This window comes from Nonomuraea sp. NPDC005650, from assembly GCF_040605375.1.
Lineage (GTDB): Bacteria > Actinomycetota > Actinomycetes > Streptosporangiales > Streptosporangiaceae > Nonomuraea.
The window spans coordinates 28,757-84,351 of sequence record NZ_JBEXCR010000040.1 but is presented as its reverse complement, the minus strand read 5'-3'; the positions used below and the strand labels follow the sequence as shown (position 1 = coordinate 84,351).

Below are 55,595 nucleotides of genomic sequence, written 5' to 3'. Positions count from 1 at the left end.
GTGCGAGCATCAGAAAGTCCTTCCTTGATGCTGAATCAGCTTGGTCCACAACCGACCTTACTCGGGTCCCAACGCCTGCGGAGTAGGGGGTCACAGCCCATGAGAGTGCGTGTCGAGGGCGATTCGATGCGCCCCGCGCTGGTTCCCGGCGACTGGCTCCTCGTACGCCGGGGCGCCACCGTCCACCCGGGCGATCTCGTGGTGGCGAGGCTTCCCGGCGATCCCGGCCGGCTCATCGTGAAACGGGCGCAGTGGCACGGCCAGGACGGGTGGTGGCTGGAGAGCGACAACCAGCGGGCCGGCGGCCGGCGGGACAGCTGGGACTTCGGGCCGGTCCACGACATCGTGGGACGGGTCGTGCTGCGCTACTGGCCCCTCCTGCGGCGGCGGCGTTAGGAGCCGGTGCGCCGGCGGGCGCGGAAGGCGGCGACGTTCGCGCGGCTGGCGCAGCGGGCGGAGCAGTAGCGCCGGGAACGGTTGGACGAGGTGTCCAGGAACGCCTTCCCGCAGTGCGGCTCCTGGCACCGGCCGAGCCGGTCCGCACCCAGCTCCGCCACGACCGCGGCCAGGCCCATGACGGCGCAGGCGGCGGAGTCGTCGGCCAGGTGGAGGTGCCAGCCCCCGCCGTCGTGGTCGGTGAGCTGGGGGCGTACGGGGTAGCGCACCAGCAGGGCGTTGAGCCGCTGCGCCACGGCCCGCTCGTCGTCGGCCCCGTCGAACGCGGCGGCCAGCTCCTCCCGCAGCGGCCTCAGCTCCGGCGGCGGGTCCGGATCGTTGACCAGCCGGACGGCCCACTCGGCGTAAGAGGTGAGGTCCATGCGGGTGTATTACATCACGGGTCCCGGCGGCCATGGCCGAGATTCCGCCCTGGGCGAGCCACGGGCGGGCTTCGAGGAGTTTCGAGGAGTGCGGTCAGGCGCGGCTGAGACGGCGCTTCAGGCGCGGCGCACGCCCCCGGGCTCAAGGAGACGCCGGGGCGGCGCTGCGACGCGTGCCGGGGCGCTGAAGCCCGGTGGGCGGGGCGCTCCCCGCACCAGGCGGGCGGACGCGCCCCGCACGGGTCACTCCTCTGGGTGCAGGACGCGGTGGAGGAAGGCGCGCGTGCGTTCCTGCTGCGGGTCGCCGATCACCCGCGCCGGCTCGCCGTCCTCGACGATCACGCCGCCGTCCATGAACACGACCCGGTCGGCCACCTGCCGGGCGAACCCCATCTCGTGGGTGACCACGAGCATGGTCATGCCCTCCTCCGCCAGCTTCCGCATGACGGTGAGCACGTCTCCGACCAGCTCGGGGTCGAGCGCCGAGGTGGGCTCGTCGAACAGCATCAGCTCCGGGTTCATGGCCAGCGCCCTGGCGATCGCCACCCGCTGTTGCTGGCCGCCCGACAACTGCGCCGGGTAGGCGTCGCACTTGGCGCCGACGCCGACCTTGTCCAGGTTCTCCCTGGCGACGACCTCGGCTTCCTTCCTGCCCCGCTTCAGCACGCGCTGCTGGGCGATCATCACGTTCTGCAGCGCGGTCATGTGCGGGAACAGGTTGAACTGCTGGAAGACCATGCCGATGCGGCGGCGTACGGCGTCGATGTCCACGTCGGGGTCGGTGAGCTCGACGCCCTCCACGAACACCTTGCCCTTGGTGGGCACCTCCAGCAGGTTCACGCAGCGCAGCAGGGTGGACTTGCCGGAGCCCGACGGGCCGATGACGCAGACCACCTGGCCCGGGTCGATGGTGAAGTCGATGCCCTTGAGCACCTCGTTGGCGCCGAAGTACTTGTGCAGGTCCCTGATCTCGACGGCGTGCGTCATCGCGCCCTCTCCGCTCGTGCCTCCAGCCGCCGCACCAGGTAGCCCAGCGGGATCGTGACGATGAGGTACGTCACGCCGGCGACCATGATGGGCGTGGCGTTGGACTGCTCGGAGGACAGGTCGTTGCCGAACTTGGCCAGCTCCACGTACTCGCCGGAGACCCCGAGGAAGAGGATCAGCGACGAGTCCTTGAGCAGCGCGATGAACTGGTTGGTGGTCGGCGGGATCACGATGCGGACCGCCTGCGGGATCACCACGGTGAACAGCGCCCTGGTCGCAGACATGCCGAGAGACCTGGCCGCCTCGGTCTGCCCCTTGGGCACGGCCTGCAGGCCGGCGCGGAAGACCTCCGCCTGGTAGGCCGAGCCGACCAGGGTGAGCCCGAGGATGCCCTCGCCGTACTTGCCTCCCGGAACCTCGAACCCGGGAAGCGCGATGGGGAGGAAGAGGATCAGCAGGAAGATCAGCAGCGCCGGGAGCCCGCGGAAGATCTCGATGTAGACGCCGGCGATCCAGCGGTAGGGGCGGACCTGTGACAGCCGCATGAGCGCGAGCACGAGGCCGAACACGAAGGAGAAGAAGAAACCGCCCACCGAGTAGATGATCGTGTTCTTCAACGCGATCGTGAACAGCTCGGGGAAGGCCTTCTCCGCGATGTCGGGCCTGGCGAAGTTCTCCGCCAGGCTCGTCCAGTCGGCGTAGAGGACAAGTGCGATGACCGCGACGGCCAGCACGGCGTACTGGACGCCGCGGATGACGCGTTGTCTCTTCCGAGGGCTGAGCCCGGCGCGCGCGGGCTCAGCCGTCTTCGGCTGGTCGGCCATGGATCAGCCCAGCTCGCCGGGCTTCTTGCCGAACCACTTCATGTAGATCTTCTCGTAGGTGCCGTCTTGCTTGGACTTGGCGATCTCTTCATTGATCGTCTTGAGCAGCACCGGGTCGGCGCCCTTCTTCAGGCCGAGGCCGTACTGCTCGCCGGTGTCCAGGCTGCCGATCAGCTCGAACTTCGCGGCGATCTCCGGCTTCTTCAGCCAGGTGAGCACCACGGGCAGGTCCTGGACGATCACGTCGGCCTGCCCGGCCTGCAGGGCCAGCAGCTCCTTGGCGGAGTCGGCGTACTCGGTCGGGTCGAAGCCCTGCTTCTTGACGTAGTCGAGGCCGGTGGTGCTGGCCTGGGCGCCCAGCTTGAGGTTCTTGGCCTTGACGTCGGCCAGCGACGTCGCGCCGGTGCCCTTCTTGGCGAGCAGCGCCTGGGTGGCGTCGAAGTACGGGTCGGAGAAGTCGATGTTCGCCTTGCGCTCCGGCGTGATCGTCATGCCGGCCGCGGCCAGGTCGCACTTCTTCGCCGCCATGGCGGCACCGCTCTTGATCACCGCGAAGTCGATGTCCACGATCTCCTGGGTCACGCCCAGCTTCTTCGCGACAAGGTCGACCATGTCCACGTCGAACCCGACGATCTTGCCGCTCGCGTCCTTGAACTGGAACGGCTCGTACGGGATGTTCGTGCAGACCGTGAGCTTGCCCGGCTGCACCAGCTGGGCGCCGCCGGCGGCGGAGGCGCTCGCGCTCGTGGTGGAGCTCGTGCCGGCGCTGCCACCGCTCCCGCACGCGGTCAGCGTCAGGGCGGCGGTCAGCGCGAGCGCGCCGGCGGCATAGCCACGGCGGCCCTTGGGGCTGAGGGCCATGTACGGCCTCCTCGATGTGAAAAGCAATGAAACTTGCGTTTTGTGCAGTTTAAATGGGGTTTCGCACCGCTCCGTCATCAGACATTTAACGATGCGTCAACGGAACGGCGTCGGCACTGACACCGACCCCATCTCAGCATGTGGCACGATAGGGAGACGGGTGACCCCCGTACCCCTCTGAGACGACTGACGAGGGGATTCTGGCAGCTACCGAAGCCAGCCCACTCGCGCTCGTTCGCCGAAGGTTTACTTCCGCTCCCGATGACTACAGGGGTCGCTGTGGCTGTCACGCCCGCTTCTGCTTCCGTCTCCGTCGAGAAGCTCGATCTCGATCCCGCCTTCGCGCTGCACCGCGGCGGAAAGCTCGAGATCCGCTCCACCGTTCCCGTCCGCGACGCGGACGACCTCTCGCTCGCCTACACGCCCGGCGTCGCCCGGGTCTGCACCGCCATCGCCGACACGCCCGCGCTGGCCAACGACTACACCTGGGTCTCCAACGTGGTCGCCGTCGTCTCCGACGGCACCGCGGTGCTCGGCCTGGGCGACATCGGCCCCTCGGCCGCCATGCCGGTCATGGAGGGCAAGGCGCTGCTGTTCAAGCAGTTCGCGAACGTCGACGCCGTCCCGATCTGCCTCGACTGCACCGACGTCGACGCCCTCGTCGAGACCGTCGTGCGCCTCGCGCCGTCGTTCGGCGGCATCAACCTGGAGGACATCAGCGCCCCGCGCTGCTTCGAGGTCGAAGACCGGCTCCGCGAGCTGCTCGACATCCCCGTCTTCCACGACGACCAGCACGGCACCGCCATCGTGGCGCTCGCCGCGCTCAAGAACGCCGCCCGCCTGACCGGGCGCTCGCTCGGCGACCTGCGGGCCGTCGTGGCCGGCGCGGGCGCGTCCGGCGTCGCGGTCTCCCGCATCCTCCTGGAGGCGGGCATCGGCGACATCGCGGTCGCCGACTCCAAGGGCATGATCTACGAGGGCCGCGAGGGGCTCAACCCCGTCAAGGAGGCCCTCGCCCGCGACACCAACCGCGCCGGCCACACCGGCTCGACGGAGGACGCGCTGGCGGGCGCCGACGTGTTCGTCGGGCTGTCCGGATCGACCGTGTCCGAGGCGGCCATCGCCTCCATGGCGCCCGACGCCATCGTCTTCGCCCTGTCCAACCCCACCCCCGAGGTCCACCCCGAGGCGGCCGCCAGGCACGCCAAGGTCGTGGCCACCGGCCGCTCCGACTTCCCCAACCAGATCAACAACGTGCTGGCGTTCCCCGGCGTGTTCAGGGGCGCCCTGGACGTGCGCGCGTCCGCCATCACCGAGAACATGAAGGTGGCCGCGGCCGACGCGCTGGCCGGGGTCGTCGGCGACGACCTCTCGCCGACGTACATCATCCCGAGCCCGTTCGACGAGCGCGTCGCGCCCGCCGTGACCGCCGCGGTCGCGGCCCAGGCCCGTGTGGACGGCGTCGCCCGCAGCTGACCTCCTCGTACGTACGGGGGCCTCCATGGATCAGGGAGGCCCCCGTTTCTCATGGAGTTGGGGGTCTCTTTGAGAACCGGCCTGAAACCTTTACTCAAGGTGCTATAACAGTAGCTCTCTGTAAGGTGTGGGCGCCCACTCCTGTGATGAGGAGAGCGATGGAACGCGAGCCGAACCGACCGCTACAGCAGCTCATCGCGGAAGCGGGCTTCTCCCACAAGGGACTGGCCAGGTGCCTGAACGATTGGGGAGCCGCCCGTGGCACTCCGGGCCTCAAATACGACCACAGCTCAGTGTTGCGCTGGATCGGTGGTCAGAGGCCACGTGACCCGGTGCCCTGCCTGCTCGCGGAGATCTTCGCGATGCGGCTGGGCCGACCGGTTACCTCGGAAGAGCTGGGCATGCCGGCGATCCTCACACCCCTCGATCTCGGGCAGGAGTTCACGCACACGTGGCAGGAGGGGGTCGCGACCGTGACGGCGCTTTGGCGGGCCGACGTGGAGAGACGGAGGTTCCTGATCGACTCGACGTTCGCGATAGGGGCGGGCTCCGTGGGAGCCGTCCGCTGGCTGACGTCCCCTCCTGGGGGACACCTGAGCGGCACGGGCGCGCGGCGGGTGGGCCGCGCGGACATCGCCGCCATCCATGAGGTCACCCGATCGTTCGGGGAGCTCGACAACCGCTTCGGGAGCGGGCGGGTCCGCTCGTCCGTGATCAAATACCTGGACACCGCCGTCTCGCCGCTGCTCAAGGACGGCCAGTACGGCGAGTCCACCGGCCGCCGGCTGGCCGCCGCGGCCGCCGAGCTGACCCGCCTGGCCGGCTGGATGGCCTACGACATGGAGCAGCACGGTCTCGCCCAGCGCTACCTCATCCAGGCGCTGCGCCTGGCCAGGAGCGCCGACGACCACACCCTGGGCGGCGAGATCCTGGCCGGCATGGCACACCAGGCCATCTACATGGGCCAGCACTCCCATGCCCTCGACCTGGCCAGGGCCGGCCAGATGGCGGCCCGGCGCGCCGGCGTGCACACGCTCCTGGCCTCCGCGCACGTGTTGGAGGCCCACGCCCACGCGGGCCTGGGCCACGCCCGGTCCTGCGGGGCCGCCCTGCACGAGGCGGAGCGCGCCTTCGACGCCCGCAGGCCCGCCGACGAGCCCACGTGGCTCAGCTACTTCGACGAGGCCTATCTGTCGGCCAAGTTCGCCCACTGCTTCCGTGACCTGGGGGAGGGGGAGCGGGTCGTGAGCCAGGCCCGGCGCTCGCTCGACATGGACTCCCGCTACGTCCGCGGGCGGATGTTCAACCTGTCGCTGCTGGCCGCCGGGTTGCTGCAGTGCGGGGAGCTGGAGGAGGCGTGCACGACCGCGGGCACCGCTTTCATGCTGGCGGGGGAGCTGCAGTCGGCCCGGTCGCGGTCGTACGCGGCCGATCTGCGGCGGCGGTTGGAGCCGTACAGGAACGAGCGGGCGGTGCTGGCGCTGCGCGAGCGGACGCGCGAGCTCACGCCGGTGTGACGTGAAAAGGCCCGGGTGCGCTCGTGTCGAGCGCGCCCGGGCCTTTCGTGTTCTCGCTTACTGGAGGAGCTCGCCGTTCGGGCCGACGATCTTCTTGGTCTCCGCGTAGTTGGCCTTGTTGTAGACGTCGGCCACCTCACCGTCGAAGATCGCCGAGCTGATGTAGTCGATCCGGCCGTTGCCGTCGTTGTCGTGGAACAGGCTGGTCACGCCGTTGACGTAGCCGGTGCGCTTGTTGTTGTCGTACTTGATGAGCCACGGGCCACCGTCGGCGCCGGGGGTCATGGAGCACTTGAGCAGCTGGTGCGTCTCGACCCTGAACGTGTTGACCTGGTAGCTCTTGGTGGCGGTCTTGCCGGAGCACCACTTCGGCGTCACACCGGTGAAGGGGCGGTCGCCGTCGGGGTGGGGGGCGGAGGGGTAGCCGAACGCGGTCACCGTCTGGCCGAGCGGCTGGTTCCAGGCCACACCCTGCCCGCCGACCACGTCACCGAGCCGGCCCATGTCCTTGGCGATCCCGATGATGTAGTGGGCCTCGTAGTACTTACGCGACGTGCCGGGCTTGACCCACTTCTGCGTGTAGTAGTGGGTGATGGTGTAGTTGCCGAGCTTGTCGGTGCCCTTGGTGCCGGGGCCCTTGTAGGCGTCCTGCTGAGGCTTGGTGACCTGCTCCACGATGGGCTCGCCGAACTTGAAGCCCTGGCCCTTGCCGACCTTGGCCGCGTCGTACGCGGACTTGCTGACCTCGAGCTTCTCCAGGACGGCGCCGGCGTAGTCGGGGCCTACGAGGTCGCTGGGCTTGGCCTCGCCCTCCGACCAGCAGTCGCCGAGGGTGAGCTGGCACTTGAGGAACTCTACGGAGCTGATCTCGCGCGGCTTGACCCACTTGTCACCGGCCCACGCCTTGAACTGGTCGCGCGAGACCTCCTTCTCGCCCGCCAGCCCGAAGCCGTTGTGCACCGCCACGAAGGCGAAGTCGCCGTCGTAGTCGTCGTAGGTGTCCAGGTCGTACGCGGTGAAGGCGTAGGCGCCCACGTAGACGCCGAAGGGAGCCTTGCCCTGGTAGTAGCCGGGCACGAAGATCCACTTGTCGTAGACGTCATCCTTGCCGTTCGCGAAGACGCAGTGGCCCGCGGTGGCGACCAGGTTGCGGTTCCTGGACTGGATGGACGTCGCCGAGCACCAGCGGTACTGGCCGGACTTGTCGAGGAAGAAGACCTTGCCGATGGTCTTGGGCAGGTTGACGTTCTTTGACACGGTCGGCTTGGTGGCGCTGGTCGGGCCGGTCATGCCCGGCTTGCCGTTAGAGGCGCTGTTGCCGCCTGACGACACCAGCTTGGAGACTTTCTTGGCATCCAGGTTGTACTGGGTGGCCTTGCGCAGGGCGGCTCCGTTGGAGTCGAGCCAGAAATAGGCGGCGCCGTACGCGTCGGCGGGCTTGGGTACGAGATTGTCGGTGGCCCAGCTCGGTGCGGCGGTGGCTGGGACGGCGAGGGCGGCGGCGCTCAGGCAGGCGGCGGCTAGGGGGACGAGCAGGCGCTTCACGGGAGGCTCCACAGTTGTCAAAAAGGGTGTAAAGACACTATCGACCCTTTAGTCACTCTGGTAAGGGTGGTTGCCAGATTTCTCGGCAAAAAGGCCGAAGGGCCCGGCAGATGCCGAGCCCTTCGGTATTGCTAAAGAACGACGAACAAGTCTTCGTTCCGATCCGCAGCGAACTACGGGATGAGCTTGCCGCTCCACGACTTGTAAGCAGCGTCGTAGACGACCTTGGTCTCACCGTCGAAGTAAGCCGAGGTGATCGTGTCGTAGCGCTTGTTGCCGTCGGTGTCCGCGATGAGGCTGGTGACACCGTTGACGTAGCCGAGACGCTTGGCGTTGCTGTACTTGTACAGCCAGGGGCCACCGTCGTAGCCGGCGGTCACGGTGCACTTCAGGGACTGCTGCTCCTCGACCTTCTTGGACGGGATCAGCAGAGCCTTCTTGGCGGTCTTGCCGTAGCACCACTTCGGCGTCACACCGGTGAACGGCTTGTTGCCGTCCAGGTGCGGGCCGTAGGGGTAGCCGAAGGTGCGGACGTACTTGCCGGACGGCTGGTTCCACGCGAAGCCCTGGCCACCGACGTTGTCGCCGAGGCGACCAACGCTCTTGACCTCGTGGACGACCGTGTAAGGCTCGAGACGGACGTAGCGAGCAACCTTACCCTGCTTGTACCACTTCTGAATGTAGTAGTGCGTGAGGGTGGAGTTGCCCTTCTCGTCCAGCTTCACCTCAGCCGGGAACTTGCCAGGGTTCGCCTTCTTGTCCTGGAAGTACTTGAAGGCCTCCTGGTAGGTCACGTTCTCGACGATGGGCTCGCCGAACTTGTAACCCTGGCCCTTGCCGACCGCAGCAGCGTCGTAGATGCCCTTGCTGACCTCGAAGCGGTCAACCACCGCGCCGGGGTAGTCCGGGCCGGAGGCCTCGTCGGCCTTGCCCGGGTCCACGTCGTAGTACTCGGTGGTCTTCGGGTCGAGCTTGCCCTTCTTGTACTCGTCCTCGGTGACCGTGACGTCCTTGACGAACTTCTCGCCCTGGTACGCCTTGTAGGTGTTCCAGTCGACCAGCTTCGGCTTGTTCAGCGAACCGCCGATGCCGTCGTAGACGGTGACGAACGCGTAGTCGCGGTCGAAGTCCTCGTACACGTCGAAGTCGTAGTGGGTGAAGGCCTGCTTACCCACGTAGACACCGAAGGGAGCCTTGCCCTGGTAGTAACCGGGGACGAACACCCAGCGGGACACGACCTCGTCGTTGGCCGCAATGTCGTACACGCAGTGACCGGCCGTGGCGACCAGGTTGCGGTACTGCGACTGGATCGAGGTGCCGGAGCACCAGTAGAGCTTGCCGTCGCGGCCCTCGAAGAAAACCTTGCCGATGGTCTTCGGCAGGTTCACGTTCTGAACCTTGACGGTGGCCTTCTTCTCCTCGCCGATAGGAGCGGTGGAGCCCGGCTTGGTGTCCGCGCTATAGCCGCCACCGGAGGAGATCTTCTGAACCTCGAGCGCGTCGGGGTTGAAGGCCACGGCGCCCTTGAGCGCCGCGTTGTTGGACTTGGTCCAGAAGTCCAGGGTCTCGGCCGCCTTCTGCTGGCTCGCCAGCACGTCGGTCGAGATGGTGTCGTCAGCCTGAGCCGTGGTGGCCAGGCCGGCGGCCAGGAGGCCAGTGGCCAGAATGGCGCCACCGGCGGGGAGGAGGATGCGCTTCACGGTAACTCCTTGCGCTGTCGTGGAACGCCTCTTGCGTCCCATGCGTCAGTAAAGGGATAGCCAGGAACATACAGTGTGGATCTTGCTCGCGGGTAGCCGCTTTGACAGGAAAAGAGGCGACAAGCCGGGCGTGACCGTTCTGTGATGTTTAAACGGCTGATGCGCAGGAGTTGAGGAAGGTTGGCCTCGGGACCGTTTGCCCTGATCAACATAAGGAAGCTGTCAGTGCGATCCGTGGGGCCCGAGAGCCTTTATGATCATGGTCGAGAATGCGGTGTGATGCAGATCACATCGGGTTGATGGCACCGTCTGGGCGTGCCGTGCGTCCAAACGCCCTTCACTTTTGGCGGGAACGCCGAAGGGCCCGGCGGGATGCCGGGCCCTTCGTGGGAACGTATATACGAACGGTCTAAGACCGGTCGCTATCCGTTACCTTAGACAAGCTTGCCGGACCACGAGGCCGCGGCGGCCTTGTAGACGGTGTTGGTCTCGCCGTCGAAGTACGGCGACGAGATGTAGTCCACGCGGCCGTTGCCGTCCTGGTCGTTGAAGGTGCTCACGACACCGTTCACGTAACCGAGACGCTTGCTGTTGCTGTACTTGTACAGCCACGGGCCACCGTCGGCGCCCTCGGTGAAGGCGCACTTGAGGGCCACGTGCTCCTCGATCTTCTTGGCAGCCGAACCGACCAGCTTCTTCGTGGTCTTGCCGTAGCACCACTTCGGAGTCACGCCGGTGTAGTTCTTGTTGCCGTCGGGGTGAGGAGCGGCCGGGTAGCCGAACACGCGGACGTACTTGCCGGTGGGCTGGTTCCAGGCGAAGCCCTGGCCGCCGACCACGTCACCGAGCCGGCCCGCGTCCTTGGCGAAGCCCTCGACGATGTAGAAGACGGTCTTGTAGAACTTCGTCTCCGAACCGGCCCGGTACCACTGCTGGACGTAGTAGTGCGTGATCGTCCAGTTGCCGCGGGCGTCCTTGACGACCTTGGCCGGGTACTTCGCCGCGTCCTTCTTCTGGTTCTCCTGGTAGGCGGCGGCCTCGCTGTCCGTCACGATCTCCGTGACGGGCTCACCGAACTTGAAGCCGTTGCCCTTGCCGACCTTGGCCGCCTTGTAGGCGTCCTCGGCGACCTCGACCTTGCCGACCACGGCACCCGGGTAGTCGGGACCGGTCGCCTCAGGCGCCGTGCCCCTCTTCACCCAGTACGCCTCGGTCGAGGTGGGGTCGAGCTTGCCCTTGCGGAACTCCGCGCGGCTGATCTCGACGTCCTTGGCGTCCTTGATGCCGGTGTACTTGTCCCAGTCGGCCTTGGAGACCTGCTTGGGAGTGCCGCCACCGAGCTGGACACCGTTGTACACGGTCACGAACGCGTAGTCGCGGTCGTAGTCCTCGTACACGTCGAAGTCGTAGTGGGTGAAGGCCTGCTTACCCACGTAGATGCCGAACGGCGTCTTGCCCTGGTAGTAACCGGGGACGAAGACCCACTTGGACATGACGTCCGAGTTGGTCGCCGTGTCGTACACGCAGTGACCGGCCGTGGCGACCAGGTTGCGGTACTTGGACTGGATCGAAGTGGCCGAGCACCACTTCTTCTCGCCCTTGCTGTTGACGAAGAACACCTTGCCGATGGTCTTCGGCATGTTGACGTTCTGGACCTTGACGGTCGTCTTCTTTTCCTGGCCGATCGGCGCCGTGGAACCGGGCTTGGTGTCGGCGCTGTAGCCGCCCTTGCTCTGCAGCTTGGCAACGTCGCTCTTGTCCCAGACGTTCGACTCCTTGGCGGCCCGGAGGGCGGCGCCGTTGTTGTCGGCCCAGAACTCGGCAATGGCCTTGGCGTTCGCCGCACTCGTCGCCATCGGGTCGGACGCGACGTCGCTGTTGGCCTGAGCGGTGCCGGCCAGGCCGGCAGCCAGAAGGCCGGTAGCCACGATGGCACCACCGGCGGGGAGGAGGATGCGCTTCAAGGGAACTGCTCCTTGCTCTGTCGTGGGTCGCAACTTGCGTCCCATGCGTCAGTAAAGGGATAGCAAGGAACATAGCGTGGTGATCTCCGCAGGTGGAACCCGCTTTGGGTGATCCGGTAGCCACCCTTACCGCCGTTACCGTCCCGTTATCTGTCAGAGATCTTTGCGCGCGGTGATTGGATAGTTACGTTTTCGCAGGGTAAAGAGGGGTTAAAGCTGATGGGACCCCAGTGCCGTTAGTGGCTCGCAACTGACTGTAGCCAGCAAAACGTGACCCAGATCACAGGAACCGGATTGACGCCTTATCCGTCTAACTCGGTCCAATCCTCACAGGAGATCTTCAGGTTGGGGCTGTGGAGGGTTCGAGGGGTGCCATCGGGCCCCTGTTGATAGGCCCGCCCGCCCCAAAAAAGAGGCCGTCCTCGCCGGGAGGAGGGGCGGCGAGGACGGCTGTTGAGCGCCAGGCGTGGAAGGTCGTAGGGGGAGACCCATGGCCTGGCCTATCTGGACTGGGGCGCCCGGGGGTGCCTCAGTGTGCTGTGTCGGCGGGCGAGGAGGCGGTTGAGAAGCGCCTCGGCCGCCGGAGGAAGGCGAGTCGGTCGTGCGGGCGGCCGGCTGGGCCGGGTCCGGATGCTCGTCTCGTCGTCAAGTAGGTGTGGCAGGGGCTAGGCGCCCTTCCGGCTGACGACTGCCGCCAGGTGGGTGTGCAGGCTCAGCAGCACCGGGTCGCGTTCGAGGGCTTCCTGGCGCGGGTGCCGGGCGATCCGGGCCGCGGGGCGGCCGCCGGCCATCGGGGCGTCTTCGGCGGTCTCGATCGCGGTGAGCAGGTGTCGCCAGGTGCCGTCGGCCGTCCAGTGGCGGTGGTGGCGGTAGGCGGTCACCCAGCAGCCGAACCGGCCGGGCAGGTGGCGCCAGCGCAGTCCGGTCCTGGCCTGGTAGAGCACCCCGTTGATCATCATCCGGTGCTCGTCCCACCGGTCCCCGAGTGCGTGGCCGGGGGGTAGCAGCGACGTCAGCCGTGCCCACTCGGCGTTCGTCAGATCGCCACGATGCATGAGCCCATCGTGACAAGGTAAACACTCTGTGTCAGCAAATCCAAGAAAGATCTGCGGAGATCGGGGAGAAGCCCCGTACAAAAGGTGCGGCGAGGGCCCCGGGATGCCGAGACCCTCGCCTTTCCCCTGGAAGGGCTTACTTGTACAGCTCGCCGTTCGGGCCGACGATCTTGCCGGACCAGACGTTCTTGGCCGCGTTGTAGACCGCCGCCGTCTCACCGTCGAAGTACGGCGAGGTGATGTAGTCGACGCGGTCGTTGCCGTCCTGGTCGGCGAACGTGCTGGTCGTGCCGTTCACGTAGCCCAGGCGCTTGCCGTTGTTGTAGTTCAGGAGCCAGGGGCCGCCGTCGTAACCGGGGGTCACGGCGCACTTGAGGCCGATGTGCTCCTCGATCTTGAGCCACGGGGCGCCGACCGCCTTGGCGGTGGTCGTGCCGTAGCAGTTCTTCGGCGTGACGCCGCTGTACACCTTGTTGCCGTCCGGGTGCGGAGCGGCCGGGTAACCGAAGGCGCGGACCGGCTTGCCGGTGGGCTGGTTCCAGGCGAAGCCCTGGCCGCCGACGTTGTCGCCGAGGCGACCGGCGTCCTTCGACAGCAGGATGTAGTAGTGGCCGCCCCACGAGCGCTTCGGGCCGGTGAAGCTCTGGTAGTCCTTGCGGTCCACCTGCTTCACGCCGTTGAACTGGATGCCGTTGTAGACGGTGACGAACGCGTAGTCGCGGTCGTAGTCCTCGTACGTGTCGAAGTCGTAGTGGGTGAAGGCCGTCTTGCCCACGTAGATGCCGAACGGCGCCTTGCCCTCGTAGTAGCCGGGGACGAAGACCCAGTTGTCGACGAGCGCCTTGTCGCTGTCCGTGTCGTACACGCAGTGACCGGCCGTGGAGACCAGGTTGCGGTAGTTCGACTGGATGGAGGTCGCGGAGCACCAGCGGAACTTGCCGGAGCCGTCGACAAAGAAGACCTTGCCGATGGTCTTGGGGATGTTCACGTTCTGGGCCTTGCCGACGGACTTCGTCTCGCCGGTCGGCGCCGTGGTGCCGGGCTTGCCGTCGGGGCTGTAGCCGCCCTTGGAGACGACCTTGCGGACTTCTTTCGCGTCCCAGGTGTACTGGGTGGCCTGGCGGAGCGCGGCGCCGTTGGAGGCGAGCCAGAACGAGGCGACGGAGGAGGCCTGGGCGGTGTTGTTGGCCATCGGGTCGTTGGAGACATCGCCGTCGGCCTGGGCCGTACCGGTCAGACCTACGGCGAGCAGGCCGGTCGCGAGGACGGCGCCACCGGCGGGCAGAAGGATTCGCTTCAAGGTAACTCCAGGTTGCGCTGACATGAGGCGCCTCTTGCACCTCGATAACTCAGCAAACGGACAGCCCGGAACTTACCGGTTTGACAATGGACATGTGAATTTCGGGTAGATCATGTCAACGTTCCAACAGGGCTCGTGACCTTGCCGAGACAGAGGAACCGCTGATCACCGGCAGTGACTGGACGGTTGCAGTGATTTACGTCACTTTTGACGGCGTGGTCTGCGCGGCGGCCCGTCGGTAGATCTCTCCGGTGGTGGTGTCGAAGTAGGGAGACGACACCGCGTCGTACGAGCCCTTCGCGTCCCTGTTCCAGGTCAGGCTGTTGACGCCGTTGAGATAGCCGTACCAGCGCTCCTTGTTGAAGCCGATCAGCCACGGGCCGCCGCTCGCGCCCGGGCTGAAGTCGCAGGACAGCAGCTGCACGCCCTTCTGCAGGTCGAGGCTGACGGCGGAGGTCCAGCGGGTGGGGCCTTCCTTGCACATCTCCAGGCGCTTGCCGTCGAACGGGCGGCTGCCGTCGGGCTGCGCGCCCGCCGGGTAGCCGAACGCGGCCACCGTGTACGTGGTCGGCTTCTTGTTCAGCTCGATGCCCTGGCCGCCGACGTTGTCCTGGAGCCGGCCCACGTCCTTCATGACGTAGCGGCCGTCCTTGGCCTCCCACTTGAAGCCGCGGTGCACGGTCACGAACGCGTAGTCGAAGTCGTAGTCGCCCTTGCCCGACCAGTCCTCGTGCATGCTGATCGAGGAGCCCACGTAGATGCCGTCGGGCGTCTCGCCGTTGGGGCCGGGGTTGGGGACGAAGATCCAGAAATCGGCCGCCTTGGCCTGTCGTGGGTCGTACGCGCAGTGCCCGGCCGTGGCGACGACGCTGCGGTTCTTGGCGGCGACCGCACTGGCGGAGCACCAGTACTCCCTGTCCCCGAACCGGAAGAAGACCTTGCCCATGGTCCTGGCGACCGAGGCCTTGCGCGGCAGCACGGGCGCCACGGCCTGTGCGGCGACGGCCTTCGAGACGGTGCTCGTGACCTGCGTGGCGGGGTTGGAGGCCTGCGCGGAGGCCGAGGGCGCCGGGGTGGCGGCCTGGGCGCCCGGCGTCGCGGGGCTGTAGCTGTCGGCCTGCTTGAGCTGGTCGGGCGTCCAGTAGTCGGCGACCCGCTTGACGTCCGCGGCGGTCTTGGCCAGCGAGACGGCGAAGACCCGGCTGTCGAGCGTGGCGTTCGCGATCCCCGTGAAGACAGGCGACAGCAGCAGCGCGCTGCTGAGCGCAGCCGCCACCAAGTGCCTGGCCCGGGGGATCATGAAATTGCCTTTCTTGGGGTCGTAACGGTGGATTTTTCCAGATGTACTGGTGGTATTGCAGCCAGGATAGAGATTCGTTACCTGATCAAGAGTGCACCGTGCACTATAAGGACACCGTCAGACAGATCTCTAAATGATCATTGTGAACGGTTGTTTCCGCAGGTCGGAGCGGGTGTAGGCGCTTGTTGAATTGCACTCATTCCGCGCCCGTACCAGTGACGCACGCCTCAGTGGAAGACCCCGGTTCCGAGCGGAACCGGGGCCCAGGGTGCCACCTCGATCAGCGGAAGTTGCCGGTCCAGCGGTTGGCGGCGGCCTTGTAGACCTTGTAGGTGTCGGTGTTGAAGTACGGGGACGAGATGTAGTCGTAGCGGTCGTTGGCGTCGGTGTCCCACGCGACGCTGTTGACCCCGACCAGGTAGCCGGTGCGCGACGCGCTCTTGTAGTTGTAGAGGAACGGCCCGCCGCTCGCGCCGGCGGTGAAGCCGCACTTGAAGCCGATGTGCTCCTGCAGGTTGTACTTCTTGGCCTCGGGCATCGGCCTGGTCTTGCCGTAGCAGTACTTCATCGTGCGGCCGGTGAACGGCTTGTCGCCGTCGGGGTGCTCGCCCGCCGGGTACCCGAACGAGAACACGTTCAGCTTCGTGCTCCTGTTCCAGGTGAAGCCCTGGCCGCCGACGTTGTCACCGAGGCGGCCGACGTTCTTGACCGTCCACTGCCACTTGCCGTTGACCTTCTCCCAGTTGACCTTGATGCCGTTGTAGACGTTGACGAACGCGTAGTCGAAGTCGTAGTCCTCCTTCACGACGAAGTCGTCGTGCGCGTTGAACGTCTTGGCGGCGTAAATGCCGTAGGGCGCCTTGCCCTCCCAGACATTGTTGCCGTCCCAGTACGACGGAATGAAGATCCAGTTGTCGTAGAAGGTGTTCTTGGCGGTGTCGTAAACGCAGTGGGCCGAGGTCGCCACGAGATTGCGGTACTTGCCCTGAACCGAGCTGGCCGAGCAGTACCGCCAGCTCCTCGGGTCACGCGGGTCGGCCTTGGGGAGCGTGAAGAACACGCGGCCGACCGTGTTGGGCAGATTGACTTGCTTGCTCTTCTTGGCCTTCGTCTTCTCCTCGCCGATCGGGGGGACGGATCCCGGAGGGCCGTCAGGTGCGTCGTTGCTGCCCTTGACGCCCTTGGAGGTCAGGTCGAGGCCGGCGTCGTAGTCGGTGGCCAGCTTGATCCGGTCGGGCGTCCAGAACTGGACCGCCTGCTCGGCGGGGGTGGCGGCGTTCCGGGAAACGACGTCGGAGGGTGCCTGGGCATTGGCCGGGGTGCTGCCGACCATGCCCGCGGCCAGCCCGACGGCCATCAGGCCGGCGAGCGGGAACGCGATGCGCCTTGCTCGGGAAAACATGGAGCTCCTCTCAGCTTTCGGCGGCCCAGAGCGGGGTACTGCGCCCCGGTGGGCCAGGAAAACGATCGAAACGTTAATGAATGGCGCAAGGGGGTGGCCATGAAACGACGCGAAAAAGCATGGCCCGGTTCCGTTCCGTTATAGAAATAGCGAAACCGCATGTATTCATAATTGGCATCTCCGCAGGTCGCGACGTCCGTTTTATGTCTTGCGCAACAGTGGTAACACGCATTATCAAATGCCACTTCTTATCAACCGAATCTTGTTCTGGTTAGATGGATTCATGGATCCTCGCACCCCCTGTCTCATCGGCATCGCACAACGCACCATCCGCGAGCAGCCCGGCCCCGAACCGCTCGATCTGTGGGAGGAGACGGCACGCGCGGCCGCCGCCGACGCCCGGCTCCCCGTCGAGCGGCTGGACTCGATCCAGATCGTCTACACCGACTCGTGGCAGTACGACTCGCCGGTCGGCCGCCTCGCCGAGCGCCTGGGTGCGACGCCGCGCCACCGCGCGTACTCCAAAGTCGGCGGTACGGCCCCGCAGCTGCTCATCGGCGATGCGGCGGCCAGGATCGCGGCGGGCGAGCTCGACTCCGCGCTGGTCACGGGGGCCGAGGCGCTGGCGACGCGCAGGGCGTACCGGCGGGCGGGCGAGCACGTCCGGTGGAGCCACCCCGCCGAGCCCAAGCCCCCGTACGGGTGGGAGCGCCCGCCGCACCCGTCCGCGCTGGCCCATGGGCTCTTCCTGCCGGTGCACACGTACGCGATCATGGAGACGGCGCGGCGGGCGGCGTTCGGGCTCACGATCGAGGAGGAGATGCGTGACCGGGGCCGGATGATGGCGCCGATGACCGAGGTGGCCGCCGCGAACCCCTACGCCTGGCGCCGGACCGCCCGCACCCCCGGCGAGCTCGCGAAGGGCGAGCGCTTCGTCGGCTGGCCGTACACCAGGGACACGGTGTCGGTGCTGGAGGTGGACCAGGCGGCGGCCGTCATCCTGGCCAGCTCGCGGCTGGCCGACCGGCTCGGGGTGCCGGCCGATGGGCGGATCTACCTGCGCGGGTGGGCGTACGGGGAGGACACCTGGGAGGTGGCCGCGCGGCCCGAGCTCGGCGCCTCCCGGGCCATCGCGCACGTGGCCGAGGCCGCTTTCCGCCGGTCCGGGCTCGGGCTCGGCGACATGCACGCGCTCGACGTCTACAGCTGTTTCGCGGTGGCGCTGCGGCAGGCGTGCGACGCGATCGGGCTCGATCCCCTGGACCGGCGCGGGCTCACGGTCACCGGCGGGCTGCCGTACGCGGGCGGGCCGGCCAGCGACTACGTCCTGCACTCCACGGCGACCATGGCGGGGCTGCTGCGGGCCCAGTCCGGGCACGGGCTGGTGAGCGGGGTGGGGATGCACCTGACCAAGCACACGTACGCGGTGTGGTCCAGCGAGCCCGGGGGCCGGTTGGGGAGCGCCGAGCCGGTGTTCGTGGCCGAGGAGGTGCCGCTGGTGGGGGCCTGCGCGGGGGAGGCGGTGGTGGCCGGGTACACGGTGGCGCACGGGCGCGACGGCGCCGCCGAGCGGGGCGTCCTCGTGGTGGACGTGCCGGGCCGGCGGGCTTACGCGGTGGTGGAGGAGGCAGGACTGCTGGCGGACGCGGAGTCGCGGGAGTTGGTGGGGCAGGCGGTGCGGGTGACGTCCGACGGGGAGGTCAACACGGCGGCCTGGTGACCCCGGCCGAAGGCGGGGTTGTGAATTCGTGACTTGCGCCGACGGCCGCCGCTCGACTGAACTGGATGAAAGGGCGCAGGCCCGCACTACTCGGCTGGGAACGTCGTGGCTGACAGGTTCGACGTCATCGAGGTGGGCGAGCGCGGTCGCCGCCGGTGGATCGGGCTGGTGGTGGTACTCGCGCTCCTGCTGATCCCTGTCGTCAGCCTGCTCGTCAGCCGTGATCCCGAGCCCGGGCCGCCGGCGGGGCCGACCTCCGAGCCGATCAGGTCGCTCACCAAGATCGACAGTGCCCCCAACGTCCTCACCGTCCGGCCCGCGGCCAAGGGCGGTGACGAGGTCATCGAGGTGGTGTTCCCGCACGGGGTGCGGGCCGAGGTGCGCTACCCGGCCGAGCTCGGTCTCGCGGAGATGGGATTACGGCCCTTCCAGGGGGTCTGGGTCGACGGGCAGTACCGGCAGTTCTCCGCCCCGTACAACGGTGAGTTCGAGGTGACCGCGGGCGGCCAGCCGATCAGGAACTACGCGCCCAACGTCACCCTCTGGCCCCGCCGGGCGGGCACCGGCTACTACGGGCAGGTGCTGCTGTTCGCGTTCGGACGGTGGCGGCTGGCGATGTACGACCGGGGGCAGGGGCTGACGTTCGAGCAGCGGATCGCCCTCGCGCGAGGACTGAGGGGCAGGGAGACGAAGGACGGCTACCTCGTGCTGTCGGCCAAGGCGCCCGTGCGGCCGGCCAGGCCCGGGGAGCTGGCGCAGGGGGAGCCGGCGGGGCCGCAGCTCTGGTTCGGCGGCGGCGCGGGGGAGATGGTCGCGCTCGTGCCCATGCCCGGTTGCGGGAAGAAGGCCGCCATGCCGAGGGTGATCGAGGGGCGCGGGCGGCCGGCCGAGTCGGTGTGCAAGGGTGACGTGCTGGTCGCCGTCACGGGGGCGCAGCCGTTCAGGAAGCGGGCCCTCGCGGGAATCCGGATCACGCTGAAGTAAGGTGCGGCCATGTTCGCCGTAACCGCCACACAGACCGACCCCGACAACCCACTCGCCGGGCTGACGCTCGGCGAGCACCCGGAGCCGAAGGTCCCGGACGGATGGACGACCGTCTCCGTGCGCGCGGCCGCGCTCAACCACCACGACCTGTGGACGCTCAAGGGCGTCGGCATCAGGCAGGACCGGCTGCCCATCGTGCTCGGCTGCGACGCCGCGGGCGTCGACGAGGACGGCAACGAGGTCATCGTGCACGCCGTGATCGGCACGGGAGCCGACGAGACGCTCGATCCCAAGCGAACGCTGCTGTCCGAGGTGCACGACGGCACGTTCGCCGAGCGCGTGGCCGTGCCGCGGCGCAACCTCGTGCCCAAGCCGGCCGGGCTCGGCTTCGAGCACGCCGCCTGCCTGCCCACGGCCTGGCTGACCGCGTACCGGATGTTGTTCGACAAGGCCGGGCTGGAGCCCGGCTCGACCGTGCTGGTGCAGGGCGCGGGCGGTGGCGTGGCCACCGCGCTGATCGCGCTCGGCCGGGCCGGCGGCTATCGGGTATGGGCGACCAGCCGCTCCGAGGACAAGCGCGCGCGTGCCCTCGAACTCGGCGCCGACCAGGTGTTCGAGCCGGGCGCGCGGCTGCCCGAGCGGGTCGACGCGGTCATGGAGACCGTCGGCCAGGCCACCTGGGACCACTCGCTCAAGTCGCTCAGGCCCGGCGGGCGCATCGTCGTCAGCGGCGCCACCAGCGGCGCGGTCCCGCCCGCCGACCTGAACCGGGTCTTCTTCCTGCAGCTGTCGGTCGTCGGCTCCACGATGGGCACGCGGGAACAGCTCCGCCGGCTGGCGGTCTTCATGGAGCAGACCGGCGTGCGGCCCGTCGTCGACAGGGTGCTGCCGCTGGCGCAGGCGCGGGACGGGTTCGCCGCCATGGCCGAAGGGGAGATCTTCGGAAAGATCGTCTTTACCGTGGAATAAGTAAAGGGTTACTTCCCGGCGTTCCGGGTGATACAAGCAGGAGTGGGCTTGTCTCACCCGGGAGGCCGTCATGATGGAGGTCCAACCCTTCGGTCCAGGCTCGATGCACTGGGACACCACCGGCGAATACCGCAATCTGCTCGTCGCCGGCAGCGCGCTGGTCATGCAGACGATGCACCCGGCCGTGGGCGCGGCCGTCGCCGAGCACTCCACGTACCGGGACGACCCGTGGGGGCGGCTAACCCGCACGCTCGTCTCGATCCAGAAATGGGTGTACGGCGGCGCCGAGGGCCCGGCGGAGGGCGAGCGGCTCAGGAGGTTGCACCGGCCGATCAGCGGGGTGGATGAGCTCGGCAGGCCCTACCACGCGCTGAACGGCGAGGCGTGGGCCTGGGTGCACCTGTCGCTGTTCGAGCGCTTCATCGCGCTCAACCGCTGCTTCGGCACCCCGTTCACCGTCGAGCAGGAGCGGCGGCTCTACGCCGAGTCGCGGCAGCTCGGCGCGATCCTGCGGGTGCCGGAGCGGGAGCTGCCCGCCGACCTGGAGGCGTTCTGGCGGTATTTCGACGCGATGGTGGCCGACCGGCTGGAGGCCCATCCGACCGCGCTCGACGTGCTGTCGGTCCTGCGCGGCACGCCGGCGCCGCCCCGGCTGCCGAGGCCGCTGCGGCGGTTGTGGACGCCTGTGGGGGTCGGATCGGGGGAGTTCAACTACTTCGTGACGGTCGGCACCCTGCCGCCCGCCGTACGGCGGAAGCTGGGGCTGCGATGGACGGCCCGGGAGGAGCGGCGGCTGCGGCACCTCGGGCACGCGGTGGCCGTGCTGACGCCGCGCCTGCCCGAACGCCTGAGGTACATGCCCATCGCCTACCACGCCCGCAAGGCCGCCCGCGGCACCCGCCGCCTGGAGCGGCACCTCCGCTCGGCGTGACCGCCGCTCGGCGTCTCAGCCTTCGAGGATGTCGCGGACGCGGACGCGGGCCTCGGCGAGCGCCGTACGCAGCTCCGCCAGCTTCTCCGGCGTCAGCCGGGCCTCGGACGCCTCCTGGCGGGCCTCGGCGACGAAGTCGGCCAGCAGCTCGCCCAGCTCGGCGTCGAGGTCGGCGCGGCTGTGCGGCGAACCCCCCAGCGTGGCCCAGACCTCGGACCAGATCCTGCGCCACTCCCCGCTGAGCCGCTCGCCCTCGTCCTGCCAGTGGTAGGCGTGCTCCATCCACTGCCGCTTCTGCTGCTCCTTGAGCCGCCTGAAGTCCTCCTTCTGCTGCTCCTTGAGCCGCCGGGTGTCCTCCTTGGCCCCCGTGCGGACGTCCTTGGCCATCCGCGTCAGCTCGTCGCGCAACGACCGGACCGTGTCGCGGACGTCCTCCTTGACCTCGCGGGCGATGTCGCGCACCGAGGCGGAGATCTCCTGCTCCAGGTCGTCGAGCTCGTCGAGCCGGGCGTTCAGCTCGTCGCGGCCCTTGTCGGTGATCGAGAACACCTTCTTGCCCTCGACCACCTCGTGCGTCACCAGGCCCTCCTCCTCCAGGCGGGCCAGGCGCGGGTAGATCGTGCCGGGAGAGGGCGAGTAGACCCCGAGGAAGCGGTCCTGGAGCAGCCTGATGACCTCGTAGCCGTGACGCGGGCTCTCTTCCAGCAGCTTGAGCAGGTACAGCCGGAGCCGGCCGTGACCGAAGACAGGGCTCATTCCTTCTCCCCCTTGAGCAGCGTGACCTCGCCGGAGACCGTGATCACCGACAGCGACGCCATACCGCCGCCCAGCCTGCCCGACATCGACTTCGCGCCGGGTCCGTTCGAGTTGAACAGTTCTTGGAACGCGCTGCTCAGCCTGCCGGAGGTGGACCTTACGTTCACGTCCGCCTCCACATTCTCCGGCAACCTGACCAGGACGTCACCGGAGACGCTGTTGAGCGTCACGTGGCCGGTCGGCCGCAGCGCCAGATCCGCCGTTATCCGGCCGGAGACGGTGTTCGCCCTGAGCCGGCGTGGGGTGCCGTCGGCCACGGTCAGGTCGCCCGAGACGCTCTTGAACGCCAGGTCGCCGTCCATCGCCCGGCTCTCCACGGCGCCCGAGACGGTCGTCGCGTTGACGTCGCCGCTGACGCCGTCGAGCACGACCTCCCCGGACACGCTCCTGACCTGCGTCATCCTCTCGAACCCGGCCACCACGGCGGGCGCGGAGACCACCCCGGCGTTGACGGTGCAGTGCTTGGGCACGGCGATCGTCAGGACCGTCCTGCGCCGGTCGCGCCGCAGCCAGCCGAGCAGGCCGTCCCAGGTGAGGTCCTTGTAGGTGATGGAGAGCTCCTTGGCGTCCTCGTCGTAGGTGACCAGCAGCGGGGATGCCGACTCGATCTCGGACACCTCGACCGTGGGCGGGCCGTCGCTGGCGAGCACGTCGAGGCGGCCGGCGACGATGCGCACGTCCAGCGCGTCCACTTGGCCGAACGTCAGCTGTTCGGGTCCGTCGATCGTCCACTGTTGCATGATCCCCCGCCCCTCTTGGCGACACGTTCCTTCTAGGTAACACGATATGTCGCGTTACCGGGAAACTCAAGATGTATCGCGTTGTCGACCCGCCCTGAGTTCCCTTGGGAGGGGCGCGGTGGGTGCGGCTTTGGGACCGGGGGGAGGGCGCGCTGGGGCGGGCTGTCAGTCGTCCTCGTCGTCGAGCCGCGCCAGCCAGGTGGCCAGCCGCTCGACCGGGATCTCGAACTCCGGGTTGAGGTCGACGAACTCGCGCAGTCGCTCGCCGAGCCAGAGCAGGCTGACCTCCTCCTCGCCCCGCCGTGCGACCAGCTCCTCGATCCCCCGATCGGTGAAGTACATCTTTCTCAAGTCCTCCTGAAACGGCAGTGAGCCCCCAGCCGGGGCCGGGGGCTCACTGTGTGTTGGTTCAGCCGAACAGCTCGTGGAGGATCTCCTCGAGCTCGGTGTCGTGCGAGTTGTGCGAGCCCGTGGCCGGCGAGCTGTTGGGGCGGCGCGAGACGCGCCGGATGGGGCGGCCGCCCAGCGTCTGCGGGTCCTCCGCCAGCTTGAGCGTCAGGTACGGCCACGGCCCCATGTTGGCCGGCTCGTCCTGCGCCCAGACCAGCTCCGCCTGCGCACCGTAGCGCGACAGCTCGGCCGCCAGCTCCTCACCCGGGAACGGGTAGAGGCGCTCGAGCCGGACGATCGCGACGTCGTCGCGGCCCGTCTTGTCGCGCCCCGCCGCCAGGTCGTAGTAGAGCTTGCCGGACGTGAGCACGACCCTGGTGACCTTGGCCGGGTCGACGGTCGTGTCGCCCAGGACCGGCTGGAAGGTGCCCGTGGTGAAGTCGGCCGCCTTGGACGTGGCCGCCTTGTGGCGCAGCAGCGACTTCGGTGTGAAGACCACCATCGGCTTGTGCCGCTGCGACTCCACCTGCCAGCGCAGGAGGTGGAAGTAGTTGGCCGGGGTCGAGGGCTGCGCGACCGTCATGTTGTCGAGCGCGCAGACCTGCAGGAACCGCTCGATGCGGGCCGAGGAGTGGTCGGGACCCTGGCCCTCGAAGCCGTGCGGCAGCAGCAGCACGACCGAGGACTTCTGGCCCCACTTCTGCTCGCCCGACGAGATGAACTCGTCGATGATCGTCTGGGCGCCGTTGACGAAGTCGCCGAACTGCGCCTCCCAGAGGACCAGGGCGTCCGGGCGGACGACGCTGTAGCCGTACTCGAAGCCGAGCGCCGCGAACTCGCTGAGCAGCGAGTCGTAGACGTAGAACTTCGTGGTGCCCTCGTTGAAGGTCTTGAGCGGCGTGTGGTCCGCGCCGGTCATCCGGTCCACCAGGACGCCGTGGCGCTGCGTGAACGTGCCGCGGCGCGAGTCCTGGCCGACCAGGCGCACCGGGTGGCCGTCGATCAGCAGCGAGCCGAAGGCGAGCGTCTCGCCCATGGCCCAGTCGATCGTGTCCGTCTCGACCATCTGGCCGCGGCGCTGCAGCACCGGCGCCAGGCGCGGGTGCGGCGTGAAGCCGTCGGGCAGGTTGAGCTGGGTGTCGACGATGCGCTTGAGCGTCTCGTCGCTGATCTCGGTCGGCGTGTCGTCGTGCGACCACTTGACGACCTCGGTCGGCGGCACCCGCATCGCGGCTGCCTCGGCCGGCTTCTTCGCCGCCTCGCGGGTCTCGGTGAACGCCTGCTCCAGCTTGGCCTGGTAGTCGCGCAGCGCCTGCTCGGCCTCCTCGACCGTGATGTCGCCCCGGCCGATCAGCGCCTCGGTGTAGAGCTTGCGGGTCGAGCGCTTGGCGTCGATCAGGTCGTACATCAGCGGCTGGGTGAAGGCGGGGTTGTCGCCCTCGTTGTGGCCGCGGCGGCGGTAGCAGATGAGGTCGATGACGACGTCCTTGCGGAAGGACTGGCGGTATTCGTAGGCCAGCTGGCCCACGCGCACCACGGCCTCGGGGTCGTCGCCGTTGACGTGGAAGATCGGGGCCTGGATCATCCGGGCCACGTCGGTCGCGTAGACCGAGGACCTGGACGAGGCGGGCGAGGTGGTGAAGCCCACCTGGTTGTTGACCACCACGTGCACGGTGCCGCCGGTGCGGTAGCCGCGCAGCTGCGACAGGTTGAGCGTCTCGGCCACGACGCCCTGGCCGGCGAAGGCCGCGTCGCCGTGGATGAGGACGGGCAGGACGGTGAAGCCCTCCTCGCCGCGCTCCAGGAGGTCCTGCTTGGCGCGGACGACGCCTTCGAGCACCGGGTCGACCGCCTCCAGGTGGGACGGGTTGGCGACCACGGAGGAGGTGATGGTCTTGCCGGCCGGCGAGGTGAACGTGCCCGTCGCGCCGAGGTGGTACTTCACGTCGCCGGAGCCGTGCGCCGTGCGCGGGTCGATGTTGCCCTCGAACTCGCCGAAGATCTGCGCGTACGACTTGCCCACGATGTTGGCCAGCACGTTGAGGCGGCCGCGGTGGGCCATGCCGATGACGACCTCGTCGAGGTCCTCGTCGGCGGCGTCGCTGATCACCGAGTCGAGCAGCGGGATCAGGGACTCGCCGCCCTCCAGGGAGAAGCGCTTCTGGCCGACGAACTTCGTCTGCAGGAACGTCTCGAACGCCTCGGCGGTGTTGAGCCGGGACAGGATGTTGAGCTGCTCGGCCCGCTCGGGCGACTTGTGCGGCTTCTCCACCCGCGCCTGGATCCAGGCCCGCTCCTCGGGGTTCTGGATGTGCATGTACTCGATGCCGACCGTGCGGCAGTAGGAGTCGCGCAGCACGCCGAGGATCTCGCGGAGCTTCATCAGCGGGCGGCCGCCGAAACCGCCCGTGGCGAACTCGCGCTCCAGGTCCCACAGCGTCAGCCCGTGGGACTGGATGTCCAGGTCGGGGTGCTTGCGCTGCTTGTACTCCAGCGGGTCGGTCTCGGCCATCAGGTGGCCGCGCACGCGGTAGGCGTGGATCAGCTCGATCACCCGGGCGGACTTCGACACGTCGTCGTCGTGGGAGGCCGAGACGTCCTGGACCCAGCGGACCGGCTCGTACGGGATCCGCAGCGCCTCGAAGATCTCGTCGAAGAAGCCGTCCTCGCCCAGCAGCAGCCGGTGGATCTGGCGCAGGAAGTCGCCCGACTGGGCGCCCTGGATGATCCGGTGGTCGTAGGTGCTGGTGAGCGTCATGACCTTGGAGACGGCCAGGCGCGAGAGCGTGTCGGGCGAGGCGCCCTGGTATTCGGCCGGGTATTCCATCGCTCCAACGCCGATGATGGTGCCCTGACCGGGCATCAGGCGCGGCACGGAGTGGACGGTGCCGATCGTGCCGGGGTTGGTCAGCGAGATGGTGGTGCCGGCGAAGTCGTCGACGCCCAGCTTGCCCGCGCGGGCCTTGCGGACGACGTCCTCGTAGGCCGACCAGAACTGACGGAAGTCCATCTCCTCGGCGCCCTTGATCGAGGGCACGAGCAGCTGGCGCTCGCCGTTGCTCTTCTGGACGTCGATCGCCAGGCCGAAGCCCACGTGCTCGGGCTTGATCAGCGTCGGCTTGCCGTCGACCTCCGCGAAGGAGTAGTTCATCTCCGGCATGGCCTTGAGGGCCTTGACGATCGCGAAGCCGATCAAGTGGGTGAAGGAAACCTTGCCGCCGCGACCCCGCTTGAGGTGATTGTTGATCACGATGCGGTTGTCGATCAGCAGCTTGGCCGGGATCGCGCGCACGCTGGTCGCCGTCGGGACCGTCAGCGACAGGTCCATGTTGGCGGCCGTGCGTGCGGCGGCGCCACGCAGCTTGACCTCCTCGGCGCCCTTGGGCACCGGGGTGGCAGCCTGCTTCGGCTTCTCGGCGGCCGGGGGCGCCTTGGGTGGCGCCTGCGGGGGAGCGGGAGCGGTCACGGTGCCGTTCGCCACCTCCCTGACCGGTGCTGCCCGGCCCGGTCCGGATTCAGGGTTGTAGTCAGCGAAGAAGTTCCACCATGCCTTGTCGACAGACTCGGGATCTTGGAGGTACTTCTGGTACAGCTCGTCGACAAGCCACTCGTTCTGACCAAAGCTTGCCAGCGGGTTTGTCCGCGACGACTCTGACGACACGGCGGAAATCGCCCTCTTCCGCAGATCGGCGTTGATGTTAGAGAACCTGTCCAAGGCTACTCGCCCGGACCGGCAGCGCGCGCCGAAGAGGCCGTGCCGCCTCGAACGATCCTCTCAGGACAGTGCAAAGAGGTCACGCCCCCCTAGTCAATCCGGGTGGTGCCGCAATTATTACTCTTTGGTATCAACAACACGACGGGTGGTTTATTTCCCGTGGGACACCAATCTGCTAGCGATCCGTACCTCTGGTGACATCTCGGACAGTAGGTCGGCCAGCTCCTCGCCTGCCTCCTTGAGCTCCTCCAGCGACATCGGCTCAAGGCGTTCGAGCAGGAAGATCGCGTTCGTGGTCTCCTCGGTGAGCCGGGTGCGCGCGACCTGACGCCAGTTCCACCTGCGGCAGGTGACGCCGACGTCGTCGCGCCAGATCACCTCGCCCGGCTCGGGCGTGCCGAGCGCCTCCTCGGACGCCTCGTCGCCGGTCGCCCGCAGCAGCCGGGCCGGGCCCACGTAGTGGTCGAGGTCCTCGCCGCCGATCGGCAGCGCGTGCTTCACGCTGATCGAGTTGTACGCGTCCACGGCCCGGTTGATCTCCGGCAGCGGCATCCTGCGGGTCAGGGCGTCGACCGAGGGCCTGGTCCGCTGCGGCTTGGCGCCGAACGCCCGGTAGGCGTCCTTCCAGGCGTCGATCTTGTCCGCCTGCACCTCGTACTCGGAGGCCGCCGCCAGCCACTCCCGTGACCGGTCGTCCGTGGGCCCGTTACGCAGGCCGTGCGCGGTCATGACCAGCACCGCGAAGTCGGGGCGCAGTGCGAAGACGGAGTCGTCCACCCAGATGTCGTCAAGCATTCCCACAGTTTAGAAGCCGCCAGGGTCGCAAAAATCTCTTTGCAAAATTACCTTTGTGGTTTACCGTGAAGTGCATGGCGGAGCAATACAAGATCAGTGACCCGCGGGTGCTCAAAGCGGTCTCCCATCCGCTGCGGGTGCGCCTGCTCGGCCTGCTGCGCACCGACGGTCCCGCGACGGCGAGCGAGCTGGGGCGCAAGGTCGGCGAGAGCTCGGGCGCCACCAGCTACCACCTGCGGGAGCTGTTCAAGTACGGCTTCATCGAGGAGGACGACGACCGGCGCGACGGACGCGAGCGCCGCTGGCGGGCGCGCCACAACTACACCTCGTGGGACGCCGGCGAGCTGTCCGCCACGGCCGAGGGCCGCGAGGCGGTCCGGATCATGCACCTGCGGCAGGCCGAGTTCGTCGGGCGGGTGCTGGGGGAGTTCGACCTCGACGGCTGGTCGCGCGACTGGGTCGAGGCGGCGGGGATGAGCGACGACATCGTCTCGCTGCCGCCCGCCGGGGTGCGCGAGTTCAACGCCAGGGCCGGCGAGCTGCTGCGCGAGCTCGCCGCCAAATACGCCGGCGATCCCGGGACCAGGCAGGTCAGCGCCTGGTACGGCGCCGTACCGCGATCCAAGGAGGAGGAGGAGTCGTGACCGCTCGTTCGGCCTTACGCCGCTACATGCTCGTCAGCTTCCTGACCTGGCTGCCCATGGGCCTGATGGTGGCCGCCCTGGTGCTGCTCATGACCGCGCGAGGGCTCAGCCTGGCGGAGGTGGGGCTGTCGGTGGCGGTGTTCTCGATCGTCACCGCCACCCTGGAGCTGCCGACCGGCGGCCTGGCCGACGTCCTCGGGCGGCGCGTGGTGCTGGCCCTCTCCGCCGCGTTCACCGTGGCCGCGCTCGCGCTGATCGCCGTCTCCACCACGTTCTGGATGTTCCTGGCCGGCAGCGTGCTCAAGGGCGTGGCCAGGGCGCTGTCCAGCGGCCCGGCCACCTCCTGGTACGTCGACACGCTCCACGGGATCGAGGGCCGCGATGCCGACCTCAAGCCGGGGCTGGCCAGGGGCGGCGCGATGGAGTCCGTGGCGCTGTGCGTGGGCGTGTTGGCGGGCGGCGGCCTTCCGCTCCTGGTGCCGGCGCAGGTGATCTTCCCGCTCGCCGCGCCGCCGCTGGTCGGCGCGGTGGCGGCGGCCGTGCTGCTGGTCGTGGTGGTGTTCGCGATGCCGGAGCCCGCGCACGCCCGCCGGTCGCTGTCGAGCGTGCTGCGCGAGGTGCCGGCCACGGTCGGGGCGGGCGTCCGGCTGGCGACCGGGGCGCCCGTGCTGCGCCGCCTGACGGCCGCCGCGGCGGCCTCCGGCGTGATCCTGTTCAGCATCGAACTGCTCACCCCCGGGCGGCTGGCCGCGCTGGCCGGCACGGCCGAGCTGGGCAGCCTGGCCTACGCCGTGGTCGCGGCGCTCGGGTTCGCCGGCAGCGCGGCGGGCAGCGCGCTCGCGCCCCGGGCGGCGCGGCTGGCCGGCGGGTCGGCCGGGGGCGCGATCGCCGGCACCGTGCTGGCCGCGCTGTCGGTCGGGTCGCTGGCCGCGACTGCGGGGCTCGGCGGCCCCGCGGGGCTCGCGAGCGCGGGGCTGGCGTACGTGACGCTGTTCGTGGGACTCTCGGTGACGGGCCTGCTCTGCCTGGAGATGACCCACAACGCGGTCAGCGCGGCCGAGCGCACCACCGTCACCTCGACCAGCTCGCTGTCGCTGCAGGCGGGCGGGATCGTGGCCAACCTCACGCTCGGCTCGCTGGCCGCTCAGTCGGGCGCACCCGTCGCGTGGGCCGGGGCCGCGCTGGTGGCGCTGGCCTCGGCCCTGCTGTTCGTACGGATGCCCGCGCCTACAGGCTCCAGTCGATCTCCGGCCCCACAGGCACGAGCCCACTCGGGTTGATGTTGGTCTGGGTGACGTAGTAGTGGCGCTTGATCTGGTCGAAGTCGGTGGTGTCGCGGAAGGCCGGGATCGCGTGGAGCCGCCGCGCGTACGCCCACAGCGCCGGATAGTCGATCAGCCGCCGGACCGAGCACTTGAAGTGCGCGTAATAGACGGCGTCGAACCTGGCCAGGGTCGTGTACAGGCGCACGTCGCTGTCGGTGAGGACGTCGAAGAGGTGCTCCGACTCGGCCAGGCGCACCTCCAGGAAGTCGAGCGTGGTGAAGACCCGGACCACGGCCTCCTCGTACACCTGCTGGTCACGGGCGAACCCCGCCTCGTAGACCGCGTTGTTGAGCCCGTGGTAGAGGCGGTCGTTCATGATGTCGATGTCGGGGCGCAGGCGTTCCGGATAAAGGTCGGGGGAGTTTCCCCACGACATTTCCAGATCGAGGGTGATCTGCGGGAAGTCGTTGGTGACGATCCGCTTGTCCTGGGTGTCCCAGATGCACGGGACGGTGTAGCGGCCCGTGTAGCCGGGGTCGGTCGCGTGGTAGAGCTCCGACAGGTACTCGGGGTCGCCGCCCGGGACGCGCCAGCCCTTCTCGTCGCGGATGGGGTCGACGATCGTGACGTCCAGCACGTCCTCCAGGCCGAGGAGGGCCCGGACGATCAGCACGCGCTGGGCCCACGGGCAGGCGTAGGAGGCGTAGAGGCGGTAGCGGCCCGGCTCGGGAGGGCCGAGGCGGTCGGTGAAGCGGTTGGGCTGCCGTACGAACCGGCCATCTTCGGAGAGCTCGCGGCGCAGCTTCATGACCCCTAGTAGAACATGATTCGGGCACAGAACTATATTCGGCATGTGTCGAAATTTGTAGTGACTCCCGCGAGCCAGGCGCAGCGGGAGGCGTGGGTGGGCGGGGCGATCCCCGAGGTCGAGCGGGTGCGTCCGGGGCTGTGGTCGGTCCCGGTGCCCATCCCCGTCAACCCCCTGCGGTACGTGCTGGTCTATGTCCTCGAACTGCCCGACGGGGTGGTGATCGTCGACGCCGGGTGGAACACCGACGAGGCGTACAACGCGCTCGTCGCCGGCCTCGGCGTGGCCGGGTACGCGATCACCGACGTCAAGGGCGTGCTCGTCACCCACATCCACCCCGACCACTACGGCCTGGCCGGGCGCATCCGCGAGATGTCGGGCGCCTGGGTCGCCCTGCACCCGGCCGACGCCCGTCTGATCCGCGAGCGCTACGACGACGAGGTCATCGACTCGCTCGTCGAGCGGGAGCGCGCGCTGCTGGTCCGCTGCGGCGTGCCACCGCTGACGCTGGACGAGCTGGCCGGCGCGTCCATGATGATCAGGCACGTGGTCTCGATGGCCAAGCCCGACCGGCTGGTCGAGGACGGCGACGAACTCGGCCTGCCCGGCTGGGACCTGAGGGCGGTCTGGACGCCCGGCCACTCGCCCGGCCACCTGTGCTTCGTCTCGCCCGAGCGCAAGCTGCTGTTCTCCGGCGACCGCGTGCTGGCGAAGATCACGCCCATCGTGGCCGTCCATCCCCAGTCGGGCCCGAACCCGCTGGCCGACTACCTCGACGCGCTGGCCGCCGTGCGCAAGCTGGACGTGGAGGAGGTGCTGCCGGCCCATGAGTACCGGTTCCTGGAGCTGGCCGAGCGGGTGGATTACGTGATGGCGCACCACGACGCGCGGCTGACGGAGATCGAGCAGGCCGTGGGCTCCCTGGACGGCGTCACGTGCTGGGACGTGGCCACCCGCCTGTCGTGGTCGCGGCCGTGGGAGACGATCCCGCCGTTCATGCGGCGCGCGGCCAACAACGAGACGCTGGCCCACCTGGCGTGGCTGGAGGCCAGGGGCCGCGTACGCCGCGAGTCCGGCGAACCGGACCTGTGGCTCCTGCCCTGACCCGGAGCGGCGAGGGCCAAGTGAGCGCGACCGTTCAACGCGTTATCGTAGCTCGTAACAGAATGTTGTTCTCCTGCGTGGGAGGTTCGATGCTTCGGTTCGATGACAGGGTCGCGATCATCACGGGGGCCGGGCACGGTCTGGGCAGGTCGCACGCGCTCCTGCTGGCCGAGCGGGGCGCCAAGGTCGTCGTCAACGACCTCGGGGGCGCGCTCGACGGCACGGGCGCCTCCGCGGGGCCCGCCGTCGACGTGGTCGAGCTCATCACGAAGAACGGCGGCCAGGCCGTCGCCAACGCCGACAACGTCGCCACCCCGGAGGGCGCCAGGGCCATCGTGCAGGCCGCCGTGGACGCGTTCGGCAAAGTGGACATCGTCGTCAACAACGCGGGCATCCTGCGGGACAAGTCGTTCGGCAAGATGACGGCCGAGGACTTCGACGGGGTGCTGGCCGTGCACGTACGCGGCTCGTACCTGGTCAGCCAGGCCGCGTACCCGCTGATGAAGGCGGCCGGCTACGGCCGCATCGTCAACACCTCCAGTCCGGCCGGCCTGTTCGGCAACTTCGGCCAGGCCAACTACTCCACCGCCAAGATGGGCCTGGTCGGGCTGACCAAGACGCTCGGCATCGAGGGCGCCCGCAACGGCATCAAGGCCAACGCCATCGCGCCCATCGCCTGGACCCGGATGACCGAGGCGCTGCTGCCGGCCGAGTTCGAGGCCAAGTTCACGCCGGAGCGGGTGAGCGCGCTGGTCGCGTACCTCGTGCACGAGTCGTGCGAGGCGAGCGGCGAGGTGTTCAGCGTGGGCGGCGGCCGGGTCGCGCGGGTGTTCGTGGCGGAGGGGCCGGGCTGGAAGACCGACGACCTCACACCGGAGGCCGTCGCGGACAACTGGGAGGCCGTCATGGCCGAGCAGCCCTACGTGCTCACGGCCGCCGACTCGATGAGGGCGATGCTCTAACGCCTGCGGGTCCCCGCCGCCGGGCACTCCACGTCGGCGGTGGGGATCACCCCGTCCAGCAGGTACGCGTCCACCGCCTCGTTGACGCAGCGGTCGCCCGTCCGGTACGCGGTGTGCGACCTGCCCTTCAGCGTCACCATGACCGAGCCGGAGAGCGTGGACCTGAGGTCCTTCACGTTCTCGTAGGGGACGACGGAGTCGCCGACGGTGCCCACGACCATGATCGCGGCGATCTGCCGGGTCGGATCGGCCAGCCAGGCGTCCCCTGAGACCGTGTCCCAGCCCGTGCACCGCAACCAGGACCAGGCCTGCCACGCGCCGAGGATCGGCGCCCTCTCCCGGGCGATCTCCGCCGCCTCCGCGATGCGCTCCGTCCTCGGCCGTGTGGAGGTGTCGTTGCAGTCGATCGCGGTGAAGGCGTCCCTGGAGAAGCCCTCGCTCTCCTCGAACTCCATGGCCGCGTCGTAGAGCGCCTGCCCGTCGCCCTCGAGCCCGTCCGCCAGCGCGCGGCGGAGCCGTGGCCAGTCGTCCGTGGTGTACAGGAGCTGGCTGATGCCTGCGGCCGCGAGGGCGTCGGTGAGCTTGCCGCCGGAGACGTTCTCCGGATTGCCGATCTCCGGCCCGCCCCCGGCGCCGGCCGCGAGGGCGTCCAGGACCATGCGGCGTACCTTGCTGGGGTAGAGCTGGGCGTAGGCGGCGCCGAGGCCGCCGCCGTAGGAGTAGCCGAAGTAGGTCAGCTCGGGCTCCTCCAGCGCCGACCGCAGGATGTCCAGGTCGCGGGCGGTCGCGTCGGTGGTGAGGTGCGGCACCAGTTGCCCGGCCTGGCGCTTGCAGGCGGTCGCGTACTCGCTCAGGGCCTTGACCAGGGGCGCGCGCTCCTTCGGGGTGTCCGGCGTCTGGTCTACCGAGACGTACGGCAGGGGCTCGCCCTTGGGGCGGCAGTTCAGCGGAATCTGGCGTGGAACCCCGGGCGTTTACGCCCGGGAGGAAACGACAGCGCGGGAGAGCCTCCAGGCCCGAGCGGTGCCGTGACGGCCGGTTCATGTGAGCGGATCAGTTCGGCCGTTTTTGGTTTTCGATGTACTCCTTGATGATCGACAGTGGGGCGCCGCCACAGGAGGCGGCGAAGTAGGACGGGGACCAGAAGTGCCCGCCCCACAGATATTGACGCACGTGCGGACCGAACTCTTTGCGCAGGAGCCGGGCCGAGACGCCCTTAAGGGAGTTGACCAGGACCGACAGGGCCACTTTGGGCGGGTAGTGGACCAGCAGATGCACATGATCATGCTCGCCGTTGAACTCGACCAGGACGGCGCCGAAGTTGTCGCATACCTCGATCATGATGGCTTCACAGCGGCGCAGCATCTCGTCGGTGAACACGTTCCGCCGGTATTTGGGAGTGAAGACCAAATGGGCGTGGAGGCTGTAGACGACGGTGCGTCCCCTGCGGATATCGGGATTGGGTTCCCATCGCGGTGACATGGACCGAATGATAATGTGTTCGATTATGAGGCTGGTGGTGCAGGTGAAGCTCCTGCCTGCGCCCGAGCAGGCGACGGCGCTGGAGGCGACCCTGCGCGCGGTCAACACGGCCGCCTGCCAGGTCTCCCGCCAAGCCCATGAGCAGCGCACATTTCGCAACTACGACCTGCGCAAGCACACCTACACGCAGATCAAGGACGGGTACGGGCTGGCAGCCCAGGCCGCGCAGCACGTCATCAAGAAGGTCGCCGACGCCTACGCCACCCTGCATGCCAATATCCGGGCCGGGAACCTCGGCAAGGTGGGCTCTGCCCGCCGGGTACGGGCCGAATCCACGCCGATCGCCTTCCGCGCCGATGCCGCCCAGCCGTTCGATGATCGCTGCCTGTCCTGGCAGATCGACGCGCGGACGGTGTCGATCTGGTCGGTGGCCGGGAGGCTGAAGAACCTGAGGTTTACCGCGTCCGCCGAACAGCTCAAGACCCTGTCGGCACACCGCAAGGGCGAGTCCGATCTGGTCTACCGGGACGGCATGTGGTTCCTGATCGCGACCTGCGACATGCCCGCCCCCCGCATTAAGGCCCCGAATGCCTTCCTGGGGGTGGATCTGGGCATCGTCAACATCGCCACCACCAGCGACGGAGCCCGTCATTCCGGCAGGGCTCTGAACGCGGTTAGGCACCGCCAGCGCGAGCTACGCCGCCGCTTGCAGGCCAAGCGCACCAAGTCCGCCAAGCGGTTGCTCAAGCAGCGCCGCCGCAAAGAAGCGCGGTTCGCCGCCAACACCAATCATGTCATCGCCAAGCAGATCGTGACCGAGGCAGAACGCACCGGCTACGGCATCGCCCTGGAAGACCTCCAGGGCATCCGGGACCGGGTACGGCTTCGCAAGCCCCAGCGGGTCACGCTGCATTCCTGGAGCTTTCGCCAACTGGGTGGCTTCCTCAGCTACAAGGCGGCCCGGGCCGGGGTCGCTGTCATCCACGTCGATCCGGCTTTCACCTCCCAGCAGTGCTCGTCGTGTGGGCATGTGGACCGCAAGAACCGGCTCGATCAAGCCTCTTTCTCGTGTACGTCGTGCGGCTTCGCTGAGCACGCAGACGTCAACGCAGCCCGCAACATCGCCGCACGCGGCGAGACGGGCTGGGCAGTGAGTCACGCTGCCTGACGCGGACCGGATCGTCGAAGCCATCGACGGTGAGGAGCTGCAAGCTCGGTCGTTTACGGCCGAGAAGCTGACCGGAGAGCTTTTGCCGACGCCGCGCGGGTCGAAGGCGACGATGTCGTAGCGGGAGCGCAGCGAGTTGAACGGTTCGGGGTTCGAGATGAACGTCTCGACGCCCGAGACCCCGGGGCCGCCGTAGTTGACCACGAGCGAGCCGATCCGCCTGTCGGGGTGGCGCGCGGGGAGCCGGGCGAGCGCCAGGTCGATCGGGTGCTCCTGCGGGGCGGCGTGATCGAGCGGGACCTTGATGGTCGCGCACTCCATGTCGAGGCTGCCGGGACAGCGCGTCCACACCGGGCGCTGGGCTCGCAGGGCTTCGTCGGTCTGGGTGGTGAGGACCCCGTAGGCCCACCAGGCCAGTAGGCCGACGATGATCGCGGTCGGCAGGGCGGCGCGGATGAAGCGACGTAACAAGCGAGGCTCCTGGGGGGACTTCTGTCAGGGGGCGACGCCGATGCCACCGCTCCTCGACGGACCTTAGCGGAAGACTGGCGCTCCGAAAGATGACCAAAAAGCCGGAAAAACCGGGCTTTGTTCGATCTTCGGCGGAAGTCGGCGGAGTTTTGTCGATGCTCGCTCTTGATTTGCCGCATCGGTGATCTTATTGTCGCGACATGACCCCCCAGCCGGGCTCGGCCGGAGATGTGCTGACGTTGATCAGCGCAGGCTCGGCCACGACCCGTTCCGATCTAGCGCGGCTCACGGGCCTGGCCAGATCCACGATCTCCCAGCGCGTGGACGCGCTGATCGAGCGCGGGCTGGTCGAGGAGACCGAGAGCGGTGAGTCCACCGGCGGCCGGCCGCCGCGCCAGCTGCGCCTGCACACCGAGGACCACGCCTTCGCGGGGGTCGACCTGGGGGCCACCCACTGCCGGGTCGCGCTGATGGACATCTCGGGCGACGTGCTGGCCGAGTGCGAGGACTCGCTGCTGATCGGCGAGGGGCCGGAGAAAGTGCTCGCCCATGTGGACCAGCGCCTCGACCGGCTGCTCGGCGAGGTGGGCCGGCCGCGGTCGGCGCTGCGCGCCATAGGGGTCGGGGTGCCGGGGCCGGTGGAGTTCGCCACGGGACGGCCGAACAACCCGCCGATCATGCCGGGCTGGAACGACTACCCCATCCCCGAATACTTCGAGGGCGTGTCGGTGCTGGTCGACAACGACGTCAACGTGATGGCGCTCGGAGAGCACCGCCACTCGTTCCCGGGCGCCGGTCACCTGCTGTTCGTCAAGGTCGGCACGGGCATCGGCTGCGGCATCATGGCCGAGGGCAAGCTTCATCGGGGCGCCCAGGGTTCGGCCGGCGACATCGGGCACATCCGGGTCAGCGGCCACGAGGACGCGGGCTGCCGGTGCGGCAACAGCGCCTGCCTGGAGGCCGTGGCGGGCGGCGCCGCCATCGCGCGGCGGCTGAGCGAACTGGGCCTGCCGGCCGAGTCGGGAGCCGACGTCGTGGCGCTCGTGCAGGCGGGCAACACCCAGGCGCTGCGGCTGGTCAGGGAGGCCGGCCGGCTCATCGGCGAGGTGCTGGCCAGCCTGGTGAACTTCTTCAACCCCGAGGTCATCGTCATCGGCGGCGCGCTGTCGCGGGTGCACGAGCACCTGCTGGCCGGGATCAGGGAGACGGTCTACCGCAGGTCGCTCCCGCTGGCCACGCACCACCTGTCCATCACGCCGAGCCGTACGGGCATCAACGCGGCCGCGCTCGGGGCGGGGATCCTCGCCATCGAGCACTACCTCTCGCCGGAGAACATCAACCGGATCGTCAACGCCTGAAAGGGTCCCCCCGATGCTGGTCATGAAAGGCATCGTCAAGCAGTTTCCCGGAGTGCGCGCGCTGGACGGTGTCGATCTGGACGTACGGGCGGGCGAGGTGCACTGCCTGCTGGGCCAGAACGGCGCCGGCAAGTCCACCCTGATCAAGGTCCTGGCCGGGGTGCACCAGCCGGACGAGGGCACGATCGTCTTCAACGACAAGGAAGTGCGCCCGAGCAGCCCGATCGACGCCATCAGGCTCGGTTTCGCCACGATCTACCAGGAGCTCGACCTGGTCGACGGGCTCAGCGTGGCCGAGAACATCTTCCTCGGCCACGAGCACGCCCGCTTCGGCTTCGTCAACCGGGCGGCCGCCAGGCGCGCCGCCCGCGAGGTGCTCGAACGGCTCGGCCACGGGGAGATCCGCCCGTCGGTCGAGGTGGGGCGGCTGTCGCCGGCGGCCAAGCAGGTCGTGTCCATGGCCAGGGCGCTCTCCCACGACGCCCGCCTGATCATCATGGACGAGCCGTCCGCCGCCCTCGCCCACGACGAGGTCGCCAACCTCTTCCGCATCATCCGAGAGCTGACCGCCCAGGGCGTGGCCGTCGTCTACATCTCCCACCGCCTGGAGGAGATCCGCGAGATCGGCGACCGGGTCACCGTGCTGAAGGACGGCCGCACGGTCGCCGTCGGCCTGTCCGCGCGCGACACCCCCACCGGAGAGATCGTCTCCCTGATGACCGGCAGGAACGTCGAGTACGTCTTCCCGCCCCGGGCCGGCCGCTCGCCGGGCGAGGAGGTGCTCAAGGTCGAGAACCTGTCCTCGCCGGGCGTCTTCTCGGGCGTCTCGTTCTCCGTGCGGGCGGGCGAGATCGTCGGGCTGGCCGGGCTGGTCGGCTCGGGCCGCTCGGAGATCCTGGAGGCCGTGTACGGCGCCCGCCCCGCCTCGGGCCGCGTCCTGCTCGCCGGGGCCCCCGTGCGCCGCAGCGTCGTCGGCACCGTCAAGCGCGGCATGGGCCTGGCCCCCGAGGAACGCAAGGCCCAGGCCCTCCTCCTCGACCAGAGCGTCACCGCCAACATCACGCTGGGCAGCCTGCCGGACTTCGCCAGGTTCGGCTGGATGGACCGCAAGCGGGAGCGGGCCGAGGCCAAGCGCCTGGCGGAAATGCTGGACATCCGCCCACCCGACCCCGAACGCCCGATCAGGACGCTGTCCGGCGGCAACCAGCAGAAGGCCGTGCTCGCCCGCTGGCTGCTCGGCGGACGCAAGCTGCTCCTGCTCGACGAGCCGACCAGAGGCGTGGACGTGGGCGCCAGGGCCGAGCTGTACGCGGTGATCCGCGACCTGGCCGAGCAGGGGATCGGCGTGCTGCTGGTCTCCAGCGAGGTGCCCGAGGTGCTCGGCCTGGCCGACCGGGTGCTCGTGTTACGCGAGGGCACGGTCATCCACGAGGGCGCCGCCGCTGAACTCGACGAGCACCGCGTACTCGACATGATCATGAATGGGAGGGCGGCGTGATGAGCGAGCCCACAACCGACCGGCCGCTGGCGGGGGTGGGGGCGTCCCCGCCGGGCGGCTTCCGCTTCAGTTTCGGAGAGATGCGACATCTCGGGCTGCTGGCGGCCCTGGCGCTGCTGATCATCGTCGGCCTGGTCACCCGGCCGGAGAACTTCGCCACCGCCTCCAACCTCGTCAGCATCCTCTCCCTTGCCGCCACGATCGGCGTGATCACGGTCGGGGCCACGTTCGTGATCATCGGCGGCGGCATCGACCTGTCGGTCGGCGCGGTCATGGCGCTGGCCTCGGTCTGGGCCACGACGCTGGCCACGCAGTCGTACGGGCCGGTGGTGATGGCGATCTGCGCCATCCTCGTCGGCACCGGGGCGGGGCTGGTCAACGGGTTACTCATCGCCTACGGGCGACTGGTGCCGTTCATCGCCACGCTGGCCATGCTCGTCGCCGCCCGAGGGCTGGCGCAGCGCATGTCCGACCGCAAGACGCAGCTCATCCAGTCGGAAAACTCCGCCATCGTGGACCTGTCGACCACGCGCCTGCTGGGCATCCCGCTGCTGGTCTACATCTTCGCCCTGGTGGTGGTGCTCGGGTGGATCGTGCTCAACCGCACGACGTTCGGGCGGCGGACGTACGCGGTCGGGGGCAACCCCGAGGCGGCCAGGCTGGCCGGCATCGACGTGCGCAAGCACACGATGCTCCTCTACGCCCTGTCGGGGCTCTGCTGCGGCATCGCCGCGATCCTCATCATGGCGCGTACGACGACCGGCTCGTCCACCCACGGCGACCTGTACGAACTCGACGCCATCGCCGCCGTGATCATCGGCGGCACGCTCCTCACCGGGGGCCGGGGCACGATCGTGGGCTCGATCCTGGGCCTGCTGATCTTCACCCTCATCACGAACCTGTTCATTCTCAACGGGCTCAACACCAGCGACCAGCTGATCGCCAAGGGCCTGATCATCGTCGTCGCCGTCCTTCTCCAGCGGCGGAACCTGAAGGAGAGAGCACCATGAGTGAGAACGTCGCCCGCAGGGGATTCCTCGTCGGCGGAGCCGTACTCTTAGCGACGGGCTGCACCAGCAACGAGCCCGCCGCCGCGCCCAGCACCAGCGCGGCCCCCGCGCCCGCCCCCGCGGCCAGCGGGAACGACCAGCCGGGGGACAAGGTCACGATCGGCTTCTCGGCGCCCGCCGCCGACCACGGCTGGATCGCGGCCATCGCCAAGAACGCCGAGAGCGCCGCGAAGCAGTACTCGGACGTGGAGTTCAAGCCGGTCGAGCCGACGAACGACATCAACCAGCAGATCTCCGCGGTCGAGTCGCTCATCGCGGCCAAGGTGAGCGCGCTGGTCATCCTGCCCAACGACGGCCAGCAGCTGAACCAGGTCGCGCTCCAGGCCACCGCGGCCGGGATCCCGGTCATCAACCTCGACCGCGTCTTCCCCGACAAGCTGGCCTACCGGACCTGGATCGGCGGCGACAACTACGGCATGGGCGTCGCGGCCGGGCAGTACATCGGCAAGCAGCTCAAGGACAAGGGCGTCACCAACCCCGTCATCGTCGAGATCCAGGGCATCGCCACGCTGCCGCTGACGCAGGACCGCAGCAAGGGCTTCGCCGACGCGCTGAAGACGTTCGGGTTCAGCGTCACGGCCAAGCAGGACGCCAAGTTCACGGTCGAGACCGGCAACCAGGTTGCCACGTCGCTGCTCCAGGCGCACAAGAAGATCGACGCGCTCTGGAACCACGACGACGACCAGGGCGTCGGCGTGCTGGCCGCGATCAAGGAGGCCAACCGGAACGAGTTCATCATGGTCGGCGGCGCCGGGTCGCTGAACGCGATGAAGGAGATCCAGTCGGGCACCTCGGTGCTGAAGGCCACGGTCACCTACAGTCCGACGATGGCCTCCTCGGCGATCAAACTCGCACGTCTGATCGCGCAGGGGAAGGGCATGAGTGATCTGGTGGAGAACCAGGTTCCACAGTCAATCACTCTTGCATCCGAGACCATTACGAAGGACAACGTCGAGAAGTACCTGGCGCTCGGCTTCGAATCCTGATCGGGGGTTGCATGTCAGACAAGACCACCATCGGCGTGGGCATGATCGGCTACGCCTTCATGGGCCGCGTCCACTCCCAGGCCTGGCGCAGCGTCTCGGCCTTCTTCGACCTGCCCTTGGTACCTCGCATGGCGGTGCTCGGCGGCAGGTCGAAGGAGAGCACCGAGGCGGCCGCCGCACAGCTCGGCTGGGCCGACGTCGAGACGGACTGGAGGGAGCTGATCAAGCGCGACGACGTGCAGATCGTCGACATCTGCACGCCCGGTGACTCGCACGCCGAGATCGCCATCGCCGCGCTGCAGGCGGGCAAGCACGTGATCTGCGAGAAACCGCTGGCCAACACCGTCGAAGAGGCCGAGGCCATGGTCCGGGCCGCGCAGGCGGCGCCGTCCACGGTCAAGAGCATGGTGGCCTTCAACTACCGGCGGGTGCCCGCGATCGCGCTCGCCCGCCGGTACGTCGAGGAGGGCCGGATCGGCGAGGTCAGGCACGTACGGGCCGCGTACCTGCAGGACTGGATCGTCGACCCGGAGTTCCCGCTGGTCTGGCGGCTGCAGAAGGACAAGGCGGGCGCGGGCGCGCTGGGCGACATCGGCTCGCACATCGTGGACGCGGCCCAGTTCATCACCGGGCAGCAGGTGGTGGGCGTCTCCGCGCTGACGGAGACGTTCATCAAGGAACGCCCGATCGCCGCGGCGTCCTCGGGCCTGGAGGCCACCGGCACCGCCGACATGGGCGAGGTGACGGTGGACGACGCCGCCCTGTTCATCGGCCGGCTCTCGGGCGGCGGGCTGGCCTCGTTCGAGGCCACCCGGTTCGCCTTCGGCCGCAAGAACGCGATGCGCATCGAGATCAACGGCTCGCTCGGCAGCCTGGCGTTCGACTTCGAGGCCATGAACGAGCTGTGGTTCAGCTCCGACGGCGGCGGCTTCGAGCGGATCCTGGTCACCGAGCCCGACCACCCGTACGTGGGCGCCTGGTGGCCGCCCGGGCACGGGCTCGGCTACGAGCACACCTTCACCCACGAGATCAACGACTTCCTGGAGGCGATCGCCACCGGCGCCGACCCCTCGCCGTCGTTCGCCGACGGGCTGAGGGTGCAGCGGGTGCTGGAGGCGGTCGAGCGGAGCGCGGCTCAGGGCAGCCGCTACATGAACGTGGAGGACTGACACATGCGACCTGTCACCCTGTTCACAGGGCAGTGGGCCGACCTGCCGTTCGAGGAGGTGTGCCGGCTGGCGGCCGAATGGGGCTACGACGGGCTGGAGATCGCCTGCTCGGGCGACCACTTCGACGTGGCCCAGGCCGTGGCCGACCCGTCGTACGTGGAGCAGAAGCACGCCCAGCTCGACAAGCACGGCCTGAAGGTCTGGACCATCTCCAACCACCTGGTCGGGCAGGCGGTCTGCGACCTCATCGACGAGCGCCACAAGACCATCCTGCCCGCCCGCATCTGGGGCTCCGGCGACCCCGAGTCGGTACGCCAGGCGGCGGCGGAGGACATGAAGAACACCGCCCGCGCGGCCTCCCTGCTGGGCGTGGACACGGTGGTCGGCTTCACCGGGTCGTCGATCTGGCACACGGTCGCCATGTTCCCGCCGGTGCCCGCGTCGATGGTGGACGCCGGCTACCAGGACTTCGCCGACCGCTGGAACCCGATCCTCGACGTCTTCGACGAGGTCGGGGTGCGCTTCGCGCACGAGGTCCACCCGAGCGAGATCGCGTACGACTACTACACCACCGTGCGCACCCTGGAGGCCATCGGCCACCGTCCCGCCTTCGGCCTGAACTGGGACCCGTCCCACATGGTCTGGCAGGACCTGGACCCGGTCGGGTTCATCCTGGACTTCAAGGACCGGATCTACCACGTCGACTGCAAGGACACGCGCATGCGCGTGGGCGACGGCCGAAAGGGCCGCCTGTCCTCGCACCTGGCCTGGGCGGACATGCGCCGCGGCTGGGACTTCGTCTCGACGGGGCGGGGCGACGTGCCCTGGGAGGACTGCTTCCGGGCGCTGAACTCGATCGGGTACGAAGGGCCCATCTCGATCGAGTGGGAGGACGCGGGGATGGACCGGCTGGACGGGGCCAAGGAGGCGCTGGGCTACATCCGCAAGCTCAACGCCATCACCCCGCCGACCGCCGCCTTCGACGCCGCCTTCTCCACGACCTGACAGCACGGCCTTCCACAAGGGGGGCGCTGCGCGCCTCTGGCTTCCAGCCAGCGCCTCCCAAGGTCCTTTCGAATCCCAGCTCGCCATCCCACCCGTCGCCTGGTTACACGGTGGGCCGCGGGAGCCCGCCCCGAGGCGAGGGGCTCCCGCCCCTCGCGCACCCCGGCGTCGGCCGAGGGCGAAGTCGTCCTTTGATTGACCGTCGGAGAGGGCGACGGGGCTCCCACTGAGCGGAGAGGGAATGACGATCCCGGCATGGCTCAACCCCGCCCCGTAGCCATCAACCATGTCGGGCCGGCCGGTAGGTCAGCACCTGCGTGTGGCCGTCGAAGGTCCGGGCCTCGAGCAGTTCGAGGTCGAAGTCGTCCGCACCGTCGAAGATCCGGTCCACGCCGGTCGTCCCGGAGATCACGGGGAAGACCGTCACCTCGATGGTGTCGATCAGGCCGGCGTTCAGCAGCGCCCGGTTGAGCGTCAGGCTGCCGTGGGAGCGCAGCGGCACATCGGATTCGGCCTTGAGACGCGTGACCACCTCGACAGGATCGCCGGACTCGATGGTCGTGTCCGGCCACTCGAGCGGCTCGGTCAGCCGGCTGGAGAGCACCGTGACCGGGGAGTCGAACATGCGCGTGATCCACCCGTCCAACAGGCCCCGGTCGAAGCCTGCGTCAAGGAACGGCGCGTTCGACGAGTAGGTCTTGGCCCCGAGCACCATGCGCAGCGGGTCGCGGTAGGCGGCGGCGCGATACGCGAGGAATTCGGGGCCCTGCTTGCCCCAGTAGCCGCCCCAGTCGCCGTTGTGGTTGGCGAAGCCGTCAAGCGTGGAGAAGATGTCGAAGGTGTAAGTGGCGGTCATGGTGTCTCCTCGCGGGAAGTCGGTCGCGCGCGCCTTGTGGCGGCCTCACCCCTGCTACGAACACCACCGCCCCGATCCGACACGCCTCCCGGATTTCTTTCAGAACTTTTCCGGGCTCATCCGAGTGGTGCCCGCCCGTTCGCAGCGTTGAGTGCCTCAGCCGGGCCCGTACAGCCGGAGGTCGAGGTCCAGGCCGCCCAGCTTCTCCAGGATGAGCGCCCGCACCTCCGGCCACGCGAGCCCGCCGTGCCCGCACCCCAGGGGCGGGATCGCGACGCTGCCGAGGCGCAGCTCGGCCGGCAGCCGCGCCAGGTCGTCCAGCCCCGCGGCGATGTCCGGGAGCCTGGACTTCTGACGCCAGTGGCGTTTGGTCGGGAAGTTGAGCACCCAACGGTCGCCGTCGCCGAGCCGTACGGGGAAGACGTGCCCGATCCGCACGCGGCCGTCGGCGCACGCCTGCGCGTAGGCCGCGAACATCTCGGGGAACGCCCGCTTGAACTCCAGGGCGATCCCCTTGCCCATCACCCCGACCGTGTTGACCGCGTTGACGAGGGCTTGCGCGTCGTCCTGGAGCAGGTCGCCGGTGGTTTCCGTGATCAAGGATGCGCTCCCGCCGTTCGAGGTTCCCGACCACCAGAACTAGCGGGCGACCCCGACAAAAAAGTAGGGGCCGCCACGGCGGCCCCCACCGTTCGGAACGCGGTCAGTCCATGACGACGATCTGGCGGAGGACCTCGCCGCCCCGCAGCGCCGCCACCGCGTCGTTCAGGTCCGACAGGCGGATGCGGGCGCTGATCATCGACTCCAGGTCCAGCTTGCCGGCCTTGTGGAGCTTGGCGAAGTAGGGGAAGGCGTGGCGCACGTCCGCCTCCCCGTACAGGCTGGACAGCAGGTTCTTGCCCTCGAACAGCAGGCTGAACGCCGAGATCGACACCATGTCGTCCAGCGCGCCCGCCCCGACCACGATGACGTCGCCGCCCTGCCGGGTGATCTGCCAGGCGCTCTGGATCGTGGCCGCCTTGCCGACCACCTCGAAGCCGTAGTCGAAGCCGGCGCCGGCGGTGAGCTCGTTCACGGCGTCGGGGATCTGGTCCGGGGTGACGGCGTGCGTGGCGCCGACCTTCTTGGCCAGCTCGTGCTTGGACTCCAGCGGGTCGACCGCGAGGATCGTCCGGGCGCCGGACAGGCGGGCGCCCTGGATGACCGACAGGCCGACGCCGCCGCAGCCGATCACCGCGACCGTGGAGCCGGGGCGGACCTTCGCGGTGTTGATCGCGGCGCCCACGCCCGTGGTGATGCCGCAGCCGATCAGGGCCGCCGCCTCCCACGACACGTCCTCGTCGATCTTGATCGCGCCCTGCCACGGCACGACGATCTCCTCCGCCCAGGTGCCGCACCCGGCCATCCCGTACGCCGTCGCCCCGTCGCCGCCGAACCGGAAGTTGCCCTTGCTGAACGCCTCGACCACGTACTTGATGCACAGGTACGGCTGGCCGCCCAGGCACAGGTCGCACTCCTGGCAGCCGGGCCGCCAGTTGATGACCACGTGGTCGCCCGGCTTCAGCGAGGTGACGTGCTCGCCCACCTCGACCACCTCACCCGCGCCCTCGTGCCCGAGCACCAGCGGCACGGGCTGAGGCAGTACGCCGGTCATGGCCGACAGGTCCGAGTGGCAGACGCCCGTCGCCTTGATCCGTACGCGTACGTCCGCCGCCCCGACAGGGGCCAGGGTGACGTCGTCGCGGATGTCCAGCTTGTCGTTGCCTACGGCGTGCAGGATCGCGGCGCGCATGGGGTTCCTCCTCCGGCTGGTGCCTAGCGGGGCTATTCCTCGAGGGAAAGGGCGGCTTTGGGGCAGGACCTGACGGCGTGGCGGACGCGGTCCCGCATCTCGGGGGGTGGTTCTGGCAGCAGGATGTGGAGCTGGTCGTCGTCGTCCACCTCGAACACCTCCGGCGCGAGCCCCATGCACACGGCGTTGGCCTCGCAGACCAGCTCGTCGAACTTGACTCTCATGCGAGCCTCCTGTGATCCCATGAGACCACTTTGGTGTTCTCGACGATGTACGCAACTCGCTTTCGCCCGGTCTGCTCCACGTACGGGCGCAGCAGTTCGTCCGGCACGCCCGGGGTCATCCGGCGGGCGACCATCATCCCGACGTCCAGGACGCGGTCGCGGTCGTCCACCCGTTCGGCGTTCCCGTACACCAGGACGCCCCGCAGCTCGGCGTAGTCCTCGCCGGTCTCGATCAGGCAGCTCACGCGAGGGTCGCGGGCGAGATTGTGGGTTTTCTGGGCTTTCGCATAGGTCCAGAAGGTGATGCGTCCCTTGTCGAGCCCGTAGAACATGGTCACCAGGTGGGGTGTTCCGTCCGCGTTGATGGTGGCCAGCTGCAGCTTGCGCGAGCTCTCCAGGAAGGCGGTGACGTCGTCGTCCGACATGGCGATGCGAGCGCGCTGATTCACGTTGTAAGTAGAACAGGTTTCAGAACGGCCCTGCAAGGGTCCCCTGGAATGTTGTTCGGTTCGGCTAGGGTGCATGCCTATGACGATGCCGTCAGAGCTGCTCTACGCAGCGAAACACGCCAAGGGATTCATGCCGCACAACGAGGGCCTGGCCCTGTACGAGGCGGCCTGCCGATACGGGAAGCTGGGCCCGGTCTGCGAGATCGGCACGTACTGCGGGAAGTCGGCCGTCTATCTCGGCGCGGCGGCCAGGCAGGCCGGGTCGGTGGTCGTGACCGTGGACCATCATCGGGGCTCCGAGGAGATCCAGCCCGGGTGGGCCCACCATGACCCGACGCTGGTGGATCCCCGGTTCGGGAAGATGGACTCGCTGCCGACGTTCAGGGCCACGATCGCGGCCGCCGGTCTCGAGGACGAGGTGATCGCGATCGTGGGCCGGTCGGAGCAGGTCGCCGCGCTCTGGAGGACGCCTCTGGGGATGCTGTTCATCGACGGCGGGCACTCCGAGGAGCCGGTGACCCGCGACTACGAGGGCTGGGCGCCCCACGTCATGCCGGGCGGGGCGCTGGTCTTCCACGACATCTACCCCGATCCCGCCGACGGGGGGCAGGCGCCGTACCGGGTCTACCAGCGGGCGGTCCGGTCGGGCGCCTTCAGCGAGGTGTCGGTGGAGGGCTCGCTCCGGGTGCTGGAGCGCGTCGGCCCGGGAATCTAGGCCCGGGAATCCAGGCGTCGCCGGCAAGGGTCAGCAGCGGTGGCGGTGGGTCCAGGAGCGGCGGGTCTGCGACTGCCAACGCTGGAAGTCCTCGTGCGTGTGCGCCTCGTGCCCGAGCGCGAGCAGCGCCTGGTCCGTCCACGAGGCCGCCTCCTCGGGTTCGGCCCCGGCGAGGATCGGCACGGCCTGCGCCGTGTGGTCCGGGAGCGTCCCCGACCGCAGCCGGGCGGCGACGGCGAACGCGCACCCCTGGGCCAGATAGGCGCGGAACCCGTCGGCCCCGGCGTGCTCGGTCAGCCACCACAGCTCGTCGCTCTCGGCCCCGCCCGTGTACGTCGCCGCGAACCCGATCCCGCTCCACAGGTCGCCCCGCCGTCCCGCCGGATATCCACCGATCCTGGCGGCGACGTCGTCGGGCGCGGCGCAGTCGTGGTACCAGAGCAGCCGCCCCAGCCCCTGGTCGAACACCGCGCAGTGCGCCCTGGTCAGCAGGTCGGGCATCGTGCGCTCGCCCACCATGCGGTCGGCCCTGGCCAGGCTCCACTGGAACCCGAACCCGTCCACCGCCAGCCAGCGCAGCAGCGGATGGGCGCGCCGCGCGCCCCACAGCGGCCGCAGCCGCAGCAGGGCGTACCCGCGACCGGCGCCGACGTAGGCGGCGTGGCGATGATGCTGGGCGGGGCCGGTGAGTAGCTCGTGAAGGCGCCGGCCCCGCGTCAGCGTGAGCAGGTCGAGTACGGTGCTGGCGGCGGCCGCTCCTTCGTAGCCGAAGGGCCGCTGCTCAGCCGAGATTTCCTCGACCTTCTCGATCTCCCGGGACATCACCGCGTTGAAGCCGAAAACATACGACCTCTCCGCGTCGGTGAAGACGGCCCGGGAAGTTCCTCCTCTGAGCCGGAACCGCCGCCGACTCAGATCGGACTCCAGCGGATCCTTGGCCAGGAACCTCCGCAGCCCCCTCGCCCGGGACAGTGTCGGCTCGGTCCTGACCTGGTCCAAGAACGATGTTGTGCCCGTGTCGCCCACGCTTCCCCCGAAGACGCCTCGTACGAGTCACTCAGAAGCTAGTAAGCCCATTGCGTCGATCATCGGCGGCGCACCGGATTTCGGCGGCAAAGAACCCGCAAAAGCGCTTGTGCGAGGTGAAGTCAGGTCAGAGGTCGTCGCGGCGTACCAGGCCCGTGCCGGCGGCGCAGCCGCAGGTCTCCGGGTCGGACACCGACGTCCCCGCGATGTCCCTGAACAGCCCGGACCCCGGCGTCAGCCCCAGCAGCGCGTCCGCCGCGAGCACGGCGGCGGCGGCGGTGTAGCCGGATCGTTCGTTGGGGTAGTGCCTGCGGTTGGCGAACTGCCAGCCCGTCCAGTACGAGCCGTCCTCGTGCCGCAGATGCTGCACGTCCGCGAACAGCGTGACCGCCCGCTCCCGGTCTCCCAGCGCGTCGAGCGCCAGCACCAGCTCGCACGTCTCCGCGCCCGTCACCCACGGCTGGTCCGATACGCACCTGATCCCGAGCCCGGGCACCACGAACGTGGCCCACTCGCGCTCCAGCAGCTCGAACGCCTGCTGTCCGCGTACCGCGCCGCCGAGCACCGGGTAGTACCAGTCCATGGAGAAGCGGCTCTTGTCCGCGAACGCCTCGGAATGCGCCGCCAGCACGTGCGCCAGCCGGTCGGCGGCCAGCTCCCAGTGCGGCTGCGGGTCCTGCAGGTGCTCCGCGAGCAGCACGCCGCAGCGCAGCCCCTGGTGGACGGAGGAGCAGCCGGTGAGCAGCGCGAGCGTCGAGGCGACGCCGTGCCCGTCGCGCTCCCAGACGATCTCGCCCCGCTCGGTCTGGAGCCCCGCCACGTAGTCGAGCGCGGCCTTCACCATGGGCCAGTGTTCCTCGGTGAACGCCTGGTCGCCGGTCACGAGGTGGTGGTGCCAGAGCCCGGCGGCGACGTACGCGGCGTGGTTGGTCTCGCCACCCGGCTCCGTGGGCACGCCGTCGACCAGCTTCATCGGCCAGGAGCCGTCGGGGCGCTGGTGGCCGGCCAGCCACGCGTAGCCGCGCCGTACGGGATCGCCGAGCCCCGCGACGGACATGGCCATCAGGCACTCGACGTGGTTCCACGCGTCGACGTGGCCCTCCGGCCACGGCACGCCGCCGTCGTCCTGCTGGATCGCCGCGATGCTCTCAGCCGTCCGCACGACCTCCGCGTGGGAGATCATGGCTTCCTGACGTAGAGGACCACGCTCTTGCCGATGATCGGGTTGAGTACGGCCTCGGCGATCCTGGTCGCGGCCGGGCGCTTCATGATGTCCCAGACCAGCAGCTCGTGGTACGCCTTGGCGAGCGGGTTGTCGTCGTTGTTGACGCCGACGGCGCACTTGATCCACCAGTACGGCGCGTGCAGGCCGTGGGCGTGGTGGTGGGGGCCGATCTCGAACCCGATGGACTTCAGCTTCGCCGACAGCTCAGCCAACGTATAAATCCGGACATGCCCCCCGGGGGCCGTGTGGTAGTCCTCGTCCAGCGCCCAGCAGATCCGCTCCGGCAGGAAGCTCGGCACGGTCACGGCCGCCGTGCCGCCCGGCTTGAGCACGCGGAAGATCTCGCGCATGGCCGCCATGTCGTCCGGGATGTGCTCCAGCACCTCGGCCGCGATAATCCGGTCGAAGCTGCCGTCCTCGAACGGCATGTCCAGCGCCGTGCCCTGGACGATCTGCCCGCTCGCCCCCGGCGGCACCTCGCCCGCCTTGTCCATCGCCACGAACATGGCCGCCACGCCGTCCAGCTCCGCCTGGTCCATGTCGAACGCGATCACGTCCGCTCCCCGGCGCAGCACCTCGAAGGCGTGCCGGCCGCCGCCGCAGCCCAGGTCGAGCACGCGCACGCCGGGGCCGACGGGGAGCCGGGCGAAGTCGACGGTCAGCACTGGTCAGCCTCTCCTCTTGTGGTTCTCGATGGCCTCGAAGTACGCCTCGACGGTCCGCTTGGCCACGACGTGCCAGGTGTAGCGCTCCATGACGCGGTCGTATCCGGCCTGGCCCACGCGCTCGCGCTCCTCGGGGGAGTCGTGCAGGCGGCGCAGCACCGTGGCCAGCTCCTCGGGGTCGCCGGGGGCCACCTGGATGGCGGCGTCGCCCACGACCTCGGGCAGCGCTCCCGTACGGCTGGCCACCAGGGGAGTGCCGCAGGCCATGTGCTCGACGGCGGGCAGCGAGAAGCCCTCGTAGAGGGAGGGCACGACCGAGATCTCCGAGGTGGCGATCAGCTCGCCCAGCTCGTCGTCGGTGATGCCGTGCACGAACCGTACCCGGTCCTGCAGGGACAGCTCCTGGACGAGCTGCTCGGTCGGGCCGCCGGGGGTGGGCCGGCTGACGACGGTGAGGTGCACGTCGCGCTCGGTGGCCAGCTTCGCGACCGCCCGCAGCAGCGTCGCGACGCCCTTCATGGGCGAGTCCGCGCTGGCGACCGCCACGATCGAGCCCTTGCGCCTGGGCTTGTCCGGGCGCGGGTGGAAATAGCGGGTGTCGACGCCGAGGGGGATCAGGCGCATGTTCGCCTGGGGGACGTTGAAGTCGCGGTGGATGTCGGCCAGCGACGACTCGCTGACGGTCAGGATCGGGCTCAGGCGGGGCGCGACGCGCGACTGCATCTTCACGAACCCGTACCAGCGGCGCAGGCTCAGCCTCTTCCCGCCGGTGGCGGCCTCGAGCTCGATGCGGCGGTCGACGCTGATCGGGTGGTGGATGGTGCCGACCACGGGGAACATCCGCTGGATGCCCAGCAGGCCGTACCCGAGGGTCTGGTTGTCCTGCACGACGTCGAAGTCGCCGAGGCGCTTCTTCAGCTCGCGGTAGGCCCGCAGCGTGAACGTCAGCGGCTCGGGGAACCCCGCCGACCACATCGTCCCGACTTCCAGCCAGTCGATCCAGTCGCGGTATTCGTGCAGCTTGGGCGTCCTGAACGGGTCCTCGTCGCGATAGAGGTCGAGGCTGGGCACCTCGCGCAGGATGACGCCCTCGTCCAGCTCGGGATAGGGCTGGCCGGAGAACACCTCGACGTGGTGCCCCAACGCGACCAGTTCGCGGCTGAGGTGGCGTAGATAGACGCCCTGGCCCCCACAGGTCGGCTTGCTGCGGTAGGACAACAACGCGATCCGCAGCGTTCGCTCCCGCCGGGCTGGCTCTTCCACGGACACCCCTTTCTCCGCCGGTAGGGCCCTTGAGATGGGCGTGTACCGTGAAGATGACCTTAGTCCGAAAAGGCTACCATTCGGTAGGTCAGGTGGAATTGTTCACAATTACGGTTAAACGTCGTGCGAACTGCGACGTTGCTGTGACCGAGCGTGGTTCGGTGGAACGGGTTCTAGGTGGCTTGGTGCCCTGTCTGGGTGCTTAGCTGTACATTCCGTCCCAAACAGATTGCTATACGCGATAGCTGGAGGACCCTTGGCCAGGCGAGCTCTGATCACCGGCATCACCGGCCAGGACGGTTCTTACTTGGCGGAGCACCTGCTTGAGCAGGGGTACGAGGTGTGGGGGCTGGCGCGGGGGCAGGCGAACCCGCGGGTGTCCCGGATGCGCAAGCTGCTCTCCGACGTACAGGTGGTGCGGGGGGATCTGCTGGATCAGGGGTCCCTGATCTCGGCGGTGGAACGGGTTCAGCCGGACGAGGTGTACAACCTGGGGGCGATCTCGTTCGTGCCGATGTCGTGGGAGCAGGCGGAGCTCACGGCCGAGGTGACCGGGATGGGCGTGCTGCGCATGCTGGAGGCGATCCGGGTGTGCTCGGGGGCGTCGCGGGGCTCGGGCGCCTCCCGACAGATCCGCTTTTATCAGGCTTCGTCCTCTGAGATGTTCGGGCAGGTCAGCGAGACGCCGCAGAACGAGCGGACCGCCTTCCACCCGCGCTCGCCGTACGGGGTGGCCAAGGCGTACGGGCACTTCCTCACGCAGAACTACCGCGAGTCGTACGGGATGTTCGCCGTGTCCGGGATCCTGTTCAACCATGAGTCGCCGCGCCGGGGGGCCGAGTTCGTCACCAGGAAGGTGTCGCTGGGGGTGGCCCGGATCAAGCTGGGGCTGGCCACGGAGCTGCGGCTGGGGAACCTGGAGGCGCGGCGGGACTGGGGGTTCGCCGGCGACTACGTGAAGGCGATGCACCTGATGCTGCAGGCCGCCACTCCCGAGGACTACGTGATCGGGACCGGGCGGATGAAGTCGGTCAGGGAGCTGGTGGAGGCCGCGTTCACGGCCGCGGGGCTGGACTGGGAGCGGTACGTGGTGACGGACCAGACGCTGCACCGGCCGGCCGAGGTGGACCTGCTGTGCGCGGACCCGAAGAAGGCGCGGGCGCAGCTGGGGTGGGAGCCGGGCGTGTCGTTCGACGAGCTGGTGACGATGATGGTCGAGTCGGATCTGCGGCTGCTCACCGACGGCGGCGATCCCGACCAGGACAGCTCCTGGCCGTGACCGCTATGCCCCGGTGATGGCCTGGCGGTAGGCGCCCGGGGTCAGGCCGAAGTAGCGGGTGAACCAGCGGGTCAGGTGGCTCTGGTCGGCGAAGCCCGTCTCGGTGGCCACCTCGCTGATCGCAGTGCCGCCGGAGATCAGCGTACGGGCCGCCCTGAGCCGTAGTTGCCGCTGGTAGTCGCTGGGGGACAGCCCGTACTCCGCGTGGAAGGCCCGGTAGACCGCGTAGCGGCTGGCACCCGTGGCCCTCGCCAGGTCGTCGCTCGTGAGGTCGTCGCCGAGGCGGTCATGGAGGAGCTCCCTGGCCTGCCGCGCCACCCGCACCGACCTTCCCGGCCTGCCGTCCGGGCGGACCGGGGCCGTCGCGGCCCGCCGTACGATCGCCGCGACCGTGGCGGTGAGCAACTCGTCGCGCCGCAGAGCCGTCGCGTCGTCGCTCAGGAGCGCCCCGTGCAGCGAGCGCAGCGCCTCCGCCAGGACGGGATCCTCGACCACGGGCTCGGCGAACAGGGGCAGGCCCAGACGGCGGCCCGTCGTGTCCGTCAGGGCGTCCGACACGAGCTCCGGGCCGATGTGGACGATCCGGTACGTGAAGCCGTGCACGTTCGTGGCGTGGCCGTCGTGGGGGTCCTCCGGGTTGAACGCCATGACCATGCCCGCCGAGCTCGTGTGGGCCGAGCCGCGGCAGGTGAACGACTGCGCGCCGGTCTCCGTGACCCCGAACGAGTACGTCTCGTGGCTGTGCCGGTGGTAGACGTGCCGTTCGAAGTGGGCATGCATGGCCTCCAGCGGCCGGTCGGGCGACCGCCAGTATCGGGACCAGTCATGCACCATCACCCTTCCATTGTCCCCGGCCCCATTGACAAACCAAATTTTTACATAAAGGATTGTTTTTGCAATGAGAGAAGTCCTGTACCTCGAAGAGATCGAGCAGGCCGAGGCCCTGCTCAAGCCGCAGCGCGTGGAGGTGCTGCGGCAACTGGCCGAGCCGCGTACGTGCTCGGAGATCGCCGAACGGCTCGGCCAGACGCCGCAGCGGGTCTACTACCACGTCAAACGACTGGTCGAGGCGGGCCTCGTGGACCTCGTGTCCGAGCGCAAGGTACGCGGGATCCACGAGGGCATCTACCAGGCCGGCGCGCGGTCGTACTGGCTGTCGCCCCGGCTGGTGGGCCGGATCGGGCTCCGCAAGGCGCGTGACGAGCTGAGCCTCGGTTACCTGCTGGATCTCATGGAGGAGGTCCAGTCGGACATCGCGGCGCTCGACAGGAGCGCGCCCGAGTTGCCGTCGGTCGGGTTGTCGGGGGAGATCCATGTGCGTCCTGAGCGGCGCCAGGAGTTCCTGGACGATCTGCAGACGATGCTGCGGGAGCTGTTCACGCGGTACGGCGGGGCGGAGGGGGACGCGTTCAAGCTCGCGGTCGCCTGCTACCCGAAGGCCGCCGACGACAGCCCTGCAAACCACCCCGAAACCAACACCCCTCCTCCGCCGGCCTCGCCGACTTCACCAGCTTCACCAACGGGCCCACCTGCCGCCGCTCCCTCGCCACCGACGGACCGGCCCGACGCCGACTCTTCGGCCGCCATCGACCAGTCCGACCCCGCCTCTACGGCCGCCATCGATCAGCCCGACCTCGCCTCTACGGCACCCACGGACCGGCCGGGCCCTGACGCCGCTCCACCCCGCAGTCGCCAAAGGAGAAGATGACCATGACCGAGCCCATGACGTTTCGTGCCCGCATCCAGGCGCCTCTCAAGGACGTGCGCCACGCGCTCACCGACCCGGCCGCGCTGCGGATCTGGCTGGCCGAGCACGCCGAGGTGGAGCTGCCCGACCGGTTCGGGTTCTGGGGGCGTACCACGCCTGAGGGGGACGCGCCGCACCAGCGGCTGCTGCACGCGGACGAGCGCACGGTGCGCTTCGCCTGGCTGCTGGACGGCGAGGAGACGACCACCGAGTTCCGGCTGGAGGAGGACGGGGACGCGACCGTCCTGTCGCTGTCGCAGACGCACTTCGATTTCCAGGACGTCATCACGGGCAAGAGCATCCGGGGCGTGCTGCAGACGTACTGGTGCCTGGCCATCGCCAACCTGGCCGAACACCTCGAGGGGCGCGAGCTCACACCCAAGATCGACTTCTCCTCCGCGGACCTGCGGGCCCAGGTCACGATCGACGCTTCGCCGTCTCAGGTGTTCGAGTCGCTGATCGACTCCGAGACCGTGACGAAGTGGTTCGGGTACCCGATCGAGATCGAGCCGCACGTGGGCGGGCGCTTCGCGATGGGCGGCCTGGCCAACGACCCCAGCCCGGCCAAGGTGCTGGAGCTTGAGCCCGACCGCAAGTTCTCCCTGGACTGGGGCGGCCCGGGAGTCGGCACGTGGGAGCTGGAGGGCTCCGGTGGGAAGACCCGGCTGACGCTGGTGCAGAGCGGGTTCGACGCGGAACGTCCGCCGTACGCGGCGTGGGGCGGGATCATGTCGGGGGTCGCGGAGCTGCGGCGCTACCACGAGGTGCCGGACTGGCAGCCGGTCATCATGGCCTGACACCACCGCACCAGCGTTCAAGACACGGCGGGGGCGGGATGTGGAGACTCGTGGCCATGCGTTTCGACACCAAGATCGGCATCGTGGTCCGCGCGGATTTGGCCGCATGGCAGAAGCTCAACGTCACCGCCTTCCTGTCCAGCGCGGTGGCGGGCGGGGTGCCGGGGCTCATGGGGGAGCCGTACGAGGACGGGTCCGGCAATTCATACCTGCCGATGCTCCGGCAGCCCGTGCTGGTCTACACGGCTGACCTGGAGGGGCTCCGAGGCGTCCAGGAGAAGGCGATGGGACGGGAGATGGACGTGGCCGTCTACATCGAGGAGATGTTCAAGACGGGACACGACGCGGACAACCGAGCGGCGGTGCGGGCGGTGGAGGCCGACGAACTGGCGCTGGTGGGGGTGGCGATCCACGGACCGAAGAACGGCGTGGACAAGGTCCTGAAGGGCCTCGCCCTACACCCCTGACCCAGAACCACCACCGCGCTCTCCCCAACTCCAGCACCACGGGCGGCCGAACCCTCGCGCACAGCGGCCACCACGCTTTCAGCAGCCCCAGCACCACGGGTGGCCAAAGCCTCCGCCGCGCCTCCCGCCGCACGCTCTCACCCACACCACTGCCCGCCCCCTCCTGACCGCTACTCGCGGTCGTGCCTCCGCGCTGGCGGTCGTGCCTCCGCGCTGGCGGTCGTGCCTCCGCGCTGGCGGTCGTGCCTCCGCGCTGGCGGTCGTGCCTCCGCGCTGGCGGTCGTGCCTCCG

At 68.8% G+C, this 55,595-nt stretch carries 53 protein-coding genes (1 of these 53 cut by a window edge); 23 read left to right on the top strand and 30 right to left on the bottom strand.

Features of this window, described 5'->3' with window-relative positions; genetic code table 11:
- Window positions 1-10, bottom strand: partial view of a superoxide dismutase, Ni gene (sodN, locus tag ABZS69_RS49360; protein ID WP_350729297.1) — the 5' portion only. The gene continues 392 nt to the left of window position 1, outside the view; 10 of the gene's 402 nt are visible here — the first part of the coding sequence; its start codon is at window positions 8-10; its stop codon lies beyond the left edge, outside the window.
- 17 nt (window positions 11-27) lie between these two features.
- Between sodN and ABZS69_RS49355 the strand changes: the two genes are divergently transcribed.
- The gene (locus tag ABZS69_RS49355; protein ID WP_355386493.1) at window positions 28-396 is read left to right on the top strand and encodes a S24 family peptidase; all 369 of its coding nucleotides are present in this window, start codon (window positions 28-30) and stop codon (window positions 394-396) included.
- Here ABZS69_RS49355 and ABZS69_RS49350 read toward each other — a convergent pair.
- The 4 genes from ABZS69_RS49350 to ABZS69_RS49335 form a co-directional block, all read right to left on the bottom strand.
- Complete coding sequence (locus ABZS69_RS49350; protein ID WP_355386490.1) at window positions 393-818, bottom strand: CGNR zinc finger domain-containing protein; 426 nt, start codon at window positions 816-818, stop codon at window positions 393-395. The two genes, ABZS69_RS49355 and ABZS69_RS49350, sit on opposite strands and share 4 nt — an antisense overlap.
- A gap of 243 nt (window positions 819-1,061) precedes the next feature.
- Window positions 1,062-1,805, bottom strand: coding sequence for an amino acid ABC transporter ATP-binding protein (locus ABZS69_RS49345; protein ID WP_355386487.1), 744 nt, complete (start codon window positions 1,803-1,805; stop codon window positions 1,062-1,064).
- Window positions 1,802-2,629: an amino acid ABC transporter permease gene (locus tag ABZS69_RS49340; protein ID WP_355386484.1), complete on the bottom strand. Its 828-nt coding sequence runs from the start codon at window positions 2,627-2,629 to the stop codon at window positions 1,802-1,804. The genes ABZS69_RS49345 and ABZS69_RS49340 overlap by 4 nt, the downstream gene beginning before the upstream one ends.
- Before the next feature lie 3 nt (window positions 2,630-2,632).
- The gene (locus ABZS69_RS49335; RefSeq protein WP_355386481.1) at window positions 2,633-3,490 is read right to left on the bottom strand and encodes an ABC transporter substrate-binding protein; all 858 of its coding nucleotides are present in this window, start codon (window positions 3,488-3,490) and stop codon (window positions 2,633-2,635) included.
- A gap of 279 nt (window positions 3,491-3,769) precedes the next feature.
- On the opposite strand from ABZS69_RS49335, the gene ABZS69_RS49330 reads away from it, so the two are divergent.
- Together ABZS69_RS49330 and ABZS69_RS49325 are read left to right on the top strand one after the other, a co-directional pair.
- On the top strand, window positions 3,770-4,966 hold the full coding sequence (locus ABZS69_RS49330) for an NADP-dependent malic enzyme (RefSeq protein WP_355386478.1): 1,197 nt from the start codon (window positions 3,770-3,772) through the stop codon (window positions 4,964-4,966).
- 401 nt (window positions 4,967-5,367) lie between these two features.
- Complete coding sequence (locus tag ABZS69_RS49325; protein WP_355386475.1) at window positions 5,368-6,483, top strand: hypothetical protein; 1,116 nt, start codon at window positions 5,368-5,370, stop codon at window positions 6,481-6,483.
- 57 nt (window positions 6,484-6,540) lie between these two features.
- Here the strand turns inward: ABZS69_RS49325 and ABZS69_RS49320 are convergent, their stop codons facing one another.
- The 7 genes from ABZS69_RS49320 to ABZS69_RS49290 form a co-directional block, all read right to left on the bottom strand.
- Window positions 6,541-8,028: a hypothetical protein gene (locus ABZS69_RS49320; protein WP_355386472.1), complete on the bottom strand. Its 1,488-nt coding sequence runs from the start codon at window positions 8,026-8,028 to the stop codon at window positions 6,541-6,543.
- Between the two features lie 173 nt (window positions 8,029-8,201).
- A complete protein-coding gene (locus ABZS69_RS49315; protein WP_355386469.1) occupies window positions 8,202-9,728 on the bottom strand; it encodes a hypothetical protein in 1,527 nt (508 codons plus the stop codon).
- Between the two features lie 434 nt (window positions 9,729-10,162).
- Window positions 10,163-11,692, bottom strand: a complete 1,530-nt coding sequence (locus tag ABZS69_RS49310; protein ID WP_355386466.1) for a hypothetical protein — start codon at window positions 11,690-11,692, stop codon at window positions 10,163-10,165.
- A gap of 665 nt (window positions 11,693-12,357) precedes the next feature.
- Window positions 12,358-12,747: a transposase gene (locus tag ABZS69_RS49305; RefSeq protein WP_355386463.1), complete on the bottom strand. Its 390-nt coding sequence runs from the start codon at window positions 12,745-12,747 to the stop codon at window positions 12,358-12,360.
- A 136-nt stretch (window positions 12,748-12,883) separates the two neighbouring features.
- Window positions 12,884-14,047 carry a hypothetical protein gene (locus tag ABZS69_RS49300; protein ID WP_355386460.1) on the bottom strand — a complete coding sequence of 388 codons (1,164 nt, stop codon included), beginning with the start codon at window positions 14,045-14,047 and terminating at the stop codon, window positions 12,884-12,886.
- 196 nt (window positions 14,048-14,243) lie between these two features.
- The gene (locus ABZS69_RS49295) at window positions 14,244-15,347 is read right to left on the bottom strand and encodes a trypsin-like serine protease (protein ID WP_355386457.1); all 1,104 of its coding nucleotides are present in this window, start codon (window positions 15,345-15,347) and stop codon (window positions 14,244-14,246) included.
- A gap of 280 nt (window positions 15,348-15,627) precedes the next feature.
- Entirely contained in the window at window positions 15,628-16,749 is a 1,122-nt protein-coding gene (locus ABZS69_RS49290; protein ID WP_355386454.1) for a serine protease, read from the bottom strand.
- Between the two features lie 283 nt (window positions 16,750-17,032).
- Between ABZS69_RS49290 and ABZS69_RS49285 the strand changes: the two genes are divergently transcribed.
- The 4 genes from ABZS69_RS49285 to ABZS69_RS49270 all read left to right on the top strand — a co-directional run bounded on the left by ABZS69_RS49285 (window position 17,033) and on the right by ABZS69_RS49270 (window position 21,353).
- Window positions 17,033-18,469 carry an acetyl-CoA synthetase gene (locus ABZS69_RS49285; RefSeq protein ID WP_355386451.1) on the top strand — a complete coding sequence of 479 codons (1,437 nt, stop codon included), beginning with the start codon at window positions 17,033-17,035 and terminating at the stop codon, window positions 18,467-18,469.
- 105 nt (window positions 18,470-18,574) lie between these two features.
- A complete protein-coding gene (locus tag ABZS69_RS49280) occupies window positions 18,575-19,453 on the top strand; it encodes a hypothetical protein (RefSeq protein ID WP_355386448.1) in 879 nt (292 codons plus the stop codon).
- A gap of 9 nt (window positions 19,454-19,462) precedes the next feature.
- A complete protein-coding gene (locus ABZS69_RS49275; RefSeq protein ID WP_355386445.1) occupies window positions 19,463-20,422 on the top strand; it encodes a zinc-binding dehydrogenase in 960 nt (319 codons plus the stop codon).
- A 70-nt stretch (window positions 20,423-20,492) separates the two neighbouring features.
- Entirely contained in the window at window positions 20,493-21,353 is an 861-nt protein-coding gene (locus tag ABZS69_RS49270) for an oxygenase MpaB family protein (protein ID WP_355386442.1), read from the top strand.
- Window positions 21,354-21,368: 15 nt separating this feature from the next.
- Here the strand turns inward: ABZS69_RS49270 and ABZS69_RS49265 are convergent, their stop codons facing one another.
- The 5 genes from ABZS69_RS49265 to ABZS69_RS49245 all read right to left on the bottom strand — a co-directional run bounded on the left by ABZS69_RS49265 (window position 21,369) and on the right by ABZS69_RS49245 (window position 27,809).
- Window positions 21,369-22,109, bottom strand: a complete 741-nt coding sequence (locus ABZS69_RS49265) for a helix-turn-helix transcriptional regulator (protein ID WP_355386439.1) — start codon at window positions 22,107-22,109, stop codon at window positions 21,369-21,371.
- Window positions 22,106-22,909 carry a DUF4097 family beta strand repeat-containing protein gene (locus tag ABZS69_RS49260; RefSeq protein WP_355386436.1) on the bottom strand — a complete coding sequence of 268 codons (804 nt, stop codon included), beginning with the start codon at window positions 22,907-22,909 and terminating at the stop codon, window positions 22,106-22,108. Before ABZS69_RS49260 ends, ABZS69_RS49265 begins: the two co-directional genes overlap by 4 nt.
- A 165-nt stretch (window positions 22,910-23,074) precedes the next feature.
- Window positions 23,075-23,251: a DUF6104 family protein gene (locus ABZS69_RS49255; protein WP_355386433.1), complete on the bottom strand. Its 177-nt coding sequence runs from the start codon at window positions 23,249-23,251 to the stop codon at window positions 23,075-23,077.
- A gap of 67 nt (window positions 23,252-23,318) precedes the next feature.
- Window positions 23,319-26,960 (bottom strand): multifunctional oxoglutarate decarboxylase/oxoglutarate dehydrogenase thiamine pyrophosphate-binding subunit/dihydrolipoyllysine-residue succinyltransferase subunit, encoded by a 3,642-nt coding sequence (locus ABZS69_RS49250; RefSeq protein ID WP_355386430.1) that lies wholly within the window; start codon window positions 26,958-26,960, stop codon window positions 23,319-23,321.
- 204 nt (window positions 26,961-27,164) lie between these two features.
- Window positions 27,165-27,809, bottom strand: a complete 645-nt coding sequence (locus tag ABZS69_RS49245; protein ID WP_355386427.1) for a phenylalanine--tRNA ligase beta subunit-related protein — start codon at window positions 27,807-27,809, stop codon at window positions 27,165-27,167.
- 74 nt (window positions 27,810-27,883) lie between these two features.
- Here ABZS69_RS49245 and ABZS69_RS49240 point away from each other — a divergent pair, with 74 nt between their 5' ends.
- Both ABZS69_RS49240 and ABZS69_RS49235 read left to right on the top strand, forming a co-directional pair.
- Window positions 27,884-28,453: a winged helix-turn-helix domain-containing protein gene (locus ABZS69_RS49240; protein WP_355386424.1), complete on the top strand. Its 570-nt coding sequence runs from the start codon at window positions 27,884-27,886 to the stop codon at window positions 28,451-28,453.
- Window positions 28,450-29,733, top strand: a complete 1,284-nt coding sequence (locus ABZS69_RS49235) for an MFS transporter (RefSeq protein ID WP_355386421.1) — start codon at window positions 28,450-28,452, stop codon at window positions 29,731-29,733. Before ABZS69_RS49240 ends, ABZS69_RS49235 begins: the two co-directional genes overlap by 4 nt.
- Here the strand turns inward: ABZS69_RS49235 and ABZS69_RS49230 are convergent.
- Window positions 29,681-30,526, bottom strand: a complete 846-nt coding sequence (locus ABZS69_RS49230; RefSeq protein ID WP_355386418.1) for a glutathione S-transferase C-terminal domain-containing protein — start codon at window positions 30,524-30,526, stop codon at window positions 29,681-29,683. The two genes, ABZS69_RS49235 and ABZS69_RS49230, sit on opposite strands and share 53 nt — an antisense overlap.
- 45 nt (window positions 30,527-30,571) lie before the next feature.
- Here ABZS69_RS49230 and ABZS69_RS49225 point away from each other — a divergent pair, with 45 nt between their 5' ends.
- Window positions 30,572-31,630 carry an MBL fold metallo-hydrolase gene (locus ABZS69_RS49225; protein ID WP_355386415.1) on the top strand — a complete coding sequence of 353 codons (1,059 nt, stop codon included), beginning with the start codon at window positions 30,572-30,574 and terminating at the stop codon, window positions 31,628-31,630.
- A gap of 89 nt (window positions 31,631-31,719) precedes the next feature.
- On the top strand, window positions 31,720-32,592 hold the full coding sequence (locus ABZS69_RS49220; protein WP_355386412.1) for an SDR family oxidoreductase: 873 nt from the start codon (window positions 31,720-31,722) through the stop codon (window positions 32,590-32,592).
- Here the strand turns inward: ABZS69_RS49220 and ABZS69_RS49215 are convergent.
- Window positions 32,589-33,401 carry an alpha/beta hydrolase gene (locus ABZS69_RS49215; RefSeq protein WP_355386409.1) on the bottom strand — a complete coding sequence of 271 codons (813 nt, stop codon included), beginning with the start codon at window positions 33,399-33,401 and terminating at the stop codon, window positions 32,589-32,591. The genes ABZS69_RS49220 and ABZS69_RS49215 overlap by 4 nt on opposite strands.
- 244 nt (window positions 33,402-33,645) lie before the next feature.
- A complete protein-coding gene (tnpA, locus tag ABZS69_RS49210) occupies window positions 33,646-34,074 on the bottom strand; it encodes an IS200/IS605 family transposase (protein WP_355386406.1) in 429 nt (142 codons plus the stop codon).
- A 25-nt stretch (window positions 34,075-34,099) separates the two neighbouring features.
- Here tnpA and ABZS69_RS49205 point away from each other — a divergent pair, with 25 nt between their 5' ends.
- The 7 genes from ABZS69_RS49205 to ABZS69_RS49175 all read left to right on the top strand — a co-directional run bounded on the left by ABZS69_RS49205 (window position 34,100) and on the right by ABZS69_RS49175 (window position 42,799).
- Window positions 34,100-35,242: a transposase gene (locus tag ABZS69_RS49205; RefSeq protein WP_355386403.1), complete on the top strand. Its 1,143-nt coding sequence runs from the start codon at window positions 34,100-34,102 to the stop codon at window positions 35,240-35,242.
- Between the two features lie 671 nt (window positions 35,243-35,913).
- On the top strand, window positions 35,914-37,071 hold the full coding sequence (locus tag ABZS69_RS49200; RefSeq protein WP_355386400.1) for an ROK family transcriptional regulator: 1,158 nt from the start codon (window positions 35,914-35,916) through the stop codon (window positions 37,069-37,071).
- 13 nt (window positions 37,072-37,084) lie between these two features.
- Window positions 37,085-38,569 carry a sugar ABC transporter ATP-binding protein gene (locus tag ABZS69_RS49195; RefSeq protein ID WP_355386397.1) on the top strand — a complete coding sequence of 495 codons (1,485 nt, stop codon included), beginning with the start codon at window positions 37,085-37,087 and terminating at the stop codon, window positions 38,567-38,569.
- Window positions 38,569-39,579 carry an ABC transporter permease gene (locus tag ABZS69_RS49190; protein ID WP_355386394.1) on the top strand — a complete coding sequence of 337 codons (1,011 nt, stop codon included), beginning with the start codon at window positions 38,569-38,571 and terminating at the stop codon, window positions 39,577-39,579. The genes ABZS69_RS49195 and ABZS69_RS49190 overlap by 1 nt, the downstream gene beginning before the upstream one ends.
- Window positions 39,576-40,625: an ABC transporter substrate-binding protein gene (locus ABZS69_RS49185; RefSeq protein ID WP_355386391.1), complete on the top strand. Its 1,050-nt coding sequence runs from the start codon at window positions 39,576-39,578 to the stop codon at window positions 40,623-40,625. Before ABZS69_RS49190 ends, ABZS69_RS49185 begins: the two co-directional genes overlap by 4 nt.
- Window positions 40,626-40,636: 11 nt before the next feature.
- Window positions 40,637-41,794, top strand: a complete 1,158-nt coding sequence (locus ABZS69_RS49180) for a Gfo/Idh/MocA family oxidoreductase (protein ID WP_355386388.1) — start codon at window positions 40,637-40,639, stop codon at window positions 41,792-41,794.
- A 3-nt stretch (window positions 41,795-41,797) separates the two neighbouring features.
- Window positions 41,798-42,799 (top strand): sugar phosphate isomerase/epimerase family protein, encoded by a 1,002-nt coding sequence (locus ABZS69_RS49175; protein ID WP_355386385.1) that lies wholly within the window; start codon window positions 41,798-41,800, stop codon window positions 42,797-42,799.
- A 280-nt stretch (window positions 42,800-43,079) separates the two neighbouring features.
- Here the strand turns inward: ABZS69_RS49175 and ABZS69_RS49170 are convergent, their stop codons facing one another.
- From ABZS69_RS49170 to ABZS69_RS49150, 5 genes are all read right to left on the bottom strand, one after another.
- Window positions 43,080-43,655, bottom strand: a complete 576-nt coding sequence (locus tag ABZS69_RS49170; RefSeq protein WP_355386382.1) for a dihydrofolate reductase family protein — start codon at window positions 43,653-43,655, stop codon at window positions 43,080-43,082.
- A 156-nt stretch (window positions 43,656-43,811) separates the two neighbouring features.
- A complete protein-coding gene (locus ABZS69_RS49165) occupies window positions 43,812-44,255 on the bottom strand; it encodes a macro domain-containing protein (RefSeq protein ID WP_355386379.1) in 444 nt (147 codons plus the stop codon).
- Between the two features lie 103 nt (window positions 44,256-44,358).
- Window positions 44,359-45,447 (bottom strand): Zn-dependent alcohol dehydrogenase, encoded by a 1,089-nt coding sequence (locus tag ABZS69_RS49160; RefSeq protein ID WP_355386376.1) that lies wholly within the window; start codon window positions 45,445-45,447, stop codon window positions 44,359-44,361.
- A 32-nt stretch (window positions 45,448-45,479) separates the two neighbouring features.
- Entirely contained in the window at window positions 45,480-45,671 is a 192-nt protein-coding gene (locus tag ABZS69_RS49155; protein WP_355386373.1) for a ferredoxin, read from the bottom strand.
- Entirely contained in the window at window positions 45,668-46,120 is a 453-nt protein-coding gene (locus tag ABZS69_RS49150) for a pyridoxamine 5'-phosphate oxidase family protein (RefSeq protein WP_355386370.1), read from the bottom strand. Before ABZS69_RS49150 ends, ABZS69_RS49155 begins: the two co-directional genes overlap by 4 nt.
- Before the next feature lie 85 nt (window positions 46,121-46,205).
- Here ABZS69_RS49150 and ABZS69_RS49145 point away from each other — a divergent pair, with 85 nt between their 5' ends.
- The gene (locus ABZS69_RS49145) at window positions 46,206-46,835 is read left to right on the top strand and encodes a class I SAM-dependent methyltransferase (RefSeq protein ID WP_355386633.1); all 630 of its coding nucleotides are present in this window, start codon (window positions 46,206-46,208) and stop codon (window positions 46,833-46,835) included.
- Between the two features lie 30 nt (window positions 46,836-46,865).
- Here ABZS69_RS49145 and ABZS69_RS49140 read toward each other — a convergent pair whose 3' ends face one another.
- The 4 genes from ABZS69_RS49140 to ABZS69_RS49125 form a co-directional block, all read right to left on the bottom strand.
- On the bottom strand, window positions 46,866-47,834 hold the full coding sequence (locus tag ABZS69_RS49140; protein WP_355386368.1) for a DUF1702 family protein: 969 nt from the start codon (window positions 47,832-47,834) through the stop codon (window positions 46,866-46,868).
- A gap of 154 nt (window positions 47,835-47,988) precedes the next feature.
- Window positions 47,989-49,044: a prenyltransferase gene (locus ABZS69_RS49135; protein WP_355386365.1), complete on the bottom strand. Its 1,056-nt coding sequence runs from the start codon at window positions 49,042-49,044 to the stop codon at window positions 47,989-47,991.
- On the bottom strand, window positions 49,041-49,751 hold the full coding sequence (locus tag ABZS69_RS49130; RefSeq protein WP_355386362.1) for a methyltransferase domain-containing protein: 711 nt from the start codon (window positions 49,749-49,751) through the stop codon (window positions 49,041-49,043). The genes ABZS69_RS49135 and ABZS69_RS49130 overlap by 4 nt, the downstream gene beginning before the upstream one ends.
- Window positions 49,752-49,754: 3 nt before the next feature.
- A complete protein-coding gene (locus tag ABZS69_RS49125) occupies window positions 49,755-51,014 on the bottom strand; it encodes a glycosyltransferase family 4 protein (protein ID WP_355386359.1) in 1,260 nt (419 codons plus the stop codon).
- Window positions 51,015-51,270: 256 nt separating this feature from the next.
- Here ABZS69_RS49125 and ABZS69_RS49120 point away from each other — a divergent pair, with 256 nt between their 5' ends.
- Window positions 51,271-52,293 carry a GDP-mannose 4,6-dehydratase gene (locus ABZS69_RS49120; RefSeq protein ID WP_355386356.1) on the top strand — a complete coding sequence of 341 codons (1,023 nt, stop codon included), beginning with the start codon at window positions 51,271-51,273 and terminating at the stop codon, window positions 52,291-52,293.
- A 3-nt stretch (window positions 52,294-52,296) separates the two neighbouring features.
- On the opposite strand, the gene ABZS69_RS49115 is transcribed toward ABZS69_RS49120, so the two are convergent.
- Window positions 52,297-53,127 carry an AraC family transcriptional regulator gene (locus ABZS69_RS49115; protein ID WP_355386630.1) on the bottom strand — a complete coding sequence of 277 codons (831 nt, stop codon included), beginning with the start codon at window positions 53,125-53,127 and terminating at the stop codon, window positions 52,297-52,299.
- Between the two features lie 64 nt (window positions 53,128-53,191).
- Here ABZS69_RS49115 and ABZS69_RS49110 point away from each other — a divergent pair, with 64 nt between their 5' ends.
- The 3 genes from ABZS69_RS49110 to ABZS69_RS49100 are packed head-to-tail and all read left to right on the top strand — an operon-like array spanning window position 53,192 to window position 55,304.
- The gene (locus ABZS69_RS49110; protein WP_355386353.1) at window positions 53,192-54,001 is read left to right on the top strand and encodes a helix-turn-helix domain-containing protein; all 810 of its coding nucleotides are present in this window, start codon (window positions 53,192-53,194) and stop codon (window positions 53,999-54,001) included.
- Between the two features lie 2 nt (window positions 54,002-54,003).
- A complete protein-coding gene (locus tag ABZS69_RS49105) occupies window positions 54,004-54,837 on the top strand; it encodes an SRPBCC domain-containing protein (protein WP_355386350.1) in 834 nt (277 codons plus the stop codon).
- A 56-nt stretch (window positions 54,838-54,893) separates the two neighbouring features.
- Complete coding sequence (locus tag ABZS69_RS49100; protein ID WP_355386347.1) at window positions 54,894-55,304, top strand: DUF2000 domain-containing protein; 411 nt, start codon at window positions 54,894-54,896, stop codon at window positions 55,302-55,304.
- Window positions 55,305-55,595 lie beyond the last annotated feature (291 nt).

Bases quoted from the DNA above. Each gene is read 5' to 3' on its own strand.
- ABZS69_RS49355 (WP_355386493.1), top strand. From the start codon at position 28: ATGCTGAATCAGCTTGGTCCACAACCGACCTTACTCGGGTCCCAACGC.
- ABZS69_RS49350 (WP_355386490.1), bottom strand. From the start codon at position 818: ATGGACCTCACCTCTTACGCCGAGTGGGCCGTCCGGCTGGTCAACGAT.
- ABZS69_RS49345 (WP_355386487.1), bottom strand. From the start codon at position 1,805: ATGACGCACGCCGTCGAGATCAGGGACCTGCACAAGTACTTCGGCGCC.
- ABZS69_RS49340 (WP_355386484.1), bottom strand. From the start codon at position 2,629: ATGGCCGACCAGCCGAAGACGGCTGAGCCCGCGCGCGCCGGGCTCAGC.
- ABZS69_RS49335 (WP_355386481.1), bottom strand. From the start codon at position 3,490: ATGGCCCTCAGCCCCAAGGGCCGCCGTGGCTATGCCGCCGGCGCGCTC.
- ABZS69_RS49325 (WP_355386475.1), top strand. From the start codon at position 5,368: ATGCCGGCGATCCTCACACCCCTCGATCTCGGGCAGGAGTTCACGCAC.
- ABZS69_RS49305 (WP_355386463.1), bottom strand. From the start codon at position 12,747: ATGCATCGTGGCGATCTGACGAACGCCGAGTGGGCACGGCTGACGTCG.
- ABZS69_RS49295 (WP_355386457.1), bottom strand. From the start codon at position 15,347: ATGATCCCCCGGGCCAGGCACTTGGTGGCGGCTGCGCTCAGCAGCGCG.
- ABZS69_RS49290 (WP_355386454.1), bottom strand. From the start codon at position 16,749: ATGTTTTCCCGAGCAAGGCGCATCGCGTTCCCGCTCGCCGGCCTGATG.
- ABZS69_RS49285 (WP_355386451.1), top strand. From the start codon at position 17,033: ATGGATCCTCGCACCCCCTGTCTCATCGGCATCGCACAACGCACCATC.
- ABZS69_RS49275 (WP_355386445.1), top strand. From the start codon at position 19,463: ATGTTCGCCGTAACCGCCACACAGACCGACCCCGACAACCCACTCGCC.
- ABZS69_RS49270 (WP_355386442.1), top strand. From the start codon at position 20,493: ATGATGGAGGTCCAACCCTTCGGTCCAGGCTCGATGCACTGGGACACC.
- ABZS69_RS49265 (WP_355386439.1), bottom strand. From the start codon at position 22,109: ATGAGCCCTGTCTTCGGTCACGGCCGGCTCCGGCTGTACCTGCTCAAG.
- ABZS69_RS49260 (WP_355386436.1), bottom strand. From the start codon at position 22,909: ATGCAACAGTGGACGATCGACGGACCCGAACAGCTGACGTTCGGCCAA.
- ABZS69_RS49255 (WP_355386433.1), bottom strand. From the start codon at position 23,251: ATGTACTTCACCGATCGGGGGATCGAGGAGCTGGTCGCACGGCGGGGC.
- ABZS69_RS49245 (WP_355386427.1), bottom strand. From the start codon at position 27,809: ATGCTTGACGACATCTGGGTGGACGACTCCGTCTTCGCACTGCGCCCC.
- ABZS69_RS49240 (WP_355386424.1), top strand. From the start codon at position 27,884: ATGGCGGAGCAATACAAGATCAGTGACCCGCGGGTGCTCAAAGCGGTC.
- ABZS69_RS49230 (WP_355386418.1), bottom strand. From the start codon at position 30,526: ATGAAGCTGCGCCGCGAGCTCTCCGAAGATGGCCGGTTCGTACGGCAG.
- ABZS69_RS49220 (WP_355386412.1), top strand. From the start codon at position 31,720: ATGCTTCGGTTCGATGACAGGGTCGCGATCATCACGGGGGCCGGGCAC.
- tnpA (WP_355386406.1), bottom strand. From the start codon at position 34,074: ATGTCACCGCGATGGGAACCCAATCCCGATATCCGCAGGGGACGCACC.
- ABZS69_RS49205 (WP_355386403.1), top strand. From the start codon at position 34,100: ATGAGGCTGGTGGTGCAGGTGAAGCTCCTGCCTGCGCCCGAGCAGGCG.
- ABZS69_RS49200 (WP_355386400.1), top strand. From the start codon at position 35,914: ATGACCCCCCAGCCGGGCTCGGCCGGAGATGTGCTGACGTTGATCAGC.
- ABZS69_RS49195 (WP_355386397.1), top strand. From the start codon at position 37,085: ATGCTGGTCATGAAAGGCATCGTCAAGCAGTTTCCCGGAGTGCGCGCG.
- ABZS69_RS49190 (WP_355386394.1), top strand. From the start codon at position 38,569: ATGAGCGAGCCCACAACCGACCGGCCGCTGGCGGGGGTGGGGGCGTCC.
- ABZS69_RS49185 (WP_355386391.1), top strand. From the start codon at position 39,576: ATGAGTGAGAACGTCGCCCGCAGGGGATTCCTCGTCGGCGGAGCCGTA.
- ABZS69_RS49180 (WP_355386388.1), top strand. From the start codon at position 40,637: ATGTCAGACAAGACCACCATCGGCGTGGGCATGATCGGCTACGCCTTC.
- ABZS69_RS49175 (WP_355386385.1), top strand. From the start codon at position 41,798: ATGCGACCTGTCACCCTGTTCACAGGGCAGTGGGCCGACCTGCCGTTC.
- ABZS69_RS49170 (WP_355386382.1), bottom strand. From the start codon at position 43,655: ATGACCGCCACTTACACCTTCGACATCTTCTCCACGCTTGACGGCTTC.
- ABZS69_RS49160 (WP_355386376.1), bottom strand. From the start codon at position 45,447: ATGCGCGCCGCGATCCTGCACGCCGTAGGCAACGACAAGCTGGACATC.
- ABZS69_RS49155 (WP_355386373.1), bottom strand. From the start codon at position 45,671: ATGAGAGTCAAGTTCGACGAGCTGGTCTGCGAGGCCAACGCCGTGTGC.
- ABZS69_RS49145 (WP_355386633.1), top strand. From the start codon at position 46,206: ATGCCGTCAGAGCTGCTCTACGCAGCGAAACACGCCAAGGGATTCATG.
- ABZS69_RS49135 (WP_355386365.1), bottom strand. From the start codon at position 49,044: ATGATCTCCCACGCGGAGGTCGTGCGGACGGCTGAGAGCATCGCGGCG.
- ABZS69_RS49115 (WP_355386630.1), bottom strand. From the start codon at position 53,127: ATGGTGCATGACTGGTCCCGATACTGGCGGTCGCCCGACCGGCCGCTG.
- ABZS69_RS49110 (WP_355386353.1), top strand. From the start codon at position 53,192: ATGAGAGAAGTCCTGTACCTCGAAGAGATCGAGCAGGCCGAGGCCCTG.
- ABZS69_RS49105 (WP_355386350.1), top strand. From the start codon at position 54,004: ATGACCGAGCCCATGACGTTTCGTGCCCGCATCCAGGCGCCTCTCAAG.
- ABZS69_RS49100 (WP_355386347.1), top strand. From the start codon at position 54,894: ATGCGTTTCGACACCAAGATCGGCATCGTGGTCCGCGCGGATTTGGCC.